The 57671-nt window shown below is 64.3% G+C and carries 46 protein-coding genes (2 of these 46 running past the window's edge); 37 read left to right on the top strand and 9 right to left on the bottom strand.

What is annotated here, in order from left to right:
- The 11 genes from XH84_RS05230 to XH84_RS05180 all read left to right on the top strand — a co-directional run.
- Positions 1-429, top strand: the 3' portion of a protein-coding gene (locus XH84_RS05230; RefSeq protein ID WP_128916913.1) for an ABC transporter ATP-binding protein. It extends 366 nt beyond the left edge of the window; only the last 429 of its 795 coding nucleotides appear in the window; the start codon falls outside the window, past its left edge; the stop codon is at positions 427-429.
- Between the two features lie 339 nt (positions 430-768).
- On the top strand, positions 769-2148 hold the full coding sequence (locus tag XH84_RS05225; protein ID WP_128916914.1) for an MFS transporter: 1380 nt from the start codon (positions 769-771) through the stop codon (positions 2146-2148).
- Between the two features lie 122 nt (positions 2149-2270).
- Positions 2271-2699, top strand: a complete 429-nt coding sequence (locus XH84_RS05220) for a globin family protein (RefSeq protein ID WP_128916915.1) — start codon at positions 2271-2273, stop codon at positions 2697-2699.
- Between the two features lie 10 nt (positions 2700-2709).
- Positions 2710-3927, top strand: coding sequence for an NAD(P)/FAD-dependent oxidoreductase (locus XH84_RS05215; RefSeq protein ID WP_164935914.1), 1218 nt, complete (start codon positions 2710-2712; stop codon positions 3925-3927).
- A gap of 27 nt (positions 3928-3954) precedes the next feature.
- A complete protein-coding gene (locus tag XH84_RS05210; protein WP_128916917.1) occupies positions 3955-6660 on the top strand; it encodes a nitrate reductase in 2706 nt (901 codons plus the stop codon).
- A gap of 282 nt (positions 6661-6942) precedes the next feature.
- Positions 6943-7839 (top strand): SMP-30/gluconolactonase/LRE family protein, encoded by an 897-nt coding sequence (locus tag XH84_RS05205; protein ID WP_128917181.1) that lies wholly within the window; start codon positions 6943-6945, stop codon positions 7837-7839.
- A gap of 8 nt (positions 7840-7847) precedes the next feature.
- The gene (locus XH84_RS05200; RefSeq protein ID WP_128916918.1) at positions 7848-8687 is read left to right on the top strand and encodes an aldo/keto reductase; all 840 of its coding nucleotides are present in this window, start codon (positions 7848-7850) and stop codon (positions 8685-8687) included.
- A gap of 188 nt (positions 8688-8875) precedes the next feature.
- Positions 8876-9817 (top strand): DMT family transporter, encoded by a 942-nt coding sequence (locus tag XH84_RS05195; RefSeq protein ID WP_164935947.1) that lies wholly within the window; start codon positions 8876-8878, stop codon positions 9815-9817.
- A 58-nt stretch (positions 9818-9875) separates the two neighbouring features.
- Positions 9876-10955: a zinc-binding dehydrogenase gene (locus XH84_RS05190; RefSeq protein ID WP_128916920.1), complete on the top strand. Its 1080-nt coding sequence runs from the start codon at positions 9876-9878 to the stop codon at positions 10953-10955.
- Positions 10956-12079: 1124 nt separating this feature from the next.
- On the top strand, positions 12080-13924 hold the full coding sequence (locus tag XH84_RS05185; RefSeq protein ID WP_128916921.1) for a hypothetical protein: 1845 nt from the start codon (positions 12080-12082) through the stop codon (positions 13922-13924).
- 15 nt (positions 13925-13939) lie between these two features.
- Complete coding sequence (locus XH84_RS05180; RefSeq protein ID WP_128916922.1) at positions 13940-15517, top strand: metallophosphoesterase; 1578 nt, start codon at positions 13940-13942, stop codon at positions 15515-15517.
- A gap of 76 nt (positions 15518-15593) precedes the next feature.
- Here XH84_RS05180 and XH84_RS05175 read toward each other — a convergent pair whose 3' ends face one another.
- On the bottom strand, positions 15594-16055 hold the full coding sequence (locus XH84_RS05175; protein ID WP_097659511.1) for an Lrp/AsnC family transcriptional regulator: 462 nt from the start codon (positions 16053-16055) through the stop codon (positions 15594-15596).
- A gap of 133 nt (positions 16056-16188) precedes the next feature.
- Between XH84_RS05175 and XH84_RS05170 the strand changes: the two genes are divergently transcribed.
- Positions 16189-18552 carry a transketolase gene (locus XH84_RS05170; RefSeq protein ID WP_128916923.1) on the top strand — a complete coding sequence of 788 codons (2364 nt, stop codon included), beginning with the start codon at positions 16189-16191 and terminating at the stop codon, positions 18550-18552.
- A 326-nt stretch (positions 18553-18878) separates the two neighbouring features.
- The gene (locus XH84_RS05165; RefSeq protein WP_128916924.1) at positions 18879-20309 is read left to right on the top strand and encodes an aldehyde dehydrogenase family protein; all 1431 of its coding nucleotides are present in this window, start codon (positions 18879-18881) and stop codon (positions 20307-20309) included.
- A gap of 272 nt (positions 20310-20581) precedes the next feature.
- On the opposite strand, the gene XH84_RS05160 is transcribed toward XH84_RS05165, so the two are convergent.
- Positions 20582-21559, bottom strand: a complete 978-nt coding sequence (locus XH84_RS05160; RefSeq protein ID WP_128916925.1) for an SMP-30/gluconolactonase/LRE family protein — start codon at positions 21557-21559, stop codon at positions 20582-20584.
- 89 nt (positions 21560-21648) lie between these two features.
- On the opposite strand from XH84_RS05160, the gene XH84_RS05155 reads away from it, so the two are divergent.
- Positions 21649-22473, top strand: a complete 825-nt coding sequence (locus tag XH84_RS05155; RefSeq protein ID WP_128916926.1) for an NAD-dependent epimerase/dehydratase family protein — start codon at positions 21649-21651, stop codon at positions 22471-22473.
- 219 nt (positions 22474-22692) lie between these two features.
- Here XH84_RS05155 and XH84_RS05150 read toward each other — a convergent pair whose 3' ends face one another.
- Positions 22693-23376: a GntR family transcriptional regulator gene (locus tag XH84_RS05150; protein ID WP_128916927.1), complete on the bottom strand. Its 684-nt coding sequence runs from the start codon at positions 23374-23376 to the stop codon at positions 22693-22695.
- Between the two features lie 172 nt (positions 23377-23548).
- Between XH84_RS05150 and XH84_RS05145 the strand changes: the two genes are divergently transcribed.
- From XH84_RS05145 to XH84_RS05130, 4 genes are all read left to right on the top strand, one after another.
- Positions 23549-25264, top strand: a complete 1716-nt coding sequence (locus tag XH84_RS05145; RefSeq protein ID WP_164935915.1) for an IlvD/Edd family dehydratase — start codon at positions 23549-23551, stop codon at positions 25262-25264.
- Positions 25265-25321: 57 nt separating this feature from the next.
- The gene (locus XH84_RS05140; protein WP_128916928.1) at positions 25322-26329 is read left to right on the top strand and encodes a TRAP transporter substrate-binding protein; all 1008 of its coding nucleotides are present in this window, start codon (positions 25322-25324) and stop codon (positions 26327-26329) included.
- 173 nt (positions 26330-26502) lie between these two features.
- On the top strand, positions 26503-27081 hold the full coding sequence (locus XH84_RS05135) for a TRAP transporter small permease (RefSeq protein ID WP_128916929.1): 579 nt from the start codon (positions 26503-26505) through the stop codon (positions 27079-27081).
- Positions 27078-28418: a TRAP transporter large permease gene (locus XH84_RS05130; RefSeq protein WP_128916930.1), complete on the top strand. Its 1341-nt coding sequence runs from the start codon at positions 27078-27080 to the stop codon at positions 28416-28418. Before XH84_RS05135 ends, XH84_RS05130 begins: the two co-directional genes overlap by 4 nt.
- A gap of 7 nt (positions 28419-28425) precedes the next feature.
- On the opposite strand, the gene XH84_RS05125 is transcribed toward XH84_RS05130, so the two are convergent.
- Complete coding sequence (locus tag XH84_RS05125) at positions 28426-29220, bottom strand: enoyl-CoA hydratase/isomerase family protein (RefSeq protein ID WP_128916931.1); 795 nt, start codon at positions 29218-29220, stop codon at positions 28426-28428.
- A gap of 228 nt (positions 29221-29448) precedes the next feature.
- On the opposite strand from XH84_RS05125, the gene XH84_RS05120 reads away from it, so the two are divergent.
- Positions 29449-30669, top strand: coding sequence for an NAD(P)/FAD-dependent oxidoreductase (locus XH84_RS05120; protein ID WP_128916932.1), 1221 nt, complete (start codon positions 29449-29451; stop codon positions 30667-30669).
- On the opposite strand, the gene XH84_RS05115 is transcribed toward XH84_RS05120, so the two are convergent.
- A complete protein-coding gene (locus XH84_RS05115) occupies positions 30670-31587 on the bottom strand; it encodes a ribokinase (RefSeq protein ID WP_128916933.1) in 918 nt (305 codons plus the stop codon).
- Between the two features lie 6 nt (positions 31588-31593).
- Positions 31594-32487 (bottom strand): sugar kinase, encoded by an 894-nt coding sequence (locus XH84_RS05110; RefSeq protein WP_128916934.1) that lies wholly within the window; start codon positions 32485-32487, stop codon positions 31594-31596.
- 223 nt (positions 32488-32710) lie between these two features.
- Here XH84_RS05110 and XH84_RS05105 point away from each other — a divergent pair, with 223 nt between their 5' ends.
- From XH84_RS05105 to XH84_RS05060, 10 genes are all read left to right on the top strand, one after another.
- The gene (locus XH84_RS05105) at positions 32711-33559 is read left to right on the top strand and encodes a VOC family protein (RefSeq protein ID WP_128916935.1); all 849 of its coding nucleotides are present in this window, start codon (positions 32711-32713) and stop codon (positions 33557-33559) included.
- A 224-nt stretch (positions 33560-33783) separates the two neighbouring features.
- Positions 33784-34491 carry a TetR/AcrR family transcriptional regulator gene (locus XH84_RS05100; protein WP_181769395.1) on the top strand — a complete coding sequence of 236 codons (708 nt, stop codon included), beginning with the start codon at positions 33784-33786 and terminating at the stop codon, positions 34489-34491.
- A 314-nt stretch (positions 34492-34805) separates the two neighbouring features.
- Positions 34806-35615, top strand: coding sequence for an ABC transporter permease (locus XH84_RS05095; RefSeq protein WP_128916937.1), 810 nt, complete (start codon positions 34806-34808; stop codon positions 35613-35615).
- A gap of 58 nt (positions 35616-35673) precedes the next feature.
- A complete protein-coding gene (locus tag XH84_RS05090; RefSeq protein ID WP_128916938.1) occupies positions 35674-36666 on the top strand; it encodes an ABC transporter substrate-binding protein in 993 nt (330 codons plus the stop codon).
- Between the two features lie 151 nt (positions 36667-36817).
- Complete coding sequence (locus tag XH84_RS05085; RefSeq protein WP_128916939.1) at positions 36818-37660, top strand: ABC transporter ATP-binding protein; 843 nt, start codon at positions 36818-36820, stop codon at positions 37658-37660.
- Positions 37661-37874: 214 nt separating this feature from the next.
- Positions 37875-39272 carry an enolase-like domain-containing protein gene (locus tag XH84_RS05080; protein WP_128916940.1) on the top strand — a complete coding sequence of 466 codons (1398 nt, stop codon included), beginning with the start codon at positions 37875-37877 and terminating at the stop codon, positions 39270-39272.
- Positions 39269-40420: a Gfo/Idh/MocA family protein gene (locus XH84_RS05075; protein WP_128916941.1), complete on the top strand. Its 1152-nt coding sequence runs from the start codon at positions 39269-39271 to the stop codon at positions 40418-40420. Before XH84_RS05080 ends, XH84_RS05075 begins: the two co-directional genes overlap by 4 nt.
- A 136-nt stretch (positions 40421-40556) precedes the next feature.
- Positions 40557-41747: a dihydrodipicolinate synthase family protein gene (locus XH84_RS05070; protein ID WP_128916942.1), complete on the top strand. Its 1191-nt coding sequence runs from the start codon at positions 40557-40559 to the stop codon at positions 41745-41747.
- A complete protein-coding gene (locus XH84_RS05065) occupies positions 41747-42610 on the top strand; it encodes a sugar phosphate isomerase/epimerase family protein (RefSeq protein ID WP_128916943.1) in 864 nt (287 codons plus the stop codon). Before XH84_RS05070 ends, XH84_RS05065 begins: the two co-directional genes overlap by 1 nt.
- Positions 42611-42765: 155 nt before the next feature.
- Complete coding sequence (locus XH84_RS05060) at positions 42766-42966, top strand: hypothetical protein (protein WP_128916944.1); 201 nt, start codon at positions 42766-42768, stop codon at positions 42964-42966.
- Between the two features lie 146 nt (positions 42967-43112).
- Here the strand turns inward: XH84_RS05060 and XH84_RS05055 are convergent, their stop codons facing one another.
- From XH84_RS05055 to XH84_RS05045, 3 genes are all read right to left on the bottom strand, one after another.
- A complete protein-coding gene (locus XH84_RS05055) occupies positions 43113-44606 on the bottom strand; it encodes a Spy/CpxP family protein refolding chaperone (RefSeq protein ID WP_245471597.1) in 1494 nt (497 codons plus the stop codon).
- Positions 44607-45047: 441 nt separating this feature from the next.
- Entirely contained in the window at positions 45048-46262 is a 1215-nt protein-coding gene (gene rocD, locus XH84_RS05050) for an ornithine--oxo-acid transaminase (RefSeq protein WP_128916946.1), read from the bottom strand.
- Between the two features lie 209 nt (positions 46263-46471).
- Positions 46472-47692, bottom strand: coding sequence for a cytochrome P450 (locus XH84_RS05045; RefSeq protein ID WP_128916947.1), 1221 nt, complete (start codon positions 47690-47692; stop codon positions 46472-46474).
- A 105-nt stretch (positions 47693-47797) separates the two neighbouring features.
- Here XH84_RS05045 and XH84_RS05040 point away from each other — a divergent pair, with 105 nt between their 5' ends.
- The 8 genes from XH84_RS05040 to XH84_RS05005 form a co-directional block, all read left to right on the top strand.
- Positions 47798-48340: a phosphonopyruvate decarboxylase gene (locus XH84_RS05040; RefSeq protein ID WP_164935916.1), complete on the top strand. Its 543-nt coding sequence runs from the start codon at positions 47798-47800 to the stop codon at positions 48338-48340.
- A complete protein-coding gene (locus XH84_RS05035; protein ID WP_128916949.1) occupies positions 48337-48927 on the top strand; it encodes a thiamine pyrophosphate-dependent enzyme in 591 nt (196 codons plus the stop codon). Before XH84_RS05040 ends, XH84_RS05035 begins: the two co-directional genes overlap by 4 nt.
- Before the next feature lie 145 nt (positions 48928-49072).
- Complete coding sequence (locus XH84_RS05030) at positions 49073-49774, top strand: TetR/AcrR family transcriptional regulator (RefSeq protein ID WP_128916950.1); 702 nt, start codon at positions 49073-49075, stop codon at positions 49772-49774.
- Position 49775: 1 nt separating this feature from the next.
- Positions 49776-50969, top strand: a complete 1194-nt coding sequence (locus XH84_RS05025) for an efflux RND transporter periplasmic adaptor subunit (protein WP_128916951.1) — start codon at positions 49776-49778, stop codon at positions 50967-50969.
- 70 nt (positions 50970-51039) lie between these two features.
- Positions 51040-54135 carry a MexW/MexI family multidrug efflux RND transporter permease subunit gene (locus XH84_RS05020; RefSeq protein ID WP_128916952.1) on the top strand — a complete coding sequence of 1032 codons (3096 nt, stop codon included), beginning with the start codon at positions 51040-51042 and terminating at the stop codon, positions 54133-54135.
- Positions 54136-54291: 156 nt separating this feature from the next.
- Entirely contained in the window at positions 54292-56874 is a 2583-nt protein-coding gene (locus XH84_RS05015; protein WP_128917183.1) for a sensor histidine kinase, read from the top strand.
- On the top strand, positions 56871-57260 hold the full coding sequence (locus XH84_RS05010) for a response regulator (protein ID WP_128916953.1): 390 nt from the start codon (positions 56871-56873) through the stop codon (positions 57258-57260). Before XH84_RS05015 ends, XH84_RS05010 begins: the two co-directional genes overlap by 4 nt.
- Positions 57257-57671: the 5' end (the start) of an adenylate/guanylate cyclase domain-containing protein gene (locus XH84_RS05005; protein ID WP_128948015.1), read on the top strand. Its footprint extends 836 nt past the window's final position; the window shows 415 of its 1251 coding nt (coding positions 1-415); it begins with the start codon at positions 57257-57259; its stop codon lies off the right edge, out of view. Before XH84_RS05010 ends, XH84_RS05005 begins: the two co-directional genes overlap by 4 nt.

Genomic DNA, 57671 nt, shown 5'->3' with positions numbered 1-57671 from the left:
CTCAACCTCGTGCAGATGGCCCATGCCAGGGACAAGCGCCCGTCGGAAATCTCGGGCGGCATGAAGCAGCGCGTCGGCATCGCCCGGGCGCTGGCGATGGAGCCGAAGGTGCTGCTGCTGGACGAGCCGTTCGGCGCGCTCGACGCGCTGACCCGCGCGCACTTGCAGGACTCGGTGATGGCGCTGCATCAAAAGCTCGGCAACACCATCCTGATGATCACTCACGACGTCGACGAGGCCGTGCTCTTGTCCGACCGCATCGTGATGATGACGAACGGGCCGAGCGCGCGCATCGGGGAGGTGCTGGAGGTGCCGCTGGCACGGCCGCGCAAACGGCTCGAGCTTGCCACCAACGGCATCTATTTGAAGTGCCGCCAGCGCGTGCTCGAATTCCTCTACGAGCGTCATCGCTTCGTCGAGGCCGCGTAAACCGGAAGTTAACGCGACCGACGCGTGCGCCCAAATAATCGACATCCCGCTCAATCCTTGTGCGTCGCACAAGGATTGAGCGAATCGCAAATTTACCGTGCGAAAAGACCCTGCGAAAAATTCGGGCAACACGAATAACGTTCTGAAATCCCTGTATTTCTAGCGTGCGCGCAACTGGCACGGAAATTGAAACGTCTTTGCGCGACGCCAACGACGACGTCCCTCAACATCATCAATCAGCATCGTGAACTCGCCACCGGGGTGAAGCCTCGGAGCGCGCCTCCGTGACCGGAGGCCGAGCCTGCAACGACGCAGCGGTGAGCCTGAAAGGGATACTCAATGACGAAGAATCCGACTTGGATTTCAGACTGGCGCCCCGAAGATGAGGCGTTCTGGAATGCGACTGGCAAGACTATCGCGCGACGCAACCTGATCTGGTCGATCGTGGCCGAGCATATCGGCTTCTCGGTCTGGCTGATCTGGAGCATCGTCACCACCAAGCTGCCGCAGGCAGGCTTCCACTACACCACCGACCAGCTGTTCCAGCTCGTCGCGGTGCCGGGCCTGATCGGCGCCCTGATGCGCTTTCCCTATACTTTCGCAGTGACGACCTTCGGCGGCCGCAACTGGACCATCTTCAGTGCGGCGATCCTGTTCATTCCAACCTTGTCGCTTGCCTATTTCGTGAGCCAGCCTGACACGCCGTTCTGGCTGATGCTGCTGATCGCCTCGACCGCCGGCCTTGGCGGCGGCAACTTCGCCTCCAGTATGACCAACATCTCCTTCTTCTTCCCCGACAGGATGAAGGGCTGGGCGCTCGGCCTGAATGCGGCCGGCGGCAATATCGGCGTCTCCAGCGTGCAGCTCCTGACCCCGATCCTGATGACGCTGGCTGTGTTCAACCTGTTCCAGGCCACGCCCGTCGACGGCATCTTCCTCCAGAATGCCGGCCTGATGTGGGTGCTGCCGATCGCGATCGCGGTGTTCGGCGCGGTGTTCTTCATGAACAACCTCACGTCGGCGAAATCGTCGGTGAAGAACCAGCTCGCGATCGTCAAACGCAAGCACACCTGGATCATGGCGTACCTCTATATCGGCACGTTCGGCTCCTTCATCGGCTACTCAGCGGCGTTTCCGCTCCTGATCAAGACGCAATTCCCGGCGATCTCGATCTCGATCGCGTTCCTGGGGCCGCTGGTCGGCTCGTTGTCGCGTCCGCTCGGCGGCTGGCTTGCCGACAGGGTCGGCGGCTCGATCATCACCTTCTGGAACTTCATCTTGATGGCGGGAGCCACGGTCGGCGTGCTCTACTTCGTCGGGGAGAAGGATTTCATCGGCTTCCTGTCGATGTTCCTGATCCTGTTCGTGACGACGGGCATCGGCAACGGCTCGACCTATCGCATGATCCCCTCGATCTTCCGCGAGGAGAACCTGTTCAAGGTGCGCGGCAAGGGCGATGCGGCGCGCGGGCTGGCGCTGAAGACGGCGAGCATCGAGAGCGGCGCGGCGGTCGGCTTCATCGGCGCCATCGGCGCCGTCGGCGGCTATCTGATCCCGACCGGTTTCGGCAAGTCGATTGCCCTGACCGGCGGGCCGCAGCTCGCGCTCGTGATCTATCTCGCCTTCTACGCCACCTGCCTCGCTCTGACCTGGTGGTTCTATCTGCGTCGCAGCCCGCAGGGCGAAGGCGCCTCAAGCCTTGCCGAAGCAAGGGTCTAGCACTTGGTACGAATCTCGCTTCTCCCCGTACGCGGGGAGAAGTCTCTCTGATGACGTTTGATCCATGAACTTTTTCCGCAACGGCGCGGACGAAGGCAGACCGAAACAGACAGGAGAACATCATGACGCCAGAACAGATCGCCCTCATCCAGCAGAGCTTCGCCAAGGTCGCGCCGATATCGGAGCAGGCCGCGGTGCTGTTCTACGATCGTCTGTTCGAGGTGGCGCCGTCCGTGCGTGCGATGTTTCCCGAGGACATGACCGAGCAGCGCAAGAAGCTGATGGGCATGCTCGCCGCCGTCGTCGGCGGCCTGTCGAACCTGGACTCCATTCTTCCCGCTGCCTCCGCGCTCGCCAGGCGTCACGTCGCCTATGGCGCGACGGCCGACCACTATCCGGTGGTCGGCGCGACCCTGCTGTGGACCCTGGAGAAGGGTCTTGGCGAAGCCTGGACGCCCGAACTGGCAACGGCCTGGACCGACGCCTACGGCGTGCTGTCCGGCTACATGATGTCTGAAGCCTACGGCGCACAGCCGCAGGCCGCTGAATAGGAGATGCCTCGTGAGTGAACCGCTGGTCATCGTCGGTAACGGTATGGCGGCCGCGCGTCTGGTCGACGAGCTCGCGAAGACCGCGCTCGGCCGCTACGCGGTCGCCGTCATCGGCGAGGAGCCGCGGCTCGCTTACAATCGCGTGTTGCTCTCATCCGTGCTGGCCGGCGAGACCGGCTCGCACGAGATCGAGCTCCGGCCGGCCGACTGGTGGCGCCATCGCGGCGTCACCGTGCGCTACGGCTATCGCGTCACCGAGATCGACACCGGCCGCCGCGAGCTGAAGATCGAGGGCGAGGAGAGCATGGAATATTCCAAGCTCGTGCTCGCCACCGGCTCGACGCCGCTGCGGCTCAATTTGCCGGGCGCCGATCTCGCCGGCGTGCACACGTTTCGCGATACGCGCGACGTCGACCTTTTGCTGACGCTAGCCGCGGCCAAGAAGCGCGTTGTCGTCGTCGGCGGCGGCCTGCTCGGACTTGAAGCGGCCTACGGCCTCGCCAAGGCGGGCGCGCCGGTGACGCTGCTGCATCTGATGGACCGGCTGATGGAGCGCCAGCTCGACGAGCCGGCCGCCGATCTGCTCAAGACGCTGGTCGAGCGCAAAGGCATCCGCATCCTGCTCAACGCCTCGACCGCCCGGATCCATGGCGATGGACATGTCGAGGCCGTCGAGCTTGCCGATGGCAGCCGTATCGAGGCCGACGCCGTGATCTTCGCTGCCGGGATCAAGCCGAACGTCGCGCTGGCAAAAGAGGCGGGGATCGCCGTCAACCGCGGCGTCGTCGTCAACGACGTGATGCAAACCTCCTCGTCCGACATTTTTGCGCTCGGCGAGTGTGCCGAGCATCGCGGCACTTGCTACGGCCTGGTCGAGCCCGCCTATGAGCAGGCGCGGGTGCTGGCGCGGCATCTGGCCGGCCGGCCCGCCGCCTATCAGGGCAGCGTCGTCTCGACCAATCTGAAGGTGTCCGGAGTCAGCGTCTTCTCCGCCGGCGACTTCATGGGCGGGGAGGGCAGCGAGAGCCTGGTGCTGACCGACCGCAGGCGAGGCACCTACAAGAAGCTCGTGATCGCGGCCGGCCGGCTCACCGGTGCCGTGCTGATCGGCGATACCGTCGATGCGCTCTGGTATCTCGAGCTGATCCGCAATCGTGACAAGGTGGCGGCGATCCGCACCGACATGATGTTCGGCCGCGCGCTCGCGCGTCCCTCCAAGGCGGCGTGACAGGCCAGCTTGACAAGGCAGTTCGACATGACGGCAATCGATCCCTCGCTCCGCGCCACCAAGACGACCTGCCCCTATTGCGGCGTCGGCTGCGGCGTGCTGGCGACGCCCGACGGCAAGGGCGGCGCGGCAATCGCGGGCGATCCTGATCATCCCGCCAATTTCGGCCGGCTCTGCTCGAAAGGCTCGGCGCTCGGCGAGACCGTCGGACTGGAAAACCGGCTGCTCTATCCGATGATCCGCTGCAAGGGCGTGCTGGAGCGCGTCGCCTGGAGCGATGCCCTCGACCACGTCGCCCATCGCATGCAGCACATCGTGGCCCGCGACGGCGCCGATGCGGTCGCGTTCTATCTCTCCGGCCAGCTCCTCACCGAGGACTATTACGTCGCCAACAAGCTGATGAAGGGTTTTGTCGGCACGGCGAATGTCGACACCAATTCGCGGCTCTGCATGTCGTCGTCGGTTGCCGGCCATCGCCGCGCCTTCGGCGCCGACACCGTGCCCGGCTGCTACGAGGATCTCGACCAGGCCGATCTGCTCGTCTTCGTCGGCTCGAACGCGGCCTGGTGTCATCCGGTACTGTTCCAGCGCATGCTGAAGAACCGGCAGGAGCGGGGCGCGCGGATGATCGTGATCGATCCGCGCCGCACCGATACCGCCGATGACGTCGACTTGTTTCTCGGCCTCAAGCCGGGCACCGACACAGCGCTCTTCTCCGGGCTCTTCGTTGATCTCGTCGATAGCGGCGCGTTGGACAAGGACTACGTCGCGAACAATACGTCGGGCTTCGAGGACGCGCTGGTACGCGCGCGGAGCATCGCCGGCAGTGTCAGCGCGACGGCGCTTGCCTCGGGCCTGTCCGAGCAGGACGTCGCCGCTTTCTTCAAGATGTTTCGCGACACGCCGCGCGTCGTCACGCTCTATTCGCAGGGCGTCAACCAGTCGGCGCAGGGTACCGACAAGGTCAACGCGATCCTGAACTGCCACCTCGCCACCGGGCGCATCGGCAAGCCGGGCGCCTCGCCGTTCTCGCTCACCGGTCAGCCCAATGCGATGGGCGGCCGCGAGGTCGGCGGCCTCGCCAATATGCTGGCAGCGCATATGGGTTTCACGCCGCCGGACATCGATCGTGTCAGGCGGTTCTGGAAGGCGCCGCGCATCGCCACCCATGAAGGGTTGAAGGCGGTGCAGTTGTTCGAGGCCATCAATCGCGGTGAGGTCAAGGCGCTCTGGGTGATGGGCACCAATCCCGCGGTGTCGCTGCCCGATGCGGACTTCGTGCGCGAGGCGTTGAAGAAGCTCGAGCTGTTCGTGGTCTCCGAGAACGTCTTGTCCAACGACACGGTCGAGGCGGGTCCGCACGTGCTGCTGCCGGCCCTCGCCTGGGGTGAGAAGTCGGGCACGGTGACCAACTCCGAACGCCGCATCTCGCGCCAGCGCTCGTTCCTGCCGGCGCCGGGCGAGGCGCGCCCCGATTGGTGGATCCTGTGCGAGACCGCAAAGCGTCTCGGCTTCGGCGATAGTTTCAACTACAAATCCGCCGCCGACATCTTTCGCGAGCACGCTGCGCTCTCGGCGTTCGAGAACGACGGCAACCGCGATTTCGACATTGGCGCGCTGACCTCGCTCTCCGACGAAGCCTTCGACGCCTTGAAGCCGGTGCAATGGCCGGTGCGTGAAGGCGGGGCGCCCGGAGAGCGTTTCTTCGCGAGCGGCGGCTTCTTCACCAATGACGGCAAGGGCCGCTTCGTTGCACCGGAGGTGCCCTCGCTGCGCGGCGAGACCGGTGCCTCGCGCCCCCTCAGGCTCAACACGGGGCGCATCCGCGATCAGTGGCACACCATGACGCGTACCGGACTGAGCCAGCGGCTCGGCGCGCATCTGCCCGAGCCGTTCGTCGAGATCCATCCCGATGACGCCAACAAATACAGCATCGTCCATGACGGCTATGCCCGCGTCACCACCGATTATGGCCAATGTATCCTGAAGGTGGTTGTGAGTGACCGCCAGCAGCGTGGCGCACTCTTCGTTCCGATCCACTGGAGCGCGATGAATGCCTCGCACGGCCGCGTCGGGGCACTGGTGCAGTCGTTCACCGATCCGTTCTCGGGCCAGCCCGAGTCCAAGGCGACGCCTGCCGCGATCGCGCCTTACGAATTCGTCTTCCGCGGTTTTGCGCTGTCACGACGGCAGCTCGACCTGCCGCCGAATCTGTTGTGGACCCGCGTCACGGTCGCCGGCGGTTTTGGCTATCTGTTCGCCGACAACGCGGATCTGTCGCGCTGGCCGGCCTGGCTCGATGGTGTCGCCGGCGAGGACGTCGCCGAATATCGCGATCTTGGCGGCGGCATCTATCGTGCTGCCGCCTTCGCAGGTGATCGCATCGAGGCTTGTCTGTTCGTCGGCCCCGGACATGACGCCGGCGATTGGGAGGTGGTCAGAAGTGCCTTCGCGGCCGATCACGTCACCGACGAGCAGCGCCGCATGCTGCTATCGGGCAAGTCGACGGAGGGGGCGGTCTCGACCGGACCGATCGTCTGCGCCTGCTTCGGCGTCGGCCGCGGCACTATCTGCGATACCATCGCCACCGGCGCGCGCACGGCGGCCGAGATCGGTGTCAGGCTCAAGGCCGGCACCAATTGCGGCTCCTGCATCCCCGAGCTGAAGCGGCTGATCGCGACGACGGACGACGCGCCACTGAAGCCGGCGAAGGTCGCGGGGGTTGCGGGTTAGGCCTGGCTCTCTCCGCTCGCAATGACGGTGTTGATGCAGGGGGGTGCCGAGACTACGGTCTCGTGCCCCGGACGCAGCGCAGCGTCCCTTCGACGGTGCGCTGCAGAGCCGGGGCCCACGTTGCAACGTTGCACGGCTTTTCTGGGTCCCGGCTCTGCGCCGCAACGCTGATGCGTTGCGGCGCGTCCGGGACACGAGAGCGGTATGCCCTCTGCACAATCGACGCGCCGTCGATTGTGTCCTATGCTGGCGCGCTCTCCCCCAACAAACACAACAACAATGATGTATCTGGAAACGCCGCCGCGCCTGATCGAAACCAGGCTCTTCTCCGCGATGCCCGACAGATTCCGCCGCAAAGGCGTGCGGACGGAATGGGCCGACGCCAACCGGCCGAATGTGCCGACTGACAGTTTCATCGAGGGGCCATCCTTCGACAAGGACGGCAATCTCTACATCGTCGACATTCCGTTCGGTCGCATCTTCCGCATCGCGCCTGACGGTGAATGGTCGCTCGTGATCGAATATGAGGGATGGCCGAACGGGCTGAAGATCGCCGCCGACGGCCGCATCCTGGTGGCCGATTACATGCACGGCATCATGGAGCTGGATGTCAAAGCCGGCCGCACGACGCCGGTCCTGACGGCGCGCAATTCGGAATCGTTTCGCGGCTGCAACGATCTGCATCCGGCGTCCAACGGAGATATCTATTTCACCGACCAGGGCCAGACTGGCCTGCATGACCCGAGTGGCCGGGTCTATCGGCTGGCATCGAATGGCCGGCTCGATTGCCTGATCAACACCGGTATCAGCCCGAATGGCCTGGTGCTCGACCCGACCGAAACCGTGCTGTTCGTCGCGATGACGCGCGACAATGCAGTGTGGCGGTTGCCGTTCATGAAGGACGGCAGCGTGTCCAAGGTCGGCCGTTTCTGCTCGCTGTTCGGCACCAGCGGTCCCGACGGCCTGACGATGGATGCGAAGGGCCGCCTGTTCGTCGGCCACGCCTCGCTCGGCCACGTCTTCGTGTTCGCGCCGAACGGCGAACTGATCGCGCGGATCAAGTCGTGCGCGGGGCCGAACTGCACCAACGTCGCGATCGGTGGCGCCAGCAAGGATCGTCTCTATATCACGGAGTCGTCGACCGGCAGCGTGCTGGTGGCGGACATCAGCGGACTGTGAGCTCAGACATGAACACAAACCCCTTCGGCAAGACCGGCGCCAATGTCTCCGTCATCGGGCAGGGCAGCTGGTATCTCGACCACGGCGACCGCAGCCACGCGATTGCCGCGCTTCAGCGCGGGCTCGATCTCGGCATGACGCATATCGACACCGCCGAGATGTATGGCGACGCGGAGCTCGTCATTGCCGATGCCATCGCGGGACGTCGCGATGGGGTGTTCCTGGTCTCCAAGGTGCTGCCGAGCAATGCCTCGCGCCGCGGAACCATCACGGCCTGCGAGCGCTCGCTGAAGCGGCTCAAGACCGACCGTCTCGATTGTTATCTGCTGCACTGGCGCGGTTCCTATCCGCTGGAAGACACGGTGGCTGCATTTGAGGACCTGGTGACATCAGGCAAGATCAAATCCTGGGGTGTCTCCAATTTCGACGCCGACGATCTCGACGAGATTCTCGATGTTTCCGGCGAGGGCCGCATCGCCTGCAATCAGGTGCTCTATCATCTGAAGGAGCGCGCGATCGAGCACGCGGTGATCCCGTGGTGCGAGAAGCATGGCGTCGCCGTCGTCGCCTATTCGCCGTTCGGGCACGACGACTTCCCGGATGCGCGCAGCAAGGGCGGTGCCGTGCTGGCGCGCATCGCGGAGGCACGTCGCGCGACGCCGCGACAGGTCGCGCTGAGCTTTCTCACCCGTGCAACTACGGTGTTCGCGATCCCGAAGGCGTCATCGGCCGAACATGCCGGTGAGAATGCGGCGGCCGGTGATCTCGTGCTGACGAAAGACGAGATTGCGGCGCTCGATGCGGCGTTTCCGCGCGGGCCAAAACCGCGCAGCCTGCCGATGCTGTAATGCACAAATATCCACTATTAACAGAGCATTGACGCGCGCGGCGGCTCGCGCATATCGGCATCCTGTTTTCGGAAGTTGTGAACGCGGCGCATTTGTCGTTTTTTACAACCTTCCTCGATTCGCACTTTGCCCGGGTTCCAGCCGTGACACCGCCGCCCGCCGCAGCCGCAAGGCTCGACACTATTCCCATGCCCGTGCCGGAGAAGAAGCAGAAGACTCGCCGCGCGCCCGCGCGCGTCGATCATCCCTTCAAGGGCATTGCGCTGGTGCTGTTATCGACGGTGTTTCTCGGCACTTCCGACGTCACCGCGAAATATTTGTCGACCAGCCTGCCGTCGATCGAGATCACCTGGATCCGCTTCGTCACCTTCGCGCTGATGTTCACGCCGGTGATGCTGCCGGGCTCGCCGCTCCATGCGATGCGCACCGAGCGCCTCGGCTTGCAATTGATGCGGGGTGCTGCGCTGCTCGGCTCCTCGCTGTTCTTCATCACCGGCCTGCGCTTCCTTCCCATTGCGGAAGCCTCCGCCACCGGCTTCGTCTCGCCGCTGTTCGTCACCGCGCTGTCGATCATCTTCCTGAGCGAGCAGGTCGGCCTGCGGCGCTGGATCGCGACTGCGATCGGCCTGACGGGCGTATTGATCATCCTGCGGCCGGGTACGAGCGCCTTCCACGCCGCCGCGTTCTTCCCGATCATCTCGGCGTTCTGCTGGGCTGCCGCGCTGATCCTGACGCGGATGATGAGCGGGCGCGAGGCCGTGCTCACCACCATGGCCTATTCCGCGCTGACCGGTGTTGCAATCCTCTCTCTGATGGTGCCGTTCGTCTGGGTCACGCCGAGCTGGACGGGAATCGGCCTCGGTATCGTGATCGGCGTCGCCTCGACTGTTGGCCAGTGGATCATCGTGCTGGCCTATCGCTATGGCGATGCCTCGGTGCTGGCGCCGTTCTCCTACACGCAGCTGCTCTGGGTCAGCATTTTGGGCTTCTTCATCTTCGGTGAGGTGCCTGACGTCTGGACGGTCGTCGGCGCCGCGTTCATCGTCGCCAGCGGCCTCTACATCGCGCATCGCGAGCGGGTGCGCCGTGCCCAGCTCTTGGTGCTGGAAGAGCGTTCCCCGAACCCCTGACGCAAGTCGCCGCGTCCGCTTCGTGCTATCAATGGCTCCAACGATAGGGAGGAGCCGGATGCGCGCTGCGATTTTCAGGAACGGTGAGATTGTCGTTGGCCAGATGGCCGACCCGACGCCGGGTCCGGGCCAGGTGCTGGTCAAGACGCTCGCCTGCGGCATCTGCGGCTCCGACCTGCACGCGCGGCAGCACGCCCATCGCATGGTGGAGATGGCGAGGAGGACCGGACGCAAGCCGATGGACTTGTCGCGCGACGTCGTGTTCGGCCACGAGTTCTGCTGCGAGATCGTCGACTACGGTTCCGGCACCGCGCGCAAGCTCAAGCCAGGCACGCGCGTCTGCTCGCTGCCGGCGCTGGTAACGCCGCAAGGCATCGAGGGCATCGGCTATTCCAACGACAATATCGGCGGCTATGCCGAGGCGATGCTGCTGAGCGAAGCGCTACTGCTCGAAGTGCCCAATGGGCTGGCGCCGGAACACGCGGCGCTGACCGAGCCGCTCGCCGTCGGGGTTCACGCCGTGGCGAAAGCCAACATAAGTGGCGGCGAGGTGCCGCTGGTGATCGGCTGCGGCCCGGTCGGGCTTGCGGTGATCGCGGCGCTGAAGCTGAGGGGACTGCATCCCATTGTGGCCGCCGACTATTCGCCGGCACGACGCGCGCTCGCAGCCAAGCTCGGCGCCGATGTCGTGGTCGATCCCAGCGTATCGCAGCCCTATGCGACCTGGGCCGAGCACGCCCAGATGTCGGACGCCGAGAAGGCGGCGCGGCCGCCGTTCCAGGCGATGCTGCCGGCGCTGAAGCCCGCCATCATCTTCGAATGCGTCGGCGTTCCCGGCCTGCTGCAGCAGGTGTTCGAGGGCGCCCCGCGCGATGCCAGGATCGTCGTGGTTGGCGTCTGCATGGAGGGCGACAGAAACGAGCCGATGCTCGGCATCATGAAGGAGCTGAACGTCCAATACGTGCTCGGCTACACGCCGGAGGAGTTCGCAGCGTCACTGCGCCTGATCGCGGAAGGTCGAGTGGACGCCGCCGCCATGGTGACAGCGGAGGTCGGCCTCGACGGCGTCGCCAAGGCCTTCGCCGACCTCGCCAATCCCGAGGCGCACACCAAGATCATCGTGCAGCCGTGGCGGTGAGGCCGCGTCGGGGGCGGTCTCCGCTCATTTTGATCGCGCGCTCCGCAAGCGGCGAACGGGTTCCCTGGGACGCTTGCACGTAAGGGTAGACGCGCAGGGTTTCTTGTGACAATCTCGGCGATTATTTCTTGCAATCCATTTTTTGCGGGTTCGCCGTGGCAGGTATTCAAGCCGCAGAAGCGCACACGCTGGTGTCCCCTGTCAGAACGGTGTTTCTGGGGGCGGTCGGCATTCTCGTCTGCGTATCGCTCGCGTGGTTCGAGGCCTACGGGTTGCAGGCCATTGGCGTAGATGTGCCGCCGCTCTGGTTCGTGACATTGGTCGCAGCCCATCTCGGTCTCTTGGCGTTCGTCGCTTTGCGTTCCAATCGGTTCGCGCCGCGGTGGCTCGCCACTGGTGGCATGGCAGGCTTGACGGTTGTTGCGGGCCTGTTCCTGTTGCTGCAATCGGCGGCCCTGAACACGATGCAGGAGCTTCGCGCGCCGCTCCGGGCTCCGCCGAGTCTCGATGCGAGGGGCCGCGACCCGCCGGCGCGGCCGCAATCGCCGCAGGACTTGCCGAAGGCACCGTTCGCGCCTGCGCCACCGTCGGTAGAAACCGCGCCGATCGTCAAGCAAGCTCCCGCGCGTATCGATAGCAAGGTCGCCAGAATCGATGATGCGGCGCAATCGTTGCCGGAGGTGAAACCACAAGCCGTCCCCGCGCGCGAACCAGCTTCGCAGACGCCGGGTGCGGGCGGCGACGTGAAGGCGTCGGCCCAAGAGAGGATCCCGGCCCCCTCACATGGCAGAATCGCCACGATCGAAGGAACGGCCGAGCCTCGGGCGCGATTGGGGCCGCGGGCCGCGCCCAGGCGCGAGTCACAACCGCCAATGTCAGCACCGATAGCCCCCGCGCCGCCGGTGGCCTCGGCGACGCCCAGTCCCGCACCCCCGCCAGTTGCCTCCGCCGCGCCACCACCGATGGGGTCCGCGGCGCCATCTGCGCCTACACCGATCGCGCCTGGCACGGGACTTCCGCGGGCGGACGGTCGCATTGGAGACTTCGTGGGCCGAGCGGCGCCCCCATTTGATCTGGACGGCAAGATAGCCTCGGACGCGCGGCCCTCGGGACCAGCGGCGCCGATGGGGCCGGGAGCCGCTGGTGATGTCGCCGTCGACAAGCAGGTCACGGCCTCGCCAGCGCCGAGTCCGACGCCGGTGCCCAATGCTGGTTCGCCAACACCCGAACCGGTCAACACCTCAGCCTACTGGAACGGGTGGTTCGTCGACGGAGGCGGGCCGGCAGCAAATATTCTGATTGCCAACAACACCTACACCTACACGCTCGACGTGGCTGCGTTCAATTACGCATTGCTGCGTCGAGCAACTCAGTCCTCCGGAGCGCAAGTGGATCCGGGATTTGCGGAGATGATCGCCGATTCCAGGACGCACGACGTTGTCCTGACCATCAAGCCGCTCATTCCCGAGGGCTCCGGCCTCAGGCTCGGAGACGATCGGCACTCCTACACGATGAAGATCGACCTGGACAAGATCCGGCATCCGGACGCGGATGCGGCGAAGAGATACGCTGACGGTTCGATGTCGATCACCGAACTGTCGAAACAGGCCAGTGCTGGTAGCATTCAGATCGGGCTGACCGCGGAATCGGAGGGCTGTGCCACGATCGCCTTCGCGATCTTCAGGGGTCTGCAGCCGCTCGATCATCTCGTGCAGCGCGTGTCCATCGGCGACACCAATACGTCCGCGCCTGTTTGCGACAGCGCCGATCCGGCGCAGGCCGCCGCGCTCTCGGGCGGCCTCAACTCCTTGCGCGAAGTATCGCTCGGAATGGAGGGCTCGGGCGCGGACGCGACCGCGGCCGCCGCGCTTCACATCTTCGATTTCGAAACCTACAGCATGGCGGTATTCGTCGATGGTCGCCCCGGAAAGACGCTGGTCTATGGTTGGCAGACGGCGTCGAGCGTCGTCGATTTCCTGAAGACTGATCGCTTCCAGAACATGATTTTGAAGGCGCGCAAGGATTCCGCCGACAAGAAGCCGGGCGGCTATCTTCCCGCTGCCAAGGAGCTTGCAAAGATCCTGTTCTCCACGAAATCCGGAAATTCGACGGAAGACGAAGCCAAGAACGCGTGGGCGGCCTTCCGGGCCATCGTTCGCGAGAGCACCGGATCTCCCGTGGTGGTGGTGCGTGTCGCCTCGGACGTAACCGGCGGTCAGAATCGCAGCATCTACGTTCCGCTCGGAATTCTCGGCGCCAAGGGACCGGACCCCGTCCTGGATAAGCCGATCATCGTGGTGCAGCCGATGGCGATCGAGCGATATCCATCTCGCGACAAGTGCATCGGCGATTGGATGTTTGCGGTTCCGGATGGGTTGGAGAACGTTCCTGGCGCTGTGATGCCACCCGGCTTTTTCCCCGCCAAGGTCCCGGGAACGCGGATTTCCGAGATCGACAAGCTCAGGCAATATCTTGCCGCGACGACGAGCTCGGTGACGCCGTTGCTAACCCTGGCGCCGGCTTCCGCGGTCGGATTCGTCGTTCTCGCCCACCAGGACGAGGGCGCGATGTGGTTTGCGGAGTCGACGGATCACATCATTTCGCAAGATATCGAGAAGAAGTTTCCGTCCGGGAGCGTCGGCATCTTCGCCGCCTGTTCCGCCGCGTCTGCCAAGGGCCGGAATACGGCGTTGTTGCAGCGGCTGAACGAGCAGGGATTCGACACGTTGATCGCCTCGCCGTTCACGATCGACGCCGGGTACGGCGTCGTCTTCGCCAGCTCGTTTGCGGAGATCATGGCCGAGGTCACGTCGCAGAAGCCGCCCCCCACCATCCTCGATCTTTTCGACAAGACGATCGCGCGAACGGCTCAAAAATTCAAGGACAAGGCCGATGCCGATTACAGCGAGCTGGGTCTCGAATATGTGCTGCTCGGCAATCCCGCGATCAAGCTCTGTGTCCAGCCCTAACCAGCAAGGTGCGGCATGAAACGTCGTCAGACGGCAGCGCTCATGGTCGCGATCATCCTGGCTTTCCCGGTTGCTGACGTTCGGGCCGACGATGCAAACGCGCCTGGCGTCGCCCAGGTGCCCTATCAGGCCCCGGCCGCCTCGCCCCGACACAGCGTGTTCATCAGCGATCTGCATTTCGGCGTCGGCAAGCAGGCCGGCGCCGCCTGGGACCCGACGGAGGACTTCCGCTGGCCGAGAGCACTCGAGGGCTTCCTGAACAGGATCACCGAGGATGGCGAGCAACGCGTCGATCTCGTCATCGTCGGCGACTTTCTCGAACTCTGGCAACCGCCAGCCGACATCAAATGCGGCGGCGCGGGCGCAGATCTCGGCTGCACGATCGACGAGATGGCCGCGCTGGTCGAAAAAGTGGCAGCCGAACATGCGGGTGATCTCGGCCTCTTGCGGGCGTTTGCCGAGCGCGGCGAAAACCGGTTGCACATCATCGTAGGAAACCACGACTCCACATTGCGCTATGCCGCGATCTGGAATGCGCTCGGAGCTGCGTTGAATGCCGCCAGTGGCCGCATCAACCTCGTGACCGAAGGCGTGTGGATTTCCGCCGACGGCCGCATCCTGGCGGAACACGGCAACCAGATCGGTCAGGACGTCAACAAATACGCAACATGGCCCGCGATATCTCGGCACGTCGACGGCAAGGACTACATTGTTCGGCCATGGGGCGAGCTGTTCGTTCAGCGGCTGTTCAACGATCAGGAAAGGACTTATTCGATCATCGACAATCTCAGCCCGGAGACCGCGGGAGCCCGGTATCGCGCCGCGGATCGGGGGCTCTGGGGCTCGGCGTCCGACGTCGCCAGATTGTTGAGCTTCAACTTGTTGGAAACGTCGCTGAGGCAGAAATCCGTCATGCTCGGCAAGCCTCCTGCTGGCAAGGTCAACTGGGATATCGGGATCGCGCGCGGCAAGGGCGCGATGCTCTTCCTCTATGCGCTGCCAAAGGAGGATCCGCTCAGGCAGCAATTGTCGAGAGACGATGAAGAGGCAATGGCGATCAAATCTGAGCTGACTAAGCTGGCGAACGACAAGGAGCAACTTCCTGACGCAGAAGTTCAACAGCTCTGCGATATGATCGCGGCGAATGAAAAGGACCAGATCTGCTGGGACATGCAGCTTGGGAGTCTCGTCGAGCATTTCCTCTCTTCCAAGAGTAAGGTGATGGCGAAACATCTCGCTGCCCGCCAAGCCGACCACAAGTCGATGCGTGTCTTCATCTATGGTCACACCCACCAGTACGAGGAGCCCTGGCGTGTCGACGTTGAAGGCTCGCCGGTAACGATTACGATCGCAAACACCGGCGCATTCCAGCGGCTGATTGACGACGCAGGGTTCATTAGGCGTCTCGGCGGTCGCGAACCACAGGAAGCTTTGCGTTCGATGAGCCTTGAAGAATTGCCGCCCTGCTACACGGCCGTCGTGGTGTCAGCTCCTGCGCCGGGACAACTTCCCGTTCCCAAGACTGTGGCTTGGCACATGCCGGAAGACGGCGCAGGCAGTTTCACGACGCCTGACGATCCGAGGTGTCATTGAGCGGCAGCCGCGGCACGGCTTTGTTGCCGCAGCGCTGCCGGTCTTGAACGATTGTTGCGCCGACGTTCCGGTTGCATCACACCGGCAGCGCGATCGAATACTTCACCTGGCTCAGCGCAAAGCTCGATTCGATCGAGGCGATGCCGTCGAGCCGGGTCAGCTTGGTCTTGAGGAAGGTCTCGTAGGAGGCGAGGTCTGCGGCGACGACGCGCAAGAGATAATCGCGGTTGCCGGTCATCAGATAGCATTCCAGCACCTCGTCCCATTTCGAGATCGCGCGCGCGAAGCGGTTGAGATCCTCTTCCTTCTGCCGTGCCAGCTTGATCGAGATGAAGACGCTGACATGTAGCCCCAGCGCCTTCTGGTCCACGGTCGCGACATAGCGCGAGATCACGCCGCGTTCCTCCAGCAGCTTGACCCGGCGATGGCAGGGCGAGACCGACAGGCCCACCTTGTCGGCGAGTTCCTGCATGGTCAGCCGGCTGTCGGCCTGGAGATGGCTCAGGATCTTGCGGTCGATGGCGTCGAGCTCGGGCATTGGGATGAAACCTGTCATGGGGGCGTTCCATTGGTAAAATATCCCAATATCGCGGGGTATGGCGCGAAAAATTGAGAAGTTTGGCCGCGCCTGCGGGCGTATCATCGCGCCACCTGTTTCCGGGAGCATTGCCATGCCCGTTGATCCCACCCGTCTGGACACATTGACCGCGCTGGCTCGCAAGGCGCTGTGGCTGTCGTCCTGGACCATCCACCACGCCAACCACATACGCCCGAGCGCGGACGGCCTTAAGGTCGGCGGCCATCAGGCCTCCTCGGCCTCGCTCGCCACCATCATGTCGGCGCTGTATTTCCACGTGTTGCGCCCCGAGGATCGCGTTGCGGTGAAGCCGCACGCGAGCCCGGTGTTCCATGCCATCCAATATCTGTTCGGCCGGCAGAGCCGCGAGAAGCTTGAGAATTTCCGCGGCTTCAAGGGCGCGCAATCCTATCCCTCGCGCACCAAGGACGTCGACGACGTCGACTTCTCCACCGGCTCGGTCGGGCTCGGCGTCGCCCAGACGCTGTTCGCCTCGCTGGTCCAGGACTACGTCAAGGCGCATGGCTGGATGAAGGATCGCCGCGAAGGGCGGATGATCGCGCTGGTCGGCGACGCCGAGATGGACGAGGGCAACATCTTTGAAGCGCTGGCGGAGGGCTGGAAGCACGGCCTGCGCAACACTTGGTGGGTGGTGGACTATAACCGCCAGTCGCTCGACGCCGTCGTGCGTGAGGGGCTCTGGGAAAAGTTCGAAACCATGTTCCGCAATTTCGGCTGGGATGTCGTCATCGTCAAATACGGCCGCCTGATGCGCGAGGCCTTCGCCGAACCCGGCGGCGAAGCGCTGAAGACGTGGATCGACAATTGCCCGAACGCGCTCTACGCCGCGCTGTGTTTTCAGGGCGGCGCGGCCTTCAGGAAGCATCTGCATGACGAGATCGGCGACCAGGGCCCGATCACCAGGCTGATCGACAGGCGCAGCGACGAGGAACTGCTGGCGCTGATGTCGAACCTTGGCGGCCACGACATGGCGAGCATGCTGGAGGCGTTCGAATCGATCGACCACGACCGCCCGGTCTGCTTCATCGCCTACACCATCAAGGGTGTCGGCCTGCCGTTCCAGGGCCATAAGGACAACCATGCCGGCCTGATGACCGTCGCGCAGATGGAGAAGTATCGCGACAGCCAGAACATCCGACCCGGCCACGAATGGGACAAGTACGAAGGCCTTGCGCAATCCGCCGCCGCGCTTGACGCGTTCCTCGCAAGCGTGCCGTTCAACCAGGACGGCCGCCGCCTCACTGCGCCTGTTATCGAGGTGCCCACGCAGCTCAGCTTCAAGCCGTCGCCGCAGATGTCGACCCAGCAGGGTTTCGGCCTCGTGCTGAACGAGATCGCCCGCGGTGACAGCGAACTGGCAAGGCGCATCGTCACGACCTCGCCCGACGTCACCGTCTCGACCAATCTCGGCCCCTGGGTCAATCGGCGCGGCCTGTTCGCCAGCGCCGAGAAGGCCGACTTATTCCGCAGCGAGAAAATTCCTTCCACCTACAATTGGGACGCTTCGCCCAAGGGCCAGCATCTCGAGCTCGGCATCGCCGAGATGAACCTGTTCATCATGCTGTCGGCGCTCGGTCTGTCGCACCAGATCAACGGAGAACGTCTGCTGCCGGTCGGCACGCTCTATGATCCCTTCATCGAGCGCGGGCTCGATGCGCTGAACTACGCCTGCTATCAGGATGCACGCTTTATGGTAGCGGCGACGCCGTCGGGCATCACGCTCGCGCCCGAAGGCGGCGCGCATCAATCGATCGCAACGCCCCTGATCGGCATGGCCCAGGACGGGCTCGCCTCGTTCGAGCCGGCCTTCGTCGACGAGCTTGCCGTGATCATGGGCTGGGGCTTCAACCACATGCAGCGCGATCCCGGCGAGGGCGGCTCGGTTTACTTGCGCCTCTCGACGCGCAGCATCGAGCAGGCGCAGCGGATCATGACACCTGAGCTGCAGCAGGGCATTAGCGACGGCGCCTATTGGCTGCGCAAGCCAGGCCCGAATGCCGAGGTCGTGATCGCCTATACCGGCGCGGTCGCGCCTGAAGCGATCGAGGCCACGGGCTTCATCGGCGAGAGCCGCCGCGACATCGGCCTGCTCGCGATCACCTCGGCGGACCGGCTGCATGCGGGGTGGACCGCCGCACGGAAATTGCGGCGCGATCGGCGTGGCGTGCAGCATCTCAGCCATATCGAAAAGCTGCTGACGCCGCTGCCGCGCGACTGCGGCATCGTGACCGTGATCGACGGCCATCCGTCCGCGCTCGGCTGGCTCGGCAGCGTCCGCGGCCACCGCGTCGAGGCGCTCGGCGTCGAGCAGTTCGGCCAGACCGGCAGCATCGCGGACCTTTATCGGCACTACGGCATCGATGCGAATGCGATCATCGATGCGGCCGAAAGCCTCACCACCGGCGCACCGGTGCTGCATCGGAAGATGGCGGTGTAATCGGGGTAACCACGCGCATGGGCCCCGGCTCTGCAGCGCATCACTGAAGAAGTGCTGCGCTGTGTCCGGGGCACGAGCGTGTTTGCAGTCGTTCCAAGTATCGTGTCCCGGACATGGCGCGACATATCCCGGCGGTGCAAAGCACTGTCCGGTATGTCGCGGCGCAGAGCCGGGACCCAGGCCGCTTGCCTCGCTTCAAATCGCGTCCCATATTCCGCCCGTCCGGCGCAACGCTGGCCCCGCATATGACGGGTTCAATTGCCCGCGCTTTCGTGCAAGGATGCCTGCCGAAACGCCCCCACCATGCCCCCAAGAAGAGGTTAACGATGGTCAATCGCATGCAATTCTACATCGACGGCGCCTGGGTCGATCCCGCCGTCAAGAAGTCCACCGCCGTGGTCAATCCGGCGACGGAAGAGGCGATGTACGAGGTTGCGCTGGGCTCCAAGGCCGACGTGGACAAGGCGGTTGCCGCCGCCAAGCGCGCCTTCGCGACCTTCTCCCAGACCAGCCGCGAGGAGCGCGTCGCGCTGTTCTCCAAGATCATCGAGATCTACAAGGGCCGGCTCAAGGAGATCGGCGCTGCCGTCTCCGACGAGATGGGTGCGCCGCTGCCGATGGCGGAGAAGCTGCAGGCCGGCGCCGGCCTTGGCCATCTCATGACCACGCTCGACGTGCTCAAGAACTATCATTTCGAAGAGCCGGTCGGCACCGCCATGGTGCTGCGCGAGCCGATCGGCGTGGTCGGCATGATCACGCCCTGGAACTGGCCGCTCAACCAGATCGCCTGCAAGGTCGCGCCCGCGCTCGCCGCCGGCTGCACCATGATCCTGAAGCCGTCGGAGTTCACCCCGACCTCGGCGCTGATCTTCGCGGAAATCCTCCATGAAGCCGGCGTCCCCAAGGGCGTGTTCAATCTCGTCAACGGCCTCGGCCCCGAGGTCGGCGCCGCCATGAGCGAGCACCCCGACATCGACATGATCTCCTTCACCGGCTCGACCCGCGCGGGCATCGACGTTGCGAAGCGCGCGGCGCCGACCGTGAAGCGCGTCAGCCAGGAGCTGGGCGGCAAGTCGCCGAACGTCATCCTCGAAGGCGCCGACCTCACGAAGGCGGTGACCGGCGGCGTGATGCACATGTTCAACAATTCCGGCCAGTCCTGCAACGCGCCTTCGCGCATGATCGTGCCGGCCTCGAAGATGAAGGAAGTCGCGGCGATCGCGAAGGCCGTCGCCGACAAGACCAAGGCCGGCGATCCCCGCGCCGAAGGCACCACCATCGGTCCCGTGGTCAACCGCGGCCAGTGGGACAAGATCCAGGGGCTGATCAAGAAGGGCATCGACGAGGGCGCAACGCTCGTCGCCGGCGGCCCGGGGCTGCCCGAAGGCGTCAACAAGGGCTTCTATGTCCGCCCGACCATCTTCGCCGACGTCACCCCTGACATGACGATCGCTCGCGAGGAGATTTTTGGGCCGGTGCTGACCATCATCGGCGCCAAGGACGAAGCCGACGCGGTCAAGATCGCGAACGACACGCCGTATGGCCTGGCCGGCTATGTCTACGGTCCTTCGGTCGAGGATGCCAAGCGCGTCGGTCGTCAGATCCGCGCCGGCAACGTCAACCTGCAAGGCGTGCCCAACGACCGCACCGCGCCGTTCGGCGGCTATAAGCAGTCCGGCAACGGCCGCGAGTGGGGCAAGTACGGCCTCGAGGACTTCCTCGAAGTGAAGGCCGTCGCTGGCTTCAACGCAGCGTAAGCTTTCGTCGCGCGAACGAACATGACGCCGGAGTGGGAAACCGCTCCGGCGTTTTTCGTTTTCGTCATTGCGAGGAGCCCTTGCGACGAAGCAATCCAGACTGCTTCCGCGGAGACAGTCTGGATTGTTTCGCTTCGCTCGAAATGACGGAGGAGAGATCGGTAGGGTGGGCAAAGGCGCGCTCTTCGCGCGACGTGCCCACCATTGCGCGACGAGCAGGAAGTGATGGGCACGCTTCGCTTTGCCCACCCGACGAGACCGTCGCGGTGCGCCTATCCCCCCAGCGCGCCTTGCGTGTTCACATACAGCGCGTAGATCGACTGGCTCGCGGCCATGAACAGGCGGTTGCGCTTGACGCCGCCGAAGCACACGTTGGCGCAGCGCTCGGGCAGGGCGATGCGGCCGATCATGACGCCGTCGGGCGCGAACACCACGACGCCGTCGAGCTCGGGATCGCCCATGCCCCAGCCGCACCAGAGGTTGCCGTCGATGTCGCAGCGCATGCCGTCCGGCGTGCCCGGGCCGGCATCGATATGGACGCGCTTGTTGGAGATCGTCGTGCTGTCAGCCGAGACGTCGTAGGCGAGGATCTTGCGGTTCGGTTGCCCACGGGATTCCACGACGTAGAGGATCTTCTCGTTCGGCGAAAAGCATAGGCCGTTCGGCCCGAGCACGCCCTCGGCGACGATGGTCGCTTTGCCGGTTGCGGGATCGAGCCGGTAGACGTTCGGCTCGATTTCAGGCTCGGCCTTGTAGCCCTCATAATTGCCGAGCAGGCCGAAGGTCGGATCGGTGAACCAGATCGAGCCGTCCGATTTAACAACGACATCGTTCGGCGAGTTCAACCGCTTGCCATTGAATTGATCCATCAGCACGGTGATGCTGCCGTCATATTCGGTGCGCACCACGCGCCGTCCGCCGTGTTCGCAGGTGACGAGCCGGCCCTGCCGGTCGCGCGTGTTGCCGTTGGCGAAATTGGAGGGTTTGCGGAACACGCTGACTGCGCCGGTCTCCTCCTCCCATTTGATGATGCGCTGGTTCGGGATGTCGCTGCACAGGAGATAGCGCCCGTCGCCGAACCACACCGGCCCTTCGGCCCAGCGCAGGCCGGTCGTGAGCCGCTCCACCGCCGACAGTTTCAGCCAGTATTTTTCGAAACGGGGATCGAGCGCGTGAATGGCCGGATCGGGGTAATAGGTAGCCGGCCGCCAGCCGGGCCGTTCCTGGGTGCGGGACGATGCCTCATTCATGTCGGTTCTCTCGTTTCGTTCCCTCTGGACAATGCTGCTATCATTAGAGACATGTGACCGCAAATCGGTCACCAACGGCGAGGGACAACATGCCGCGTATTTTGATGACGGGAGCTTCGGGCGGAATTGGCACCAGCCTCCGAAAACTGCTGCCGCCGATCTATCCGGATCTCCTGCTCTCCGACATCAAGCCGCCTGCCGATCTCGGCGCCAATGAGAAGTTTCGAGCGGCGGACCTTGCCGATCTCGCGCAATGCGAGGCGATCTGCGAGGGCGTCGACGGCATCATCCACTTCGGCGGCTATTCGGTCGAAGGCACTTGGGATCAAATCCTCCAGGCCAACATCATCGGCGGCTACAATCTGTTCGAAGCAGCCTACCGCAAGGGCGTCAAGCGCGTGGTGTTCGCCTCGTCGAACCACGCCGTCGGCTTCTATCCGCGCCACCACAAGATCGGCACCGACGTCACCCCGCGTCCCGACGGGCACTACGGCGTCAGCAAGGTGTTCGGCGAGGCCGTCGGCGCGCTCTACGCCGACAAGCACGGGCTGAGGGTGACCTGCCTGCGCATCGGCAATTTCGGCGACATGCCGCTCGACCAGCGCCGGCTCTCGATCTGGCTCAAGCCCGGCGACCTCGTGCAGCTCTGCCGCATCGGGCTCGAACATCCCGACATCCATTTCGAAATCTTCTACGGCGCCTCCCTCAACGAGCGCGCCTGGTGGGACAACCACCGTGCCTACGAATTCGGCTATCGCCCCATGGGCCGCGCCGAGGATTTCCGCGAGCACGCCATGGCCGAGCAGGCCAAACTGAAGCCGGATCCGGTCGGCGATTATTTCCAGGGCGGTGCGTTCTGCAGCATGGAGTTCGACGCCGACCCCAGCCGCGTCATCGATTGGAATAAGCGGTAAAGCGCTCAGCTGTTGCTGCGACGGAAGTGCGCTCCCGGGAGAGGGTTGGGGGTAAAGGGGGAGTCTCCGTCCGCTCCACGTCATTGCGAGCGCAGCGAAGCAATCCAGAAATCCTCCGCGAGACAGTCTGGATTGCTTCGTCGCAAATGCTCCTCGCAATGACGCGGTGAGGGAATGCCGCTGCCAGCGAGCATATGACTCGCGGAGACGAAGGAACGTTCATTGGCTCTCGCCCTCACCAATGCGCGCCAGATAATCCCTCTTGCTGAACTGCATGTGATCCACGCACAGCTGCGCCAGCGCCCAGCTGTCGCGGCCCTTCAACAACTCGATCATCATCTCATGCTGGCGCCGCGATTGCGCGAGGCCCTCGCGGTCGGCGAGGTTCTTGGCGCGCATCGGCAGCGTCAGGTTCATGTAGTCCTGCAGCGAGCGGACCAGATAGGGGTTGCCGCAAGCGGAGAACAGCGCGAGGTGGAAGGCGTCGTTGGCTTCGTGGATGCCGCGCAGGTCTTGCGCGTCGGCTCTCGCGGAATATTGCCGTTGCAGGCCGGTCAGTTCGTCGATCAGGGCCTGCGGTGCCGGCAGAGCGATCATCAGCGCGGCCTGCCGGGTCAGCATCTCCCGGACCTCATAGATCTGCCGGACCTCCTCGGCGGAATAGAACCGCACGGTGGCGCCGACATTCTTCTCGCGGCGGACGATGCCGCGGCGCTCGGCGTCCACGAGCGCCTGACGCACGAAGTGGCGCGAGGTGCCATAGCGCGACATCAGCGCGTCCTCGGTGAGCCGTGCGCCCGGTGCGATGCGGCCGAAGATGATGTCCTCTTCCAGCCGCGCGACGACGTCGTCCGGATCGTCGCGCCGGACTGGCGTGCTGTCTGCGGTATGAATGTCGGACATGCCCTCGGCCTCCGGCTGCAGCCGGTCTGCCCTGTGGAGCAGGGAAGGGGCAGATTGTCAATAATTTGCGTCCCAAGCGGTGCCATGAGCCGGAAAGAGCGACAATATGGACCAATCTTATTGACAATCAGGGCTCAGGCTGTACCACAATGCCAACTTGAGGAGTGGCATAATGACGAGTGGTTTGCGCAAGGGTCTGACGAGCTATGGCGATGCCGGCTTCTCGCTGTTCCTGCGCAAGGCGTTCATCAAGGCCATGGGCTATTCCGACGACGCGCTGGAGCGCCCCATCGTCGGCATCACCAACACCTATAGCGACTACAATCCCTGCCACGGCAACGTCCCGCAGATTATCGAAGCCGCCAAGCGCGGCGTGATGCTGTCGGGGGCGATGCCGTTCGTATTCCCGACCATCTCGATCGCCGAGAGCTTTGCGCATCCGACCTCGATGTACTTGCGCAATCTGATGGCGATGGACACCGAGGAGATGATCCGCGCCCAGCCGATGGATTCGGTGATCGTGATCGGCGGCTGCGACAAGACGCTGCCGGCGCAGGTGATGGCCGCGATCAGCGCCGACCTTCCGACGGTGGTCATTCCGGTCGGCCCCATGGTGGTCGGCCATCACAAGGGTGAGGTGCTGGGCGCCTGCACCGACTGCCGCCGCCTCTGGGCGAAATATCGTGCTGGCGAGATGGACGATTCCGAGATCGAGGCGGTGAACGGGCGTCTGGCGCCGTCGGTCGGCACCTGCATGGTGATGGGCACGGCCTCGACCATGGCCTGCATGATCGAAGCCATGGGCCTGTCGTTGCCGATGAGCGCGACAATCCCGGCGCCCCATGCCGAGCGCTTCCGCCTGGCAGAGGCCAGCGGCAAGGTCGCCGCCGAGATGGCCAAGACCAAGGGGCCGAAGCCGAGCGAATTGCTGACGCCTGCTTCCTTCAAGAACGCGCAGGTGGTGCTTCAGGCCATCGGCGGTTCGACCAACGGCCTGATCCATCTGACCGCGATGGCGCATCGCTCGCCGCACCGGCTCGATCTCGAGGTCTTCGACCAGATCGGCCGAGAGGTGCCGGTGCTGGTCGATCTCAAACCGTCCGGCGAGCACTACATGGAGCATTTCCACCACGCCGGCGGGGTGCCGAAATTGCTGGCGCAGCTCGGCGACCTCGTCGATCTCGACGCCAAGACGATCAGCGGCCAGACGCTGCGCGAGATCGCGGCGAATGCCGAGGACGTGCCGGGGCAGGACGCGATCCGCTCGCGCGACAATCCAATCAAAAAGGAGGGCGGCCTCGCCGTCCTGCACGGCAATCTCGCGCCGCGCGGCGCCGTCATCAAGCAATCGGCGGCGAGCCCGAAGCTGTTGAAGCATACCGGGCGCGCGGTGGTGTTCGAATCGGTCGAGGACATGACCTTGCGGGTCGACGATCCCGATCTCGATGTCACTGCTGATGACGTGCTGGTGTTGCGCAATGCCGGCCCGAAGGGAGCGCCCGGCATGCCCGAGGCCGGCTATCTTCCGATCCCGAAGAAGCTCGCGCGCGGCGGCACCAAGGACATGGTGCGCATTTCGGATGCGCGGATGAGCGGCACTGCGTTCGGCACCATCGTGCTGCACATCACTCCGGAATCCGCCGTCGGCGGGCCGCTGGCACTGGTGCAGAACGGCGACATGATCAGCCTCGATGTGGCCAAGCGCAGCATCGAGCTGCAGGTCGATGCCGCCGAGCTCGATCGGCGCCGTGCTGCGCTGAAGCCCGCCTCAGCGCCGGAGGAAGCACGGCGCGGCTACGCCTGGCTGTTCAACGAGACCATCATGCAGGCCGACGAGGGCTGCGATTTCGATTTCATGCAGAGGACTGGGAAGACCGAGACAAGCTGACCGAATGACGAACGCTCAGACCGCTTAAAGCGGCGGGCGATAACACAGGGGGAAACGATGATTGCGCGATCCATGCCAAGAGTCTTGCATGGCTTGGCGGCCGCAGCCGCCATGCTTTTCGTCACCGGAGCCGGGGCACAGGAGGTGAAGCATTATCGCTTCGCCTACGACCAGCCGCGCAACACCGGCTATTCGATCGCGGGTGACCTGTTTGCCGAGAAGCTCAAGGAATTGAGCAAGGGCACCATGATCATCGATCAGTATCCCGGCGCGCAGCTCGGGCAGGAGCCGCAAGTGCTCCAGCTCGTGAAGGCCGGCGACGTTGAATTCTCGATCATCTCCTCCGCCAACACCGCGACGATCTCGCCGCAGGCTGGCGTAATGTCGTTGCACTATCTGTTCCGCGACGAGAATCACGTCGTCAAGGGGCTGGCCGATCCCCGCGTGTTCGAAGCGCTCAAGACCATGATCGACGAGACCACGCAGGGCCTGCATGTGATCGCGACGGGCTCGCAGGGCGTGCGTCATATGTATGCGAAGCGGGAAATCCACAATGTCGGCGACATCAAGGGCCTGAAGGTCCGCGTGCAGGCGACTGCAACCGAGGACACCATGTTCCCGGCCTATGGCGCCCAAACCGTGCACATGCCGTTCGGTAGCGTCTACACCAGCTTGCAGACCGGTGTCGTCGACGTCGCCGAGAACAGCATCAACGTCTATCTCGTCAACAAGCACTACGAAGTCGCGCCCGTCCTCAACATCACCGAGCACGAGGCCAACAACGCGCTGGTGTTCGTCTCCGACAAGCTCTGGCAGAGCCTCTCGGCCGAGCAGAAGGGGTGGGTGCAGACCGCGGCCAACGAGATCAGCACCAAGGAGCCGCAGAAGGCGTTCGATCTGGAGCGCAGCGCCGCCGAGAAGTTGAAGAAGATGGGCGTGAAGATCGTCGACAACGTCGACAAGAAGAGCTTTACGGCGGTCGCCGATCCCTATCTCGACAAGCTTGCCAAGGAGCTCGGCCCGCACGCCGAGAAGATCAAGGATTTGATCCGCTCGATTAATTAGGGTGCGCGCCGGACGACAGTGCGCTCCCTCTCCCGCTTGCGGGAGAGGGCAGGGGAGAGGGTGTCTCCGCAATGGGACAGCCCCCAAGAGAAAAGAGCCCTCACCCGCGCCTTCGGCGCGACCTCTCCCGCAAGCGGGAGAGGTGTAGCTACCCTGCAGCCAGGACGACGATAATGGCCATCGCCGACAAACTGCTCGTGCAACGCCAGCGCCATCTGAAATGGCGTTGGCTCGACTGGCTCGAGCTTGCGCTGATGACCCTCTGCGGTGTGCTGTGCTTCGGCTTCTCCCTGTCGGTCACCGCGGACATCGTCACCCGCACCATTGGCCATCCCTGGCTGTGGCTCCAGGAGGTGACATCGACGCTGTTCATCTACGCGATCTTCATCGGCACGGCCGCTGCGACGCGCCGCAACGACCACCTCTATCTCACCGCGATCTCCGAGGCGTTGCACGGCACCTCGCGGCTGATCGTCGAGGTGATCATCCGCTTCGTCGTGCTCGGCGTGGCCTTCTGCCTGATCCGGTATGGCTATCAGAATTATCTGCGCGGCTTCGGCAGCTTCCGCCTGCCGTCCGGCACGCCGATCGCCTCGCTCTATGCGATCATCCCGCTGTCGGGCGTGCTGATCGGTCTGTTCACCATCGAGCAGCTCGTCAACGGCCTGCGCAACGGCTTCGACCATCCCGAGCCCCCCGACGATGACGCTACGTCCGTCGTCACCGACGCGCAGGCGAGGGCGCAGCTATGAGCGCACCTGTTGTCCTGGCCTTGATGACGTTCTGCTTCCTGTTCTTCGGCTATCTCGGCGTGCCCGTGCCGTTCTCGCTGATGGCGGGTGTCTTCATCGGCGCGCTGCTGTCGGATGTCTCGCTCGCCGCGATCATCCAGAAGATCTTTGACGGCGTCGATTCCGAGGCGCTGCTGGCGATTCCGTTCTTCCTTCTGGTCGGCGAGCTCATGAGTTCGGCGAACGTCGTGGTGCGAATAGCCAATCTCTCGGTATCGCTGGTCGGACATATCAGGGGCGGGCTGTCGCAGGTCGTGGTCGTCTTCAGCATGTTCTTCTCGGAGATGTCGGGCTCGACCACCGCCGACGTCGCGGTGATGAGCCGCGCATTGGGTGGTCCGATGAAGCAGGAGGGTTACGAGCCCGCCTTCATCGCGGCCATCATTGCCTCGGCTTCGACGATTGCCGCTTTGGTGCCGCCGAGCATCACTGCCGTGGTCTACGGCGCCGTCGGCAACGTCTCGATCGCCGGCCTGTTCATGGCAGGCGTGGTGCCGGGCCTGATGATCGGCTTCGGACTGATGATCTATTGCTATTTCTTCGGCCCCTCGGGCCTGCGCAAGCCGCGAGCGCCGCTGCGGCAGGTGGTGTTCGCGGCGGGTGATGCCGCTCTGCCGCTGATGATCCCGGTGATCCTGCTCGGCGGCATCCTGACCGGCTGGTTCACCCCGACGGAAGCCGGCGTCGTCGCCGTGGCCTGGATCATCCTGGTCGTGATCCCCGCGCTCAATCGCGGGCATATCAGGAAGATCCCTTACGATTTCTGCCTCGCCGGCCTGATCTTCTCGCTGCCGCTGATCACCATCGGCGCCGCCAATGCCTTCGGCTGGATGCTCGCCTACTTGCGCGGCGCTACCTACATCGCCGAGTTGATCACGTCCATAGCCGGCAACGACCCGCATCTGATCATGCTGCTGATGGTGCTGCTCTTCACCGTGGTCGGCGACTTCATCGAGCCGGTGCCGACCATCATCATCTTCATGCCGCTGGTCAATGCGCTGACGGAAGCCGGCGAGATCAACGCCGTGCATATGGGCGTGGTGTTGATCGCAACGCTCGCCTTCGGCCTGATCACGCCGCCCTATGGCCTGGTGTTGCTGATGGGCTCGAAATTCGTCGGCGTCAGCTTTGCCAAGGCATTGCGCGCAGCATTGCCGATCTATGTCGTGTTCCTGGCGACGATCGCGTTCGCGATCTATTTCCCGAGCGTGGTACTGTGGCTGCCGCGGCACGTGCTTCCCGAATCGGTCGGCTGCTTCAAGTCGCCGGCGGGCACGGGGTATATCTGTCCGCAGTAACTGAGCGCTACTTGCCCTTGCTGGTGAACTTCTTCACGGCGGTGCGGAAGTCTTCCGTGTTCATCGCCATGATGATCTTGTGTTCCTCGGCATCGAGCTGCTGCTTCACCGGCGTGGTCGCGGCCTGATAGACCAGCTGCTTGGTGCCGGCGATCGCCGCCGGCGGGTTCTGCGAAAGACGCTCGGCGAGTTTTCGCGTGGCGGCCTTCAATTCCGCGGCGGGAACGACCTTCGCGACCAGGCCCCATTCATGGGCCTGCTGCGCGGTAAAATTGTCCTCGGCGAGAAAGATCTGCAGCGCACGGCGCGAGCCGACCGTGCCGACGATGCCGACCGTCGAGCCGCCATCCGGCGACACCCCGATCTTGGCATAGGCCGGGGTGAACTTGGCATCGTCAGCGGCGATGCAGAGATCGGTGACGAAGGCGAGGCCCATGCCGGCACCGGCGGCCGAGCCATGCACGCTCGACAACGAGATTTTTGGCATGCGCCTGATGATCTCGATGAAGGCATGATAGTGCTTCAAAAGCTCGCCGACGACCGGTGTTACGGTGCCTGCTTCGGCGGCCGCCCCAATCGTCTGCAGATCGCCGCCGGCCGAGAAGGCGCGGCCTTCGCCTTCGATCACCAGGACCTTGATGGCGTCGTCGCCTTCGATGGTGGCCGCGAGCTGCTCGAGCTTCTGCGCGATCGCGAGGTTGATCGAGTTGAACGCGGCGGGGCGGTTGAGCGTAATGGTCGCGATCGGGCCGTCGATCCCCAGCAAAGCGGGATCGTCGGACTTTGAGACGGGTGCTGGCATTCTGGATATCCCCGGCATGTGGTGGCTAGTAGCGACTAAATCGCAGAAGGCGCGGGGAGACAATCCCCGCGCTGCGCCCTTGCACTGGGCGGACCGATAGGCTCAAATGGGCAGGCCTTTGCCAAGGGACGGACACGAGCGCCGGCTCCTCGTAAGGTCAGCAACCAAAATCAGCGAGAGAGGAGACGGCATGGGTCACGCTCGTGTCTTCCGGAAATGGGCTGTCCAATGAGTGACGGTCCGGTGATCATCGTCGGTGCCGGCCATGGCGGCTACCAGGTCGCGGCGTCGCTGCGCCAGGCCGGCTTTTCGCAGCGCATCTGCCTCATCAACGACGAGGCGCATCTGCCTTATCAGCGGCCGCCGCTGTCCAAGGCTTACATCAAGGGCTCGGCCGGCCCTGAAAGCCTGATGTTCCGCCCCGAAAAATTCTACCAGGATCAGAAGATCGAGCTGATCGCGGGCCGCGCGGTATCGATCGACCGCTCGGGGCGCAAGGTGCAGCTCGCGTCCGGCGAAACGCTTGCCTACGGCCATCTCGTGCTGGCGACGGGCGCGCGCAACCGGCTGCTCGACCTGCCCAACGCCAATCTGCCTGACGTGAAATACTTGCGCATCCTCGACGAGAGCGAAGCGCTGCGCCAGATCATGCCGTCGAAGACGCGCGCCGTGATCATCGGCGCCGGCTTCATTGGCCTCGAATTCGCCGCCACCGCCCGGATCAAGGGCCTCGAGGTCGACGTGCTCGAGCTTGCCCCGCGCGTGATGGCGCGTGCGGTGACGGCGGAGGTCTCGGAATATTTCCAGGCGCGGCATCGCGAGGCCGGCATTCGCATCCATCTCGGCGTGCAGGCGACCTCGATCGAGGCTGAAGGCGGCAAGGTCACCGGCGTGTCCTTGAGCGACGGACGGCATCTGCCCGCCGACCTCGTCGTGGTCGGCGTCGGCGTGCTGCCGAACATCGAGCTCGCAGCGGAGGCGGGGCTGCCGGTCGCCGCCGGCATCATTGTCGACGAATATCTTGCGACGGCCGACCCTGACATCTCTGCGATCGGCGATTGCGCGCTGTTCGCCAGCCCACGCTTCGGCGGATCGCTGCGGCTGGAATCGGTGCAGAACGCGACCGATCACGCCCGCTGCCTTGCGGCGCGGCTGACCGGCGACAAAAAGCCTTATGACGGCCATCCCTGGTTCTGGAGCGACCAGGGCGACGACAAGCTCCAGATCGCAGGGCTGACCACGGGCTACGACCGCGTCGTGCTCCGCGGCGATCCCGCCAAAAAGGCGTTCTCGGCGTTCTGCTATCACGGCGACAAGCTGCTCGGAATCGAATCGATCAACCGCGCGGGCGATCACATGTTCGGCCGCCGCTTGCAGGGCATGGACCGCTCGATCACGCCGGAGCAGGCCGCGGACGAAAGCTTTGACCTGAAGAGCGCGCTGGCCTGATCAGCCGGCGCCGAGAACAGCTTTAACTTCCGCGGCCGTCGGCATCGACGGCCCCGCGCCCATCCGCTGCACGCTGATCGAGGCGGCGGCGTTGGCGAAGGCGAGGGCGGTGCGCAAAGCCGCACCGTCAGCGAGCTCTGCGGCAAGTGCGCCGACGAAGCAGTCGCCGGCACCAGTGGTGTCGACTGCCTTCACCGCGCGTCCCTGCACCAAAATCTCCTCGCGCCCGGCGAGTGCGAGCACGCCGCGCTTGCCGAGCGTCACGCAGATGGTCTGATCCTCGCGCACTTGAATTTTTCGCGCGGTGTCGACGATCTTTGCGGTCTCGTCGCTGTCAGACAGGTCCACGCCGGCGAGGAAGCCGAGCTCGGTCTCGTTCAGCACGAGGATGTCGACTAGCGCCAGCAGCTCATCGGGCATCTTTTGTGCCGGCGCCGGGTTGAGCAGCGTCGTGGCTCCGGCGGCACGGCCGCGCCGGAAGAACGCGGCAATTGCCGGCAGCGGGATCTCGAACTGGCTGACGGCGACGTCGCCGGCCAGCAGCGGCACGACCTCGACGTCATCCGCGCCGACCAGCCCGTTCGCCCCGGGAATGACGACGATGGTGTTGTCGGCCTCCGCCACCGTGATGATGGCCGTGCCAGTGTGCGCCTCCGCCGTCTCCGCGACATAGCCGAGATCGATGCCTTGGTCGCCGAGGAACGTCCTCAACTCGGCCCCGAACGAATCCTTCCCCAGCCGCCCGATCAGCGTGGTCCGCGCGCCGAGCCGCGACGCCGCGACCGCCTGGTTCGCGCCCTTGCCGCCCGGAAAATACAGCACCTGCCGGCCCGCGACGGTCTCGCCGACGCGTGGATGGCGATCGGCCGTCGCCACCACGTCCATGTTGATGCTGCCGGCGACGAAGACCCGCCCCATCTGGATCTAGACCCTGACCTCGAACTCGTGCCTGACCTTGGCGATGTCGACCAGCGTCGGCAGGCCGGCCTCGTTGCCGAGGCGCTGGATCTTGAAGGTCGAGGCGGCCCTCGCGAAATCAAAATGCTCGCGCCAGCTTTTGCCGGGATGAGCGAGATAGGAATAGATATAGGCGCCGTGGAAGACGTCGCCGGCGCCATTGGTGTCGATCACGCGCTCGCGCGGGATCGGCATCGCCGGCATCACCTGCACCGTCCCGGTTTCGTCGTACCAGAAGAGGCCCTTCTCGCCCATGGTGACGCCGCCGATCTTGCAGCCGCGGCTCTTGAGGTAGTCGAGCATCTTCTCGGGCGTCAGGTCCATCTGCTCGCACAGGCGCTCGGCGACGATCGCGACGTCGATGAATTCCAGGAGCTCATGGGTGTTGGTGCGCAGGCCGCCGCCGTCGAGCGAGGTCAGGATGCCGGCCTCGCGGCACACCTTGGCGTAGTGCATCGCGGCATCCGGCTGGTGGCCGTCGACATGCAGCGCGCGGCAGCCGCCGAGATTGAGCATCGGAAAGGGATGGATGTGCTCGTCGTCGCGGCAGCGGACGATGGCGCGCTTGCCGTCCTTCGGCATGATGAAGGAGAGCGAGGACTGGTTGACCTTCCGCCCGTGCAGCGAGATCGCGTATTTCGCACACATGTCCTGGAACATGCGGCCCAGCCAGTCATTGGCCGCGGTGGCGATGAGATCCGGCACGATGCCGAGCTTGGCGCAGCAGAACGCCGCCGTCACCGCGTTGCCGCCGAAGGAGACGGCATAGTCCGAGGCCACGTGCTTTTCGTCGCCGGTCGGCATGTGGTCGGTGATGAAGACGACGTCGATATAGGTCTGTCCGATGAAGAGAGCCTGCATTGCTTGTCCGTCATGCGCTTAGTGGTCCCGGCCGGTGGGCTTACTGTAACACCGGTTCCGCTCCGGCGGGACGCTGAAATTATTCGCAAAACTGCCGCCCGAAGCGCTTGAGGTCAGCATGGTCAGGGAATACGACCATCACCGGGCAATGCCAAGCCCGGACAAACGCCGTATTTCGGCCCATGGGTTCCAGGGTTATGAAAGGGGCGATCAAGAGGGAAAAATGATCACCGGCCTCGATCATGTCGTCGTTCTGGTGGGGGACATCGGGGCGGCCAAGGCGGCTTACCAGACGCTGCTTGCCCGTGCGCCCGCCTGGCAGAACTCGGGCGAGGGCGCCGACCGCGTGCTGTTCACCCTCGCAAACATGACGATCGAGTTGATGGCGCCGAGCGGCTTCAGCGTGACTGCGGATCGCATGCGCGCGCTGCTCGATGATCAGGAGGGCGTGCTCGCCAGCCTGTGCTTTCGTGTCGCAGACATGAGCCGGATGCACCGGCGGCTGGAGCGGGTGGCCTTGAACCCGGATCCGGTCGCCGAGGTCGAAAGCAGCGATACGGAAACGGGCAACGTCCTGCACTGGAAGCGCACGCGCGCCGCCACGGAACTCACGCGCGGCGTGCGCATGTTCTTCCTCGAGCTGGCCGACGAGCGGCCACTTTCCCCGGCGACCGACATCGCGCCGATCGACGCGCTCGACCACGTCGTGGTCACCACCGAGGATTCCGACCGCGCCGCCGCGCTCTACGGCGCGCGGCTCGGCCTCGACCTGGCGCTCGACCGCTCGCACCAGGATTGGGGCCAGCTGATGTTCTTCCGCTGCGGCGACCTCATCGTCGAGGTGGTTCGCCGGCCCGTCGCCGGCAGTGACCTCGCGCACGACCGTCTGTGGGGCCTGAGCTGGCGCGTCGCCGACATCGACGCCACCCGCGCCCGCCTGATTGCGAGCGGGCTCGACGTCAGCGAAGTGCGCAACGGCCGCAAGCCGGGCACGAAGGTGATGACGGTGCGGAGCGGCACTTGCGGGATTCAGACGGTGCTCTTGGAGCGCTCGCCGAAGCCGGCGGAGTAGGGCGATGCGTAAATGCACTCTCGTGTCCCGGACGCGCTGCAGCGCGTAGCGCTGCTGCGCAGAGCCGGGACCCAGAAGCCGACGACCTCTCACCCGGAAACATGGGCCCCGGCTCTGCAGCGCACCGCTGAAGTAGCGCTGCGCTGCGTCCGGGGCACGAGATCGTTCTCAAATGCTCGCCCGCATGATACATGCGATGGACAACCATCCAGCGAGCACCCGGTTTGGCGAAGGCAAAGCGAACTCTGAAATGGCAGCGTGACCCCGAAGGGATGCGGCTGCGCATTCTCGAAGCCGCCAAGCAGGAGTTTTCCGCCCATGGTCTCGCCGGTGCGCGGGTCGACCGCATTGCGGCCAAGGCCGGCGCCAACAAGCGCATGCTGTACTATCACGTCGGCAACAAGGACGAGCTCTATCTGGCGGTGCTCGAAGGCGCCTATGACAAGATCCGCAGCGAAGAACGCGGGCTCGATCTCGAGCATCTCGATCCGCCCGAGGCGATCAGACGCCTGATCGAGTTCACCTGGAATTATTTCCTGCGCAATCCGGAATTCCTGTCGCTGCTCCAGACCGAGAACCTCGCGCGCGCAAAGCACCTGAAGAAATCGACCAAGGTCAAGTCGATGCATTCGCCCTTCGTCGAGATGATCCGCACCGTGGTGCGGCGCGGCGTCGACAGCGGCGACTTCCAGGTCGCGGTCGATCCGGTGCAGCTCTACATCTCGATCGCAGGGCTGTGCTTCTTCTATCTCTCCAACTCGGCAACGCTCAGCGTGATCTTCGGCCGTGATCTCTTGGACAAGAAGGCCAAGGACGAGCGGCTCGCCCACATGGTCGGCCTCGTGCTCGCCGCGCTGACGGGGCGGTCGGCGGAACTGTTCGAGCTCGCCAAGGCCCCGAAGTCGCGCAGCGCTGTGGCGCAGACGGTGTAGTCCGTAGCCCGTATGGAGCGCAGTGCAATCCGGGCTACGATGCGGTGACCTCGCACCTTGCTCGGTCATTGCGAGCGTAGCGAAGCAATCCAGAATCTTTCCGCAGCGGCACTCTGGATTGCTTCGCTGCGCTCGCAATGACGAGGTGGCGGCAAGCGGGCCCAAATAGCGCTCTCGTGCCCCGGACACGGCGCCGCCGCCACTCACCCAAATGCCCGGAACCCGCCGCAATACGTCACAGGGAAAGCTCTGGACAGTATTTATCCAACGGGTTAATTTCTCCCCACAACGAAGAAGACTGCCGGGAGTGAAAATTGGCCGAGCCGAAGCCGCAAAACGCTGTTTCCAAGATGCTGAATGCTGCTTGGGTTCGGCCGTTCTTGTTCCTGGTCTTCATCGTGGTCGCCTGGGATCTTTCGATCCGGCTGTTCAGGATTCCCGCCTACCAGATACCGTCGCCTCTGGATGTCGTGGCGGTGCTGCGCACGGAATGGCCGGAACTGCTGCGCCAATCCTGGCCGACGACCTATGCGACCGTCTGCGGCTTCCTGCTGTCGGCGCTGTTCGGCATTCCCGTCGCCATGCTGATCGCGGGCTCGAAGACGGTGGAGAGCTACGTCTATCCGCTGCTGGTGTTCTCCCAATCCGTGCCGAAGATCGCGATCGCGCCGCTGTTCGTAGTGTGGTTCGGCTTCGGCATCATTCCCAAGGTGATCTCGGCCTTTCTGCTCGGCTTCTTCCCGGTGGTGGTCTCGGCGGTGCAGGGCTTCAAGTCGGTCGATCCCGACATGGTCGATCTCGCCCGAGCCATGCAGGGCAGCCGTTTTCAGGTGTTCCGCGCGGTGAACCTGCCGCATGCGCTGCCGGCGATCTTCTCAGGTCTCAAGGTGTCGGTGACGCTGGCCGTGGTCGGCGCCGTCGTCGGCGAGTTCGTCGGTTCCAATTCCGGCATCGGCTACGTCATGCAGCGCTCGATCGGCACGTTCGACCTGCCGACGATGTTCGCGGCGCTCGTGATCCTCGCGCTGCTCGGCGTGGTCCTGTTCTGGATCGTCGACCGCATCGAGAAGCTGGTCATTCCCTGGCATGTCAGTCAGCGCGAGGACGTGATTTTCGCATCTTGACCAAAGCGACCAACGGCCACCAACGGCCGAAGCAAACAACGACAAAGGGAGAGCAATGATGAAGCGGTGGATAGGAGCCGTCTCGGCGGCGCTGATGGTGTTTGCGGCGGTGCCGGCGCAGGCAGCCGACAAGGTCGTGCTGATGCTGAACTGGTACGTTTATGGCGAGCATGCGCCGTTCTATTACGGCAAGGCCAAGGGCATCTATGCGGCCGAGGGCATCGACCTCGAGATCCAGGAAGGCCGCGGCTCGGCTGCCACCACGCAGGCCGTCGCGGCCAAGACCGCCAATTTCGGCTATGTCGACGTCCCTACCATGATGCGCGCCGCGATCAAGGGTGCGCCCGTGGTTGCGACCGGCGTGCTGCTGCAGACCTCACCGATGTCCGCCATGGGCTTCGTCGACAAGAACATCAAGAAACCCGAGGACATCAAGGGCAAGACGGTGGCGATCACACCCGCGGATTCCATGACCCAGATCTGGCCGCTGTTCCTGAAGAAGACCGGCTTGAAGGAGAGCGACTTCCAGACGGTCGCCGGCGACGGCCAGACCAAGCTCAACGCCGTCATCAACGGTCAGGCTGATCTGTTGCTCGGCTATGTCATGGACCAGTCGATGAAGATCAAGGACGCCACCGGCAAGGACGTCTATCCGATCAAGTTCGCCGACTACGGCATCAACATGGTGTCGTCAGGCATCATCGCCAACACCGACTACGTGAAGGCCAATGCCGATCTCGTCCGCCGCTTCATGTCGGCGACGACCAAGGCCGTCGAAGCCGCCGAGAAGGAGCCGAAGGCGGCGGCGCAATCGATCCTCGATGCCAACCCCAAGGGCGGCAAGATCGACACGCTGACGCAAGGTTTCGAGCTGACCATTCCGCTCTATCGGACCGCGGAGACCAAGGGCAAGCGTCCGTTCCAGGTCACCGACCAGAACATGACTGAGACCGTCAATCTGCTGGTCGAATATGGCGGGCTGGATGCCAAGGCCAAGGAAAACCCGAAGGCGTTCTACACCAACGATTATCTGCCGAAGAGCGGCTCGTGAGCGATCAATCTCCGCTGTCGTCCCTGCGAACGCAGGGACCCATAACCACCGGCCTTGATGATTCCGGAAGGTCTCCACCTGCGTGCCCGGTAGCGCGGGCACGGCATATGGGTCCCTGCGTTCGCAGGCACAACGGGTGGAGAGAGCGGTGATGAACCCAGCGACCAAGCCAATCGATATTCAACCGGCCGCGCATCTGAGATTGGTGAGCGACCGGGCCGGCGAAGCATCCGGCATCCAACTGTCCGGCGTGTCCAAGACCTACCGGACGCGCGACGGCGATGTGCCGTCGCTGCGGCCGCTCGATTTCCACATCAATGACGGCGAGTTCTTCGTCGTGGTCGGCCCAAGCGGTTGCGGCAAGTCTACGTTGCTCAAGCTGATCTCGGGATTGCTGCCGCCGACATCGGGCGAGATCCTGGTCGAGGGCGAGAAGGTGACGACGCCGCACGGCAATGTCGGCATCGTGTTCCAGAACGCACTGCTGCTGCCATGGCGCAACATCCTCGGCAATGTGATGCTGCCGATCGACATGAAGCGCCTGCCGCGGCAGCAATATTTCGATCGCGCCAAGTCGCTGCTGAAGCTGGTCGGGCTCGACGGCTTCGAGAAAAAGCTGCCGTGGCAGCTTTCCGGCGGCATGCAGCAGCGCGCCTCGATCTGCCGCGCCCTGGTGCACGATCCCAAGATCATGCTGATGGACGAGCCGTTCGGCGCGCTCGATGCGCTGACGCGCGAACGCATGAATGTCGAATTGATGCGGATCCAGCGCGAGACCAGGAAGACGGTGCTGCTGATCACGCATTCGATTCCGGAGGCCGTGTTCCTCGCCGACCGCGTGCTGGTCATGACCGAGCGCCCCGGCGCGGTCGCCGCGATCTACGACGTGCCCCTGCCGCGCCCGCGTTCGCTCGACGTGATGGCTGATCCGGTGTTCACGGAACTCGTGCAGCGCGTCCGCAAGCATTTCTTCTCAAAAGGTGCATTGGATTAGAGGCGATGATGTTCTCTGACGCCGCCACAGGCACGGTGCGCTCCCTCCCCCGCCTGCGGGGGAGGGAGAGGGTGTCTCCGCTAGCAAGAGTCCCCCAGAGGAGAAAGCCCTCACCCGTCGCGCTGCGCGCGTCGACCTCTCCCGCAAGCGGGAGAGGCGCATCGCCCGCGGCCATACCGCTCGCACTAAGTTCACCTCGTTTTGTTGTGAGATCATGTCCCCCCGCCTGAAGCTGCGAGACATCGCGTTCTTCGAACGCCCCGTGCAGTTCGCGCGGCCGTTCCGCTTTGGCGCGGTGACCATCAACGCGACGCCGCAGCTGTTCGTGCGCGCCGAGATCGAAGTCGAGGGCAGGGGGAGCGCGGTCGGTGCCGGTGCCGAGCTGCTGGTGCCGAAATGGTTCGACAAGCGGCCGGAACTGTCGCCGGCGCAGACGGTGGATGGGCTGCGACGGTCGCTCGCGATTGCGCGCGGGCTCTATCTGGCGCGAACCGGATACCAGACCGCCTTCGATCTGCACGCCTCGTGCATCGGTGCCCAGATCGCGACCTGCGCGAAGAAAAATATCCCCGCGCTCGCGGCGGCTTATGGCCCGGCGGAGATCGACAAGGCCGTCCTCGATGCATTGTTGCGCGCCGTCGAGACCAGCTTCTTCGACGGGATGGCCGCGAACATTGCCGGTATCGATGCGCGGCTTTCGTCTGACCTGAAGGACGCTGATCTCACGACCTTTCTCGCCGGGCGCAAGCCGCTGCCGTGCGTTGCGATCAGGCATACGGTGGGCCTCGACGACATCGTCGAAGGCGAGGGCGGTGTTGCGGATGCTCACGAGAACGCCGGGGCAAACTATTTCAAGCTGAAACTGTCGGGCGATCCCGCAGCCGATGCTGCGCGACTCGCGCGCATTGGCAAGGAGCTCGACACGCTGGGACGCGATACCAAGGTGACGCTCGACGCCAATGAGCAGTATGCGGATCTGGCCGCGTTGCGGGCATTGATGGATCGGCTCGATCACGACGCCGCGCTGCGCCCGATCGCCACGCGCTTGCTTTATGTCGAACAGCCGATGCCGCGCGACGTCACCAGACAATCGCCGCTCGGCGCCCTGGCCGCCCACGGCTTCATCATCGACGAGGCCGACGATTCCTACGATGCCTTTCCGGCTGTGCGCGCGCTCGGCTATTGCGGCATTTCCTCGAAGTCCTGCAAGGGACTCTACAAGTCCATTGTCAATGCGACGCGTGCGGCGAAATGGACTGCCGGTGGTGCGCGGTTCTTCGTCACCGGCGAGGACCTCACCTGCCAGGCAGGCCTCGCCGTGCAACAGGACCTCGCGCTCGGCGCGTTCATCGGCGTCACCCATGCCGAGCGCAACGGCCACCACTACGTCGACGGTTTTGGCGAGACGCCCGCCGCTGAAGCGCAAGCCTTCGCCGCCGCGCATCCCGATCTCTATGCCGATGCCGGGCAGGGCATCCGGCTTTCCATTCACGACGGCGATCTCCTGACGGGATCGCTTCACACAACGGGCTTTGCGACGTCGGTCCATCCGGACTGGTCGGCGCTCCGCCCGCTCGAACAGCCAAGATCACTTCAGGAGCAATTGGCATGACCACCCAACGCCTCGGCCTCATCATGAACGGCGTCACCGGCCGCATGGGGCTCAACCAGCATCTGATCCGCTCGATCGTCGCGATCCGCGATCAGGGCGGCGTCCGGCTCAAGAACGGCGACCGCGTCATGCCCGATCCGATCCTGGTCGGCCGCAGCGCCGAGAAGGTCGAGGCGCTCGCCAAGCGCTTCAACGTCACGCGCTGGACTACCGATCTCGACGCGGCGCTCGCCGACAAGAACGACACCATGTTCTTCGACGCCGCGACCACGCAAGCCCGGCCGGGACTTCTGACCCAGGCCATCAATGCCGGCAAGCACGTCTATTGCGAGAAGCCGATCGCGACGAATTTCGAGGAGGCTGTCGAGGTCGTGAAGCTTGCCAACGCCAAGGGCGTCAAGCACGGCACAGTGCAGGACAAGCTGTTCCTGCCCGGCCTGAAGAAGATCGCCTTCCTGCGCGATTCCGGTTTCTTCGGCCGCATCCTCTCGGTGCGCGGCGAGTTCGGCTATTGGGTGTTCGAAGGCGGCTGGCAGGAGGCGCAGCGGCCGTCCTGGAACTACCGTGACGAGGACGGCGGCGGCATTATCCTCGACATGGTCTGCCACTGGCGCTACGTGCTCGACAATCTCTTCGGCAATGTCAAGAGCGTGGTCTGCATCGGCAACACCGACATTCCCGAGCGCTTTGACGAGCAGGGCAAGAAGTACAAGGCGACCGCGGACGATTCCGCCTACGCGACCTTCCAGCTCGAGGGCGGGGTCATCGCCCACATCAACATGTCCTGGGTGACGCGCGTCTATCGGGACGACCTCGTCACTTTCCAGGTCGACGGCACACTCGGCTCGGCGGTCGCGGGCCTTACCGACTGCATGATCCAGTCGCGGCAGGCAACGCCGCGGCCGGTGTGGAATCCCGACGAGAAGCGGCTGCACGATTTCTACGGCGACTGGCAGAAGCTGCCCGACAACGTCACCTACGACAACGGCTTCAAGGAGCAGTGGGAGATGTTCATCCGCCACGTCTACGAGGATGCGCCCTACAAGTTCACCCTGCTCGAAGGCGCCAAGGGCGTGCAGCTCGCCGAATGCGCGCTGAAGAGCTGGAAGGAGCGGCGCTGGATCGACGTCGCCCCGATCAAGGTCTGAGGTTGATTGGATAAGCCCCGATGTCTACCAAGCCGTCATTGCGAGCGCAGCGAAGCAATCCAGAATGCCTCTGCGGCAACAGTCTGGATTGCTTCGTCGCTCCGCTCCTCGCAATGACGGGGAGAGGTCCGAAATCATGAACAAGCCCGTCCAGCCGATGTCGTCATTGTCGCTCAAGCTGCCCAAGGCCGATCGCTCGATCGAGACCTATCGGCTCGCGGCTTCGCGCACGTTCCCCACAAAGCTCGAGGGGCCGCTGAATCGCATCGCCTTCTCGGCGGTGCATACGGTCGCCGATCCCTTTGCCGACAACGATCCCTGGCTTTCGGTGGCCGTCGACTGGGACAAGACCATCGCCTTCCGCGAACACGTCTGGGACCTCGGTCTCGGCGTTGCCGAAGCCATGGACACCGCGCAACGCGGCATGGGGCTGGATTGGCCGACCTCGCTGGAGCTGATCACGCGCTCGGTCGGGGCCGCCAAGCACCGCAACGCGCTGGTGTTCTCGGGCGCAGGTACTGACCATCTCGCTGTCGACGATGCCAAGAGCCTCGACGACGTGATCCGCGCCTATGAGGAGCAGATCTCGGCGGTCGAGAAGGTCGGCGGTCGCATCATCCTGATGGCGTCGCGTGCGCTGGCGAAACTCGGCCGCAATGCCGACGATTATGCCAAGATCTACGATCGTGTGCTCTCGCAGGTCCGCAAACCCGTGATCATCCACTGGCTCGGCGACATGTTCGATCCGGCCCTGACCGGCTATTGGGGCACCAAGGATCTCAATAAGGCGATGGACATTGCGGTCGCCATCATCAACGGCAACGCCGCCAAGGTCGACGGCGTGAAAGTCTCGCTGCTCGACAAGCAGCGCGAGATCGACATGCGCAGGCGCCTGGACAAGCGTATCAAGATGTACACCGGCGACGACTTCAACTACGCGGAGCTGATCGCCGGCGACAGCGAGAGCTTTTCGCATGCGCTGCTCGGCATTTTCGACGCGATCGCTCCGGCCGCCTCCTACGCGCTGTCGCGGCTCGCAGCCGGCGACGAAGCCGGCTTCCACGACGTGCTCGGCCCGACCGTGCCGCTGTCGCGTCACATCTTCAAGGCGCCGACGCGGTTCTACAAGACCGGCGTGGTTTTCATGGCCTATCTCAACGGCCACCAGGACCATTTCACCATGGTCGGAGGACAGGAGAGCACGCGCTCCACGCTGCATCTGGCCGAGCTGTTCCGTCTCGCCGACAAGGCCGGCCTGCTCGCCAACCCTGAACTCGCGACGCAGCGGATGAAGACCGTGCTCGCCACCCACGGTATCGAATCCTGATGCGCGATTTCTCGTCCGACCACCGCTGGCTGTCGCTGAACACGGCGACCGTTCGCAAGCAGGGTGATCTCGTCGCGATCATCGATGCCTGCGCGAAGCACGGCATCCGCGCCATCGATCCCTGGCGCGATCAGGTCGCCGCGGTCGGTCTCGACCGCGCCGCGCGTGCGGTGCGCGATGCAGGGCTCGATCTCTCAGGCTATTGCCGCGGCGGCATGTTCACCTCGGACGCTTCGCGCCGGGGCGAGGTGCGCGACGACAACCGCCGCTGCGTCGACGAAGCCAAGGCGCTGGGCGCGCCCTGCATCGTGCTCGTCGTTGGCGGCCTGCCGCAATATTCGCGGCCGGGCAGCGAGGCCTCGAAGGATCTCGTCGCAGCACGCGGGCAGGTCGAGGAGGCGCTGGCCGAGATGCTCGACTACGCCAAACAGGCAAAGCTGCCGCTGGCGATCGAGCCCTTGCATCCGGCCTATGCGGCCGATCGCGCCTGCGTGAACACGACAAAACAGGCGCTCGACATCTGTGACCGGCTCGACCCCGGCTGCAGCGGCATGCTCGGCGTCGCGCTCGACGTCTATCACATCTGGTGGGATCCGGATCTGATGGGCCAGATCGCACGTGCCGGCAAGGATCGCTTGCTCGCCTTCCACGTCTGCGACTGGTTGGTGCCGACCAAGGACATGCTCAACGACCGCGGCATGATGGGCGACGGCGTCATCGACATCAAATCGGTGCGTGAAGCGGTCGAGGCGCAGGGTTTTGCCGGCTATTCGGAGATCGAGATCTTCTCCAACGACTGGTGGGGCAAGCCGATCGACGAGGTGCTTCGCACCTGCATTACGCGACATAAGACGGTGATTTGATTCACGCGCGCGTCGGACCAGTCGATGAAAAGTCAGACGATTGCGCTGTCATCGATTCACCGTCAAACACCGGGCTATCACTCGTCAATTCGATCTGCGAAGCTGTGCCAACACAAATGCCCTTGCAAACGAGCAAGCGCGAAGGGAGGTTGGCAGTGGATAAAGTGCGACGGTTGCGTGCGATGAGCTCACTGTGCCGCCAACAGGCCGCGTACAACAGCATGAACAAGTGGAAGCTGCTCGCGGAGGCAGAATACTGGGATCATCTGGCCGAGCTTGCGTTGTCGTCTCACTTCCAACAATGCAACGCGATCACTAACACGAATGATGCTGAGGCGAAGACGATTTCCCCGTGAGGTCAGAATAGAGGCGGTCGTTTGCGTTACATCCTGCTGCACTCTTTTAGAGAGTGCGCGGCAGGGACACGCGTGGTCTCGTCCAGCTTTGAAACAGCACGATTATGTCGCTGCGCAAATCGCAACGAGAGAACGCGACGCAGTCCTCACGGCCCTGCGACCTGTTGCAGCGTGTTGAAGCGCGCCTTCTGCTCGCTGCTCAGCGTGGCATAGAACTCGTCCAGGGCAGGCTCTACCAGCTTGGCGGCGGTCTGCATCGCCTCGAGCCGGTGCTGCATCGCCTCCAGCCGTCCAACCGGCGTCAGCGGTACATCGTTCGGGCAAGCCGCCTGCAGGCCTTCAACGCCCTTGGCGGTCGCTTCACTCAGGCGGTCGAGCGCCTCCTTCTGCTTGCCGGCAGGGTGGAGCACAGCCTCAATCCTCTGGATCGGCAGCTGGGTCAGGCCGGATTTCGGATCGCCACAGCCCTCGGCGGTGGCTTGCTGCTGCGGCGAGCGCTCGCCGACATTGGGGCCGAGCGCGTTGAAGCTGGCCTGCTGCTCGTCGCTGAGCGAGTTGTAGAAATTCTCCAGTGCCGGTCGCACGATCTTGACGGCTTCCAGCGTCGCGCTGATGCGGTTGATCATCGCGCGCAGGCGGCCAGGTGGAGTCAGTGCATAAGTCTCCGCGCAGGAGTCCTTGAACACACCGGCTGCGTTGGCCGCTGCGGCCTTCAGCTCGTCGAGCAGTGCGCGTTGCTCCGGTGTCGGCCGTACAGCCCGCGCGATGTCGGCCAGCGGCCAGGCGGTCACACCCTTGTCCGGCGTGCCGCACAATTGCTGTAGCGTTCGCGCGCTCACGCTGGAGCGTTGGCGGGCGCGGGAGCCGCCGCCTTGCGGATAGTCATACGGATTGATGCTGGCATAGGCGGAATAGGGGCTGTCATTCCCCCAGAACACGGTGTCGACGAAGTCGTCATACGCGTACGCCCAATAGCCGGGCTCGTAGGCATAGGACCAGAACGTGTAGTCGAAGATGTCGGAATAGGCATAAGGCCAGAACACGGGCCCAAGCCAGGCCACGAACACCGCGGGATGGCGATGTCGCCAGGCCTGCCGGGGGGCCCAGCCGCTCTGGCGGGTGGTGAGCGCCGCCTGGGCTTGCGCAGGGGCCTGCTCGCGGAAGCGCTCGGCAAACCGCCCGCGTTGGTCGACCTGGGCAGCGGCCGCAATCGCCGGCGCCCGACCGGCCGGAGCTTGCAGTCCAAGCCGCTGCTGGCGCGCCAGGTCGCTTTGCTGGGCGCGCCGCTCACGCTCGAGCAAGCGGTTCTGCGTCTGGAGGGTCCGTTGCTGCTCGCGCAACGCCCGAGCACCTTCCGGTTTCTGCGACTGGAGTTGCTGCACGCGCTGCTGCAGGCGATCGATGCGGGTCTGGCGCTCCGTGGTCTGGCGCGACAGCATCTCGCGCTGCCGCTGCTGCACCATCTGCTGGCGCAGTTGCGCGCGCTGTTCGATCTGATCCCGCCGCGACATCCGCTCGCTCGCGGCCGGCGGTCCGCTGGGCCGGGAGGGGGCGGCGATGTGCGGCGTCGGCCGGGGTGCCATGGCCGGACGTTGCGGTGCTGCCGGCGCCCGATGGAATTCAGGTCGCGGCGCCGCCACGTGCGGAGCTGCCCGCGGCGGCGGCGCAGCGAAATGTGGGGTCGGGCGCGGTGGCGGTGAGGCGATGTGCGGCGCAGGATGTGGCGCCATAGCCGGCCGCTGCGGCATGGCCGGGGGATGGAATGCCGGCGCGGCCGGACGGGCCATGGCGGGCGGCGCAGCCGGACGTGCCATGGCCGGTGGTGCTGCTGGCCGAGGTGCCGGCGCTGCGGCTGGGCCGGGTGGCCCGCCCCTTCCATGTCCCTGGCCGGGTCCTTGGGCGAGCGCGCTGACGCTCGTCGCCAGCACCGAGACACCAACTAAAACCGCCGTCAGGCAAACGCCACGCGGAAGCATGATCTTAGCTCCCAGCTCGTAATCGCCCACGACGTTCAACGCATAGCTGGCGAAATCGTTCGTTATTGGCCACGGCCGGCATTGCGATCTTCCGACGCAGCCAGCTCAGGAGAAATCCTGCGTCAGGGTGGTGGCGAGCCGCTCCAGCGCCCAGTCGACCTGGTCGCTTGTGATCACCAGCGGGGGAGCGATGCGGATCGTTTGCCCATGCGTATCCTTGGCGAGGATGCCCTTGCCCTGAAGCGCCTCGCAGTAGCGGCGGGCGCGGCCGGCCTCGGGATGCAGCTCGACCGCCAGCATCAGGCCGCGCCCGCGCACCTCGCGGATCGTGTTGGCACGAATGTCTTTCAAGCCTTCCAGCAAGCGCGCGCCTTGCCTCGCCGCATTCTCGATCATGCCTTCCTCGACCAGCACGCGCATCGCCGCGCGCGCCACCGCGCAGGCAAGCGGGTTGCCGCCGAAGGTCGAACCATGTTGCCCGGGTCGCAAAGTCCCGAGCACGTCGTTGTTCGAGAGCACGGCCGACACCGGATAGAAGCCGCCGGACAAGGCCTTGCCGAGCAGCGTCACGTCCGCCTCGATTCCCTCGTGCTGCTCGGCGAGCAGCTTGCCGGTGCGGCCGAGGCCGGTCTGGATCTCGTCGAGCACCAGCATCACGTTGCTGGCGGTGCAGAGTTCCCGCACCTCAGTGAAATAGCCGGGTGGAGGAATGACGACACCAGCTTCGCCCTGGATCGGCTCGACCAGGAAGGCGACGGTGTTTGGCGTGATTGCCTCCGCCAGCGCCGCGGCCTCGCCGAACGGGATGATCTTGAAGCCCGGCGCGAACGGCCCAAAGTGTCCGCGTGTCTCGGGGTCGGTCGAAAAGCCGACGATGCCTAGCGTACGTCCGTGGAAATTGTTGGCGCAGACGATGATTTCGGCCTGGCCGTCCGGCACACCTTTCACCTCATAGCCCCATTTGCGGACCGCCTTGATCGCGCTTTCGACCGCCTCCGCGCCGCTGTTCATCGGCAACACCTTGTGGGAACCGGTGAGCGCGGCGATCTCCTCGTAGAACAAGGCAAGCTGGTCGTTGTGGAAGGCCCGCGAAGTGAGCGTCAACCTGTGCGCCTGTTCGACCATTGCCGCCAGAATCTTGGGGTGGCAATGGCCCTGGCTGACCGCCGAATAGGCCGAGAGGCAATCTAGATAACGGTTGCCGTCGGTATCCCAGACCCAGACGCCTTCGCCGCGCGACAGGACGACCCCGATCGGCTCGTAATTATGGGCTCCAAAACGTGCTTCCGTTGCGATGAAATCAATGACCGACGAGCTCATCTGTCGTCACTCCATTGCTGCCCGCCGGGGGCGCCTTCAGCTTGATTTGGGTATCAGCCCGCCGCCTTGTAAGCCTCCATGCGCCAATGGCGTGGCGCGGCCCGATTTGCCCGAAACGTCAGATGGTTCTGTGGAATCACATGGTGTCGTTTGCCGACCCGGCCTCTACTGTGCATGGGGTTGTTTTCGCAGTTTTTGGTGTCGAGCCCTCAGCCGATCGTGCAGGGCACGCTCAAAAAGCCGCGAAACCGCACCCGTCCGCCCCGCACCGGTTTTCCGCTCACGGCATAGTTCGGGAAGCGCGCCAGGAAGCGTGAGATCGCAATCGCGCCCTCCAGCCGCGCCAGCGCCATGCCGGCGCATTGATGCGCGCCGGTGGCGAAGGCGAGATGCCGGTTCGGCGCGCGCGCGATGTCGAGACGTTCGGGGTCGGGAAACTGCGCGGGATCGCGGTTGGCCGCGCCAATGCACAGCGTCACCGACGTGCCGGCCTCGAGCATGACGCCGCCGAGCTCGACGCGCTCGGTGGTCATGCGGTTGCCGAGCTGGTTGGAGCTCTCGTAGCGCAGCATCTCCTCGACCGCGGTCTTGATCATGTCGGGGTTGTCGATCAGCCGCTGCTTCTGGTCCGGATGCTGGTCCAGCGCCACGAGGCCGTTGCCGATCAGGTTGGTGGTGGTCTCGTGCCCGGCATTGAGCAGGAAGATGCAATTGTGCAGCAGCTCCTTCTCGGTCAGCCGCTCGCCGTTCTCCTCGCCCTGGATCAGGCGTGTCAGCACGTCGCGCTCGGGATTGCCGGGTCTTTGGCGCCGGCGCGCCACCAGCGTTTCGAGATAGACGAGGAAATCCGTCACCGCCTTGTTGCCGCGCGCGGCGGCTTCCGTCGACACGACGGGTTCGAGCGCGCCCAGGATCGCCAGCGACCAGTCGCGCAGCGGTCCGCGCTCGTCATGGGGCACGTCGAGCAGGTTGCCGATCACCTCGATCGGAATGGACGCGGCGAAATCCTCGATCAGTTCGCAAGCGCCCTTGGCCGCGATGGCGTCGAGCAGGCCGTCGACCAGCTTGATAAGGTCGCCCTCCATGCCCGCGATCGCCCGCGGCGACAGCGCGCCCATGATCAGGCGGCGCACGCGGGTATGCGAGGGCGGATCGTTGAAGACGAGGCTGGTGGTGTGGTGCTCGTAGAGCGGAGTGTCGCCGTATTTCGGCGCGAACTCGCGCTTCTTGTCCGAGCTGAATGATTTCGTGTTCTTGTAGGTGGTGACGAGATCGTCATAGCGGGTCAGGAACACGGTGCCGCTGCGCAGACGCTTGACCGGCTCGTTCTCCCGCAGTGCACGATAGGTCGGATAAGGGTTTTCGTAGAACTCGGCCGTCAGCTTCTCCAGGTCGAAGCTTGCCGCCAGCTCCTTCGCACTTGCGTTCATCCCGTTATACTCGCCGGTTAAATCCGTTATGCCTTTTTTGTTGTTCTGATGGACGCGCGCATGCGTCTACAGTCTTCGAACACTGCTAGCCGACCGGACAGGAAAATGCACGCGCGCGCTGACGCTCCCGACACGGCCCCGAATTGGCCCGACGATATCTTTGCGACCCTGCAACGCTTCGACGTCCGGCAGGTGCCTTACGTGCCCGACGCGGGTCATGCGAAGCTGATCAACCGTGTGCTGGCCTCACCCCCGATGCGCGGCATTCCCCTGACCACGGAGGAGGAGGGCGTGGCGCTGCTTGCGGGCGCCTGGGCCGGCGGGCAGCGCGGCGTGCTGCTGATGCAGTCGAGCGGCGTCGGCAATTGCATCAACATGCTGTCGCTGATCCCGATCCTGCGCTTTCCCTTCCTCACCCTGGTGACGATGCGCGGCGAGTGGGGCGAGTTCAATCCCTGGCAGGTACCGATGGGATCGACCACGCAGGGCGTATTCGAGCTCTCCGGCGTCAAGGTGCTGCGCGCCTCGAACGCGGCCGAGGTCCCGGCCGTGTTAGAGGCCGCTGCATCGCAAGCCTACAACGCGCTGACGCCCACCGCCGTCCTCCTGTCGCAGCGCCTGATCGGCGCCAAGGTTTTCACCAAATGAGCAAGGCCAATCTCCTCGACCGCCGGCAGGTGGTTTCCACGCTGCTTGCGAACCGCAAGGACGTCGTTGCGATCGGCGGCTTAGGTGCCTCTACCAACGACATGCGCGCGGCCGGCGACCACGCCCGCAACTTCTACCTCTGGGGCGGCATGGGCGGCGCCGCGATGATCGGGCTCGGCCTTGCACTGGCGCAGCCGAAGCTGCCGGTACTGGTCATCACCGGCGACGGCGAGATGCTGATGGGCATGGGCAGCCTTGCCACCATCGGCCTGCAGAAGCCGTCCAACCTCTCGATCGCGGTGCTCGACAACGAGGCCTATGGCGAGACCGGCGGCCAGACCAGCCATACCTCGGCCGCCGCAGACCTCGTCGGCGTCGCCAAGGCTTGCGGCATCCAGGACAGCCGGGCGGTCACGACCATGGCCGAGGTCGAGGCTTTCGCCAAAGCCGTCCACGACGTTTCGGCCGGGCCGCGCTTTGCCAATGTGAAGATCGACAGCGCCAGCCTGGAGCGGATTCTGCCGACCCGGGATGGGACTTACATCCTCAATCGGATTCGCGGCGACCTCGGCTTTCAGCCGATCTAGGGGCGGACCAGTCCATTCGCGCGGCGCCCAGGTCCTGCACGCGCCCCGTGCAGACGGGCCAATTTCCACTGAATTTACAACGCACTTAGGTTGCGATGCAACATAATGCTTGACTTCTGCGTGGGTGAGTGCTTACTCACCCAACATGAGCTCATTGCGTATGACGAGCGACCTGAGGCGTCAATTGATCCTCGGCGCCGCGAAGCGTTGCTTTGCCCGACATGGCTATAACGGCACCACGACGAAGAGCGTGGCGGCTGCCGCTGCCATTTCCGAGGCGCTGCTGTTCAAGCATTTCCCGTCCAAGGCGGCGCTCTACGCCGAGATCCTCAGCGACGAATGCGAGGCCGATCCGGCGCTCACCGAGCTGCTCGAACGGGAGCCTTCGACCGCCACACTGGTCGAGGTGATCCGCGGCATGGTCCAGCATTTCCTGCACATCGCTGATGGTCCCGATCAGGAAGAGGCGCAGCGCCTGCGACTGATGGCCACGAGCCATTTGGATGATGGCGAATTCGCCCGTTTGCTATATGCCAAGATCGAGACGCTGATCGGGGCGATCTTCGTCGCCTCGCTCGAACGTGCCATTGCTAGCGGTGACGCGCGGCCATGCAGCGGCGAACCGCTCAACCTGTTCTGGTTTGCGCATCACACGGTGATGACCGCAGCGCTGACCAGGCTGCCGGCCACGCCTTGCCTCGTCTACGGCAAGGCCGAAGACCTCGAGCGGGGACTATGCGAGTTTCTCCTGAGGGGTATCGGACTTAACGACGCCGCAATTGCTTCGCATCTGGGCCGCAATCAGGCCGCGGACGCCGGCAAGGCGGCGATTGCAGAAAGTGCATGACATGAACATCGTAACCGAACACAAGATTTCGGGCGAACCGATCGACAACAAGGCTCCCAAGCGCCCGGTCCGGCCGGTGCTCTGGTTCATCATCGTCGGCACGCTCCTGGCCGTGCTCGTCGGCGGCCTCGTCTGGTTCAATTATTTCCGCGGCCAGATGATCAAGCAGTTCTTCGCCAACAACAAGCCGCCGCCGACCGCCGTGAGCGCCGCCGAGGCGAAGTCCGAGGTGGTGCCGAACCTGCTCACCGCGGTGGGCAGCCTCGTCGCCGTGCATCAGGTCGACGTCAGCGCCGACGTCAACGGCCGCGTCACCGAGATCAAGTTCGAGCCGGGCACGCGCGTCGAGGCCGGCACGCCGCTGGTGCAGCTATTCGATGCGCCGGAGCAGGGCGACCTTGCCAACTACAAGGCCCAGGCGACCGTCGCGCAGCTGTCGCTCGACCGCGCCAAGCAGCTGGCCTCGCGCCAGTTCGGTCCGCAGGCGACCGTCGATTCCGCGCAGGCCGCCTACGACCAGGCGCAGGCCGGCATCGCCAAGACCGAAGCCTTGATCTCGCAGAAACTGGTGCGCGCGCCGTTCGCCGGCGATCTCGGCGTCCGCAAGGTGGAGGTCGGTCAATATCTGACGGCGGGTACGGCGATCGTATCGCTGACCGACCTGTCGGAGCTGTGGGCCAACTTCACCGTGACCGAAAAGGATTCCGGCAGCCTCAAGGTCGGCCAGACTGTCCGGCTCAAGGTCGACGCCTATCCGGGCCGCGTCTTCGAGGGCAAGATCACCACGATCGAGCCGCAGATCTCGACTGACACCCGCAACATCCGCGTGCAGGCGACGATCGCCAATCCGGAGAAGATCCTGAAGCCCGGCATGTTCGTGACCACCACGGTTGTGCTGCCGGACAAGCCGGCCGTGATCACCGTGCCTGAGACGGCGGTCGACTACACGCTGTACGGCGACTCGGTGTTCGTGATCACCGAGAAGAAGGAAGCGGACGGCAAGACCAGCCTCTCCGCGGTGCGCACCTTCGTGCAGACCGGCAACCGGGTCGAAGGTCGCGTCGAAATCCTCAAGGGCGTGAAGCCGGGTGACAAGATCGTCGCCGTCGGCCAGCTCAAGCTGCAATCGGGCGCGGCGGTGTCGATCTCGACCGATCCGGCCCCGCAGATTCCTGCGCAGCCGCCGCGCTACTGATCCATGACGTTCAAGTGATCCGGCTTGGCCGGATCACTTCTCTTGAGACAAAGAAATCGAGATCGCCGCGATGGCCCTTACCGATATTTTCATCAAGCGCCCGGTTCTGTCGGTCGTCGTCAGCCTTCTGATCCTGCTGATCGGTCTGCGTGCGGCGATGGTGCTGCCGATCCGGCAATATCCCAAGCTGTCGAACACGGTCATCAACATCACGACCGTCTATCCCGGCGCGTCCGCCGACCTGATCCAGGGCTTCATCACGACGCCGATCGAGCAGGCGGTCGCCTCCGCCGAGGGCGTCGACTACATCACCTCGTCCTCGGTGCTCGGCACCTCGACGATCCAGGTCTACATCAAGCTGAACTTCGATCCGAACCAGGCGCTCACCGAGGTGCTGGCGAAGACGAACTCGGTGAAATACCTGATTCCTAAAGAATCCAACGACCCGATCGTGACCAAGACCACGGGCCAGACTACGGCCGTGATGTATCTCGGCTTCTCGTCCGAGGAGCTGTCGGGCTCGGCGATCTCGGACTACCTCACGCGGGTCGTGCAGCCGGTGCTTTCCACTGTCGACGGCGTCGCCTCGGCTGACATTCTCGGCGGCCAGACCTTTGCGATGCGGCTCTGGCTCGATCCTGTGAAGATGGCCGGCCGCAATGTGTCGGCGGCCGACGTTGCGGCGGCGATCGCCGCCAACAACTTCCAATCTGCGGCAGGCCAGACCAAGGGCTACCTCATCGTCTCCAACGTTTCGACGAACACCGACCTGACCAACGTCGAGCAGTTCAAGAAGATGATCGTGAAGGCCAAGGACGGCGGCTTCGTGCGGATGGAGGACATCGCCACCGTCGAGCTTGCCGCCCAGAGCACGAACGCCAGTGTCGCCTTCAACGGCGAGCACGCGATCTTCATCGGTGTGCAGGCGACGCCGCAAGGCAATCCGCTGACGCTGGTCAAGGGTGTCCGCGCGTTGTTCCCCGAGCTCGAACGCAATCTGCCGCCGTCGATGAAGATGAAGGTCGCCTACGACTCGACCAAGTTCATCCAGTCTTCGATCGACGAGGTGGAGAAGACGCTGGGCGAAGCCGTGATCATCGTGATCGTGGTCATCTTCCTGTTCCTGGCCTCGCTGCGATCGGTCATCATTCCCGTCGTCACCATCCCGCTGTCGATGATCGGCGTCTGCACCCTGATGCTGGCGCTGGGCTTCAGCTTCAACCTCTTGACGCTGCTCGCGATGGTGCTGGCGATCGGCCTGGTGGTCGACGACGCCATCGTGGTGGTGGAGAACATCCACCGCCATTTGGAGGAGGGCAAGACGCCGGTCCAGGCGTCGTTGCAAGGCGCGCGTGAGATCGTCGGTCCGGTCATCTCGATGACCATCACGCTCGCCGCTGTGTACGCGCCGATCGGTTTCCTCGGTGGCCTCACCGGTTCGTTGTTCCGCGAATTCGCCTTCACGCTGGCGGGCTCTGTGATCGTGTCGGGCGTGATCGCGCTGACCTTGTCGCCGATGATGTGCTCAGTGCTGCTGAAGAACACCGAAGAGGGCCGCTTCGCCAAGCTCGTGAACCGGGTGTTTGGCGCGATAACGCGCTGGTATGGCCGGAGGCTCGACCGCTCGCTCGACTACAAAGCGATCACCGGCCTGTTCGCGGTGACCATCCTCGGGCTCGTCGGCTTCCTCTACATGCACACCTCGAAGGAGCTGGCACCGGAGGAGGACCAAGGCATCGTGTTCGCGGTGACCAAGGCACCGAAATACGCCAATATCGACTATGTCGATTTCTACGGCGAGAAACTCGACGAGAAATTTCAGCATTTCCCCGAGACCGACCTGCGCTTCGTGCTGAACGGCATCAACGGCCCACAGGGCGGCATCGCCGGCATGCTGCTCAAGCCCTGGGACGAGCGCAAGCGCTCGTCGATCCAGCTGAAGCCGCTGGTCCAAGCCGAACTCTCCAAGATCGAGGGCGTGCAGGCGTTCGCCTTCAACCTGCCGCCGCTGCCGGGCGGACCGGGCGGCCTGCCGGTGCAGATGGTGATCAACTCCACCGCCGGCTTCCAGACGGTCTATGAACAGATGGAGAAGCTGAAGGATGCCGCGCGCAAGAGCGGCATGTTCATCGTCTCCGACAGCGACCTCGCCTATAACCAGCCGAACGTCGAGGTCACGATCGACCGCACCAAGGCGCAGGATCTGGGCGTCAACATGCAGAATCTCGGCTCGACGCTCGCGGTCCTGCTCGGCGGCAACTACATCAACCGTTTCAATCTCGAGGGCCGCTCGTACCAGGTCATTCCGCAGGTGCCGCGCGTCAACCGGCTCTCGCCGGAATCGCTCGGCGGCTATTATGTGGCCACGAACACCGGCCAGCAGCTTCCGCTGTCGACCGTGGTCTCGATCAGGACCAAGACCGACCCGAACTCGCTGACGCACTACAATCAGCTCAATTCGGCGACGTTTTCGGCCGTGCCGATGCCCGGTGTGACCATCGGCGCTGCGGTCGACTTCCTCGAAAGCGAGGCCAAGAAGCTGCCGCAAGGCTTCAGCCACGACTATCTGGCGGACAGCAGACAGTATGTTCAGGAAGGCAACCAGCTCGCGATCACTTTCGGCTTCGCGCTGATCATCATCTTCCTGGTGCTGGCGGCGCAGTTCGAGAGCTTGCGCGACCCGCTGGTGATCATGATCTCGGTGCCGATGGCGATCGTCGGCGCGCTGATCCCGCTGTTCTTTGGCGCCGCGACCATGAACATCTACACGCAGGTCGGTCTTCTGACCCTGGTCGGCCTGATCACCAAGCATGGCATCCTGATGGTGGAGTTCGCCAACGAGCTCCAGGTCAACGAGCGGCTCGACCGCCGCTCGGCTATCGAAATGTCGGCCCGCATCCGCCTGCGGCCGATCCTGATGACGACAGCCGCGATGGTGACCGGCCTGATTCCGCTCTTAACTGCGACCGGCGCGGGCGCGGCCAGCCGCTTCTCGATCGGCCTGGTCGTCGTCGCCGGCATGTCGATCGGGACGCTATTCACGCTGTTCGTGCTGCCGGCGGTGTACGTGGTGCTGGCGACTGACCACCGTGCTGCGGCCGATTCCGAGCGGAACAAGCAGGTCAACGAGCTCGATCTCGGCGCCAAGGCCCTGCGGCCGACCTGAGACGGCTCGCACGCGAACCAGAGGGCGGCAGCGTCAAAACCGTTGCCGCCCTTTTTCGTTGTGCCCAGCACCGGCCATTCGGCGCCGCAGCATCGGGCGGGGGCGTTCTCGGGCTTGCGAGAGACAAGGTCCGCTCTTCTTGCTAGGTTCCGCGGGATGAGCCTTTCCCTCCATCCCGATACCCCGCAAGCCAGGACGCTGCCGAGCGCGGCGCCGGCTGGTGCTGCCTCCGGCGCGGCCGCGGGGCGGGGGATCAGGACGCGGCTGTTCACCAAATATGTTGCGCTGTTCGTGGCCGTCGTCGCCATCGCGCTGCTGGCCAACGGCCTGTTCGAGGTCTTCTTCTATTATCGTGAGCACAAGGCTTCGCTGATCCGGGTCCAGCATGAGCAGGCCGAGGCGGCTGCGGCCAAGATCGGCCAGTTCGTCAAGGAGATCGAGAGCCAGCTCGGCTGGACCACGCAACTGCCGTGGTCGGCGGGCTCGATCGAGCAGCGCCACTTCGACGCGCTGCGGCTCCTGCATCAGGTGCCTGCCATCACCGAGCTTGCCCAGGTGGATTCGACCGGCAAAGAACGGCTGCGGGTCTCGCGGCTGGCGATGGACTCTCTCGAGAGTGGGATCGACCTGTCCGGTGATCCGAAGTTCGCCGAGGCCGTCGCGCACAAGGTCTATTACGGGCCGGTTTATTTCCGCCGGGAGTCCGAGCCCTACATGACGCTGTCATTGGCCGGCGCGCGCAAGGACGCCGGTGTCAGCATCGCCGAGGTCAATCTCAAGCTGATCTGGGACGTGGTTTCGCAGATCAAGGTCGGCGAGCACGGGCATGCCTATGTCGTTGGCCCCGAGGGCCGCTTGATCGCGCATCCCGACATCAGCCTCGTGCTGCGCAACACCGACATGTCCGGCCTCGCCCAGGTACGCGCCGCGCAGGCTGCCGGCGGCACGATGCCGGACGCGCTCGAGGAAGCGCGCAACATCCAGGGCCAGAAGGTCTTGACGGCATCGGCTCCCGTCGAGCCGCTGCACTGGACCATGTTCGTCGAGCTGCCGGTCGAGGAGGCCTATGCATCGCTCTACGCTTCGCTGCAGCGGCTCGCGATCGTGCTGCTCGCGGCGTCGATCTTCGCGGTGCTCGCGGGGATTTTCCTCGCGCGCCGCATGGTCGGGCCGATCCAGGCGCTACGCAGCGGCGCCGAAAGGATCGGCGGTGGCGACTTCTCCCAGCGCATCTCGATCCGGACGGGTGACGAGCTCGAAGGGCTTGCCGACCAATTCAACGACATGGGCGCGCGTCTTCAGGAATCCTATGCGGACCTCGAAAACAAGGTGGAACGGCGAACGGCGGAATTGAGCGAGTCCTTGCAGCAACAGACGGCGACCGCCGATGTGCTGAAGGTCATCAGCCGTTCGACATTCGATCTGCAAACCGTGCTAAACACGCTTGTCGGATCGGCGGCCCGCTTGTGTGACGCCGACGAGGGGACGATCTTTCGACCTCGCGATGGCGTCTTCTACCTGGCGGCAAGCTGCGGGCTTGATGTGGAGCAGGAAAACAAGCTTCGCACATTCGCTTCCGTACCCGAACGCGGAAGTGTGGTCGGGCGCACGCTGCTTGAGACCAGGACGGTTCATGTCCCGGATGTGCAGGCCGACCCGGACTATGCCCCCTCGTCCGCGCGAAGGCGTTCTAACGTACGTACGATGCTTGGTGTCCCCCTCCTTCGAGAGGGAACGCCGATCGGCGTATTCGTTCTGACGCGGCACATGGTGCGGCCCTTCAGTGAGAAACAAATAGAACTCGCCACGACCTTTGCAGACCAAGCCCTTATCGCGATTGAGAATGTCCGGCTGTTCGAGGAGGTTCAGGAACGCACGACAGAGCTGTCGCGATCCCTCGACGATCTGCGCACCGCGCAAGACCGGCTTGTCCAGACCGAAAAGCTCGCTTCCCTCGGCCAGCTCACGGCCGGCATCGCTCACGAGATCAAGAACCCGCTCAACTTCGTCAACAATTTCTCCGCTCTCTCGACCGAGCTGATTGACGAGCTCAAAGAGGTGCTCGAAGCGGCAAGCCTCGACGGCAAGACCAAGGCAGAGGTCGAGGAGCTCACCCACATGCTCAAGGGCAACCTCGAGAAGGTGGTGCAGCACGGCAAGCGGGCCGATTCCATCGTCAGGAACATGCTGTTGCATTCGCGCGAGGGCTCCGGCGAGTATCGCGCGGTCGACATCAACGCCGTCGTGGAGGAGAGCCTCAATCTCGCCTATCATGGCGCGCGGGCCGAACGGCCGTCCTTCAACGTCACGCTCCAGCGCGCGCTCGATCCCGCCGCCGGCATGGCCGGCATCTATCCCCAGGAGATCACGCGCGTTCTCCTCAACCTGATTTCCAATGGCTTCTACGCCGCGGCCAAGCGCAAGGAGAGCGGCGGAGACGCCTTCGAGCCAACCTTGAGTGCGACCACGAAAAACCTCGGCGACAGGATAGAGATCCGGATCCGCGACAATGGCACCGGGATTTCCCCCGAGGTGATGGAGAAGATGTTCAATCCCTTCTTCACCACCAAGCCGGCCGGCGAGGGCACCGGACTCGGCCTGTCCATGAGCCATGATATCGTCGTGAAGCAGCACGGCGGCACCATCGACGTGAACACCGAGCCCGGTGTATTTACCGAATTCATCATCACCCTGCCGCGCACGATGGCGGCAGGCGGCACGTCCGGAGGGAAGCCTTGAACGTTTACATCCTGGTCGTCGACGACGAGCCCGACGTCGAGGCGCTGTTCCGGCAGCAGTTCCGGCGCGAGCTGCGTGCCGGCCGCTTCCAGATGGAGTTCGCCGCCTCCGCGCCCGATGCGCTCAAGCGTGCCGCCGAAATTCGCGACCCCTCGTTGATCCTGATCCTGTCCGACATCAACATGCCCGGCATGAGCGGGCTGGACATGCTGCCAAAGGTGCGCGCCGCGCATCCGGACGTTCCCGTGATCATGATCACGGCCTATGGCGATGCCGAGACGCGGCGGAAGGCGATCGAGCGCGGCGCCGTCGGGCTCCTCACCAAGCCTATTGACTTTGCCCTGCTGCGGCAGGAGATCGACACGAGGCTCGAGCAAGCCGCATGAGTGCGACCATCCTCTTCGTCGACGACGAGCCGGATCTCGAGGCGCTGGTCCTGCAAAAGTTCCGCAGGCAGATTCGCGACGGAGAGGTGACTCTCATGTTCGCGCGCGACGGCCTGGAGGCGCTGGCCTCGCTCGAACAGAATCCGCAGGTCGACATGGTGGTCTCCGACATCAACATGCCCCGGATGGACGGGCTGTCGCTGCTGGCGAAGCTCCAGGAGGCCGAGGACAAGAAATCGACCATCATCGTCTCCGCCTACGGCGACATGAGCAACATCCGAACCGCCATGAACCGCGGCGCGTTCGACTTCCTGACCAAGCCGATCGACTTCGCCGATCTGGAAGCCACGATCGGGAAGACCATCCGTCACATCGAGATGCTGCGCGAGGTGCGGCGACGCCAGATGGAAG

The organism is Bradyrhizobium nanningense, from assembly GCF_004114535.1.
GTDB lineage: Bacteria > Pseudomonadota > Alphaproteobacteria > Rhizobiales > Xanthobacteraceae > Bradyrhizobium > Bradyrhizobium nanningense.
This window is presented reverse-complemented; position numbering and strand designations above follow the sequence as displayed.

Coding starts and splice junctions, on each gene's coding strand:
- XH84_RS05225 (WP_128916914.1), top strand. CDS start 769: ATGACGAAGAATCCGACTTGGATTTCAGACTGGCGCCCCGAAGATGAG.
- XH84_RS05220 (WP_128916915.1), top strand. CDS start 2,271: ATGACGCCAGAACAGATCGCCCTCATCCAGCAGAGCTTCGCCAAGGTC.
- XH84_RS05210 (WP_128916917.1), top strand. CDS start 3,955: ATGACGGCAATCGATCCCTCGCTCCGCGCCACCAAGACGACCTGCCCC.
- XH84_RS05205 (WP_128917181.1), top strand. CDS start 6,943: ATGTATCTGGAAACGCCGCCGCGCCTGATCGAAACCAGGCTCTTCTCC.
- XH84_RS05200 (WP_128916918.1), top strand. CDS start 7,848: ATGAACACAAACCCCTTCGGCAAGACCGGCGCCAATGTCTCCGTCATC.
- XH84_RS05195 (WP_164935947.1), top strand. CDS start 8,876: ATGCCCGTGCCGGAGAAGAAGCAGAAGACTCGCCGCGCGCCCGCGCGC.
- XH84_RS05190 (WP_128916920.1), top strand. CDS start 9,876: ATGCGCGCTGCGATTTTCAGGAACGGTGAGATTGTCGTTGGCCAGATG.
- XH84_RS05185 (WP_128916921.1), top strand. CDS start 12,080: ATGGGGCCGGGAGCCGCTGGTGATGTCGCCGTCGACAAGCAGGTCACG.
- XH84_RS05180 (WP_128916922.1), top strand. CDS start 13,940: ATGAAACGTCGTCAGACGGCAGCGCTCATGGTCGCGATCATCCTGGCT.
- XH84_RS05175 (WP_097659511.1), bottom strand. CDS start 16,055: ATGCCCGAGCTCGACGCCATCGACCGCAAGATCCTGAGCCATCTCCAG.
- XH84_RS05170 (WP_128916923.1), top strand. CDS start 16,189: ATGCCCGTTGATCCCACCCGTCTGGACACATTGACCGCGCTGGCTCGC.
- XH84_RS05165 (WP_128916924.1), top strand. CDS start 18,879: ATGGTCAATCGCATGCAATTCTACATCGACGGCGCCTGGGTCGATCCC.
- XH84_RS05160 (WP_128916925.1), bottom strand. CDS start 21,559: ATGAATGAGGCATCGTCCCGCACCCAGGAACGGCCCGGCTGGCGGCCG.
- XH84_RS05155 (WP_128916926.1), top strand. CDS start 21,649: ATGCCGCGTATTTTGATGACGGGAGCTTCGGGCGGAATTGGCACCAGC.
- XH84_RS05150 (WP_128916927.1), bottom strand. CDS start 23,376: ATGTCCGACATTCATACCGCAGACAGCACGCCAGTCCGGCGCGACGAT.
- XH84_RS05145 (WP_164935915.1), top strand. CDS start 23,549: ATGACGAGTGGTTTGCGCAAGGGTCTGACGAGCTATGGCGATGCCGGC.
- XH84_RS05140 (WP_128916928.1), top strand. CDS start 25,322: ATGATTGCGCGATCCATGCCAAGAGTCTTGCATGGCTTGGCGGCCGCA.
- XH84_RS05135 (WP_128916929.1), top strand. CDS start 26,503: ATGGCCATCGCCGACAAACTGCTCGTGCAACGCCAGCGCCATCTGAAA.
- XH84_RS05130 (WP_128916930.1), top strand. CDS start 27,078: ATGAGCGCACCTGTTGTCCTGGCCTTGATGACGTTCTGCTTCCTGTTC.
- XH84_RS05125 (WP_128916931.1), bottom strand. CDS start 29,220: ATGCCAGCACCCGTCTCAAAGTCCGACGATCCCGCTTTGCTGGGGATC.
- XH84_RS05120 (WP_128916932.1), top strand. CDS start 29,449: ATGAGTGACGGTCCGGTGATCATCGTCGGTGCCGGCCATGGCGGCTAC.
- XH84_RS05115 (WP_128916933.1), bottom strand. CDS start 31,587: ATGGGGCGGGTCTTCGTCGCCGGCAGCATCAACATGGACGTGGTGGCG.
- XH84_RS05110 (WP_128916934.1), bottom strand. CDS start 32,487: ATGCAGGCTCTCTTCATCGGACAGACCTATATCGACGTCGTCTTCATC.
- XH84_RS05105 (WP_128916935.1), top strand. CDS start 32,711: ATGATCACCGGCCTCGATCATGTCGTCGTTCTGGTGGGGGACATCGGG.
- XH84_RS05090 (WP_128916938.1), top strand. CDS start 35,674: ATGAAGCGGTGGATAGGAGCCGTCTCGGCGGCGCTGATGGTGTTTGCG.
- XH84_RS05085 (WP_128916939.1), top strand. CDS start 36,818: ATGAACCCAGCGACCAAGCCAATCGATATTCAACCGGCCGCGCATCTG.
- XH84_RS05080 (WP_128916940.1), top strand. CDS start 37,875: ATGTCCCCCCGCCTGAAGCTGCGAGACATCGCGTTCTTCGAACGCCCC.
- XH84_RS05075 (WP_128916941.1), top strand. CDS start 39,269: ATGACCACCCAACGCCTCGGCCTCATCATGAACGGCGTCACCGGCCGC.
- XH84_RS05070 (WP_128916942.1), top strand. CDS start 40,557: ATGAACAAGCCCGTCCAGCCGATGTCGTCATTGTCGCTCAAGCTGCCC.
- XH84_RS05065 (WP_128916943.1), top strand. CDS start 41,747: ATGCGCGATTTCTCGTCCGACCACCGCTGGCTGTCGCTGAACACGGCG.
- rocD (WP_128916946.1), bottom strand. CDS start 46,262: ATGAGCTCGTCGGTCATTGATTTCATCGCAACGGAAGCACGTTTTGGA.
- XH84_RS05045 (WP_128916947.1), bottom strand. CDS start 47,692: ATGAACGCAAGTGCGAAGGAGCTGGCGGCAAGCTTCGACCTGGAGAAG.
- XH84_RS05040 (WP_164935916.1), top strand. CDS start 47,798: ATGCACGCGCGCGCTGACGCTCCCGACACGGCCCCGAATTGGCCCGAC.
- XH84_RS05035 (WP_128916949.1), top strand. CDS start 48,337: ATGAGCAAGGCCAATCTCCTCGACCGCCGGCAGGTGGTTTCCACGCTG.
- XH84_RS05030 (WP_128916950.1), top strand. CDS start 49,073: ATGAGCTCATTGCGTATGACGAGCGACCTGAGGCGTCAATTGATCCTC.
- XH84_RS05025 (WP_128916951.1), top strand. CDS start 49,776: ATGAACATCGTAACCGAACACAAGATTTCGGGCGAACCGATCGACAAC.
- XH84_RS05020 (WP_128916952.1), top strand. CDS start 51,040: ATGGCCCTTACCGATATTTTCATCAAGCGCCCGGTTCTGTCGGTCGTC.
- XH84_RS05015 (WP_128917183.1), top strand. CDS start 54,292: ATGAGCCTTTCCCTCCATCCCGATACCCCGCAAGCCAGGACGCTGCCG.